The organism is Streptomyces sp. PsTaAH-137 (assembly GCF_003259365.1).
GTDB lineage: Bacteria > Actinomycetota > Actinomycetes > Streptomycetales > Streptomycetaceae > Streptomyces.
The window spans coordinates 171,003-228,673 of sequence record NZ_QLLY01000005.1 but is presented as its reverse complement, the minus strand read 5'-3'; the positions used below and the strand labels follow the sequence as shown (position 1 = coordinate 228,673).

Annotated in this window: 48 protein-coding genes, 1 tRNA gene and 1 pseudogene (2 of these 50 cut by a window edge); 33 read left to right on the top strand and 17 right to left on the bottom strand. The window is 71.9% G+C overall.

What is annotated here, in order from left to right:
* A protein-coding gene (locus K377_RS12845) for an aspartate/glutamate racemase family protein (protein ID WP_111663415.1) crosses the window boundary here: on the top strand, positions 1–148 show its final stretch. It extends 578 nt beyond the left edge of the window; only the last 148 of its 726 coding nucleotides appear in the window; the start codon falls outside the window, past its left edge; it ends in the stop codon at positions 146–148.
* A 10-nt stretch (positions 149–158) separates the two neighbouring features.
* Here K377_RS12845 and K377_RS12840 read toward each other — a convergent pair whose 3' ends face one another.
* Positions 159–2,087 carry a TrkA family potassium uptake protein gene (locus K377_RS12840; protein ID WP_111663414.1) on the bottom strand — a complete coding sequence of 643 codons (1,929 nt, stop codon included), beginning with the start codon at positions 2,085–2,087 and terminating at the stop codon, positions 159–161.
* Between the two features lie 198 nt (positions 2,088–2,285).
* On the opposite strand from K377_RS12840, the gene K377_RS12835 reads away from it, so the two are divergent.
* Positions 2,286–2,879, top strand: a complete 594-nt coding sequence (locus K377_RS12835) for a uridine kinase (protein ID WP_111663413.1) — start codon at positions 2,286–2,288, stop codon at positions 2,877–2,879.
* 31 nt (positions 2,880–2,910) lie between these two features.
* Here K377_RS12835 and K377_RS12830 read toward each other — a convergent pair whose 3' ends face one another.
* Both K377_RS12830 and K377_RS12825 read right to left on the bottom strand, forming a co-directional pair.
* The gene (locus K377_RS12830; protein ID WP_111663412.1) at positions 2,911–4,191 is read right to left on the bottom strand and encodes a YeeE/YedE family protein; all 1,281 of its coding nucleotides are present in this window, start codon (positions 4,189–4,191) and stop codon (positions 2,911–2,913) included.
* A 254-nt stretch (positions 4,192–4,445) separates the two neighbouring features.
* Entirely contained in the window at positions 4,446–5,864 is a 1,419-nt protein-coding gene (locus tag K377_RS12825) for an amino acid permease (RefSeq protein WP_111663411.1), read from the bottom strand.
* 341 nt (positions 5,865–6,205) lie between these two features.
* Between K377_RS12825 and K377_RS12820 the strand changes: the two genes are divergently transcribed.
* A complete protein-coding gene (locus K377_RS12820) occupies positions 6,206–7,903 on the top strand; it encodes a hypothetical protein (protein ID WP_111663410.1) in 1,698 nt (565 codons plus the stop codon).
* Here K377_RS12820 and K377_RS12815 read toward each other — a convergent pair whose 3' ends face one another.
* The gene (locus K377_RS12815; RefSeq protein ID WP_111663409.1) at positions 7,904–8,398 is read right to left on the bottom strand and encodes an FBP domain-containing protein; all 495 of its coding nucleotides are present in this window, start codon (positions 8,396–8,398) and stop codon (positions 7,904–7,906) included.
* Between the two features lie 89 nt (positions 8,399–8,487).
* On the opposite strand from K377_RS12815, the gene K377_RS12810 reads away from it, so the two are divergent.
* The 7 genes and pseudogenes from K377_RS12810 (at position 8,488) to K377_RS12780 (ending at position 15,209) form a co-directional block, all read left to right on the top strand.
* A complete protein-coding gene (locus tag K377_RS12810; RefSeq protein WP_111663408.1) occupies positions 8,488–9,063 on the top strand; it encodes a TetR/AcrR family transcriptional regulator in 576 nt (191 codons plus the stop codon).
* Positions 9,060–10,232 (top strand): GDSL-type esterase/lipase family protein, encoded by a 1,173-nt coding sequence (locus tag K377_RS12805; protein ID WP_111663407.1) that lies wholly within the window; start codon positions 9,060–9,062, stop codon positions 10,230–10,232. Before K377_RS12810 ends, K377_RS12805 begins: the two co-directional genes overlap by 4 nt.
* Before the next feature lie 27 nt (positions 10,233–10,259).
* Entirely contained in the window at positions 10,260–11,705 is a 1,446-nt protein-coding gene (locus tag K377_RS12800) for a glyceraldehyde-3-phosphate dehydrogenase (protein WP_111663712.1), read from the top strand.
* Positions 11,706–11,862: 157 nt separating this feature from the next.
* A pseudogene (locus tag K377_RS12795) lies at positions 11,863–12,851 on the top strand (ABC transporter substrate-binding protein).
* On the top strand, positions 12,848–13,639 hold the full coding sequence (locus tag K377_RS12790; protein WP_375605922.1) for an ABC transporter permease: 792 nt from the start codon (positions 12,848–12,850) through the stop codon (positions 13,637–13,639). The pseudogene K377_RS12795 and the gene K377_RS12790 overlap by 4 nt, the downstream one beginning before the upstream one ends.
* Before the next feature lie 42 nt (positions 13,640–13,681).
* Positions 13,682–14,422: an ABC transporter permease gene (locus tag K377_RS12785; RefSeq protein ID WP_111663406.1), complete on the top strand. Its 741-nt coding sequence runs from the start codon at positions 13,682–13,684 to the stop codon at positions 14,420–14,422.
* Positions 14,406–15,209, top strand: coding sequence for an ABC transporter ATP-binding protein (locus K377_RS12780; RefSeq protein WP_111663405.1), 804 nt, complete (start codon positions 14,406–14,408; stop codon positions 15,207–15,209). The genes K377_RS12785 and K377_RS12780 overlap by 17 nt, the downstream gene beginning before the upstream one ends.
* Here the strand turns inward: K377_RS12780 and K377_RS12775 are convergent.
* Positions 15,182–18,196, bottom strand: coding sequence for an NACHT domain-containing NTPase (locus tag K377_RS12775; protein WP_146614719.1), 3,015 nt, complete (start codon positions 18,194–18,196; stop codon positions 15,182–15,184). The genes K377_RS12780 and K377_RS12775 overlap by 28 nt on opposite strands.
* Positions 18,197–18,403: 207 nt before the next feature.
* Here K377_RS12775 and K377_RS12770 point away from each other — a divergent pair, with 207 nt between their 5' ends.
* The 5 genes from K377_RS12770 to K377_RS12750 all read left to right on the top strand — a co-directional run bounded on the left by K377_RS12770 (position 18,404) and on the right by K377_RS12750 (position 24,690).
* Positions 18,404–20,158, top strand: coding sequence for a histidine kinase (locus K377_RS12770; protein WP_111663403.1), 1,755 nt, complete (start codon positions 18,404–18,406; stop codon positions 20,156–20,158).
* Complete coding sequence (locus K377_RS12765; RefSeq protein WP_111663710.1) at positions 20,155–20,793, top strand: response regulator transcription factor; 639 nt, start codon at positions 20,155–20,157, stop codon at positions 20,791–20,793. Before K377_RS12770 ends, K377_RS12765 begins: the two co-directional genes overlap by 4 nt.
* 321 nt (positions 20,794–21,114) lie before the next feature.
* Positions 21,115–22,302 (top strand): acetyl-CoA C-acyltransferase, encoded by a 1,188-nt coding sequence (locus K377_RS12760; protein WP_111663402.1) that lies wholly within the window; start codon positions 21,115–21,117, stop codon positions 22,300–22,302.
* 32 nt (positions 22,303–22,334) lie between these two features.
* Positions 22,335–23,093 (top strand): 3-oxoacyl-ACP reductase FabG, encoded by a 759-nt coding sequence (fabG, locus tag K377_RS12755; RefSeq protein WP_111663401.1) that lies wholly within the window; start codon positions 22,335–22,337, stop codon positions 23,091–23,093.
* A gap of 82 nt (positions 23,094–23,175) precedes the next feature.
* Positions 23,176–24,690: a long-chain fatty acid--CoA ligase gene (locus K377_RS12750; protein ID WP_111663400.1), complete on the top strand. Its 1,515-nt coding sequence runs from the start codon at positions 23,176–23,178 to the stop codon at positions 24,688–24,690.
* A gap of 149 nt (positions 24,691–24,839) precedes the next feature.
* Here the strand turns inward: K377_RS12750 and argG are convergent, their stop codons facing one another.
* The gene (gene argG / locus K377_RS12745; protein ID WP_111663399.1) at positions 24,840–26,267 is read right to left on the bottom strand and encodes an argininosuccinate synthase; all 1,428 of its coding nucleotides are present in this window, start codon (positions 26,265–26,267) and stop codon (positions 24,840–24,842) included.
* Positions 26,268–26,407: 140 nt separating this feature from the next.
* Between argG and K377_RS12740 the strand changes: the two genes are divergently transcribed.
* On the top strand, positions 26,408–27,172 hold the full coding sequence (locus K377_RS12740; protein ID WP_111663398.1) for a sulfite exporter TauE/SafE family protein: 765 nt from the start codon (positions 26,408–26,410) through the stop codon (positions 27,170–27,172).
* A gap of 19 nt (positions 27,173–27,191) precedes the next feature.
* On the opposite strand, the gene K377_RS12735 is transcribed toward K377_RS12740, so the two are convergent.
* Both K377_RS12735 and K377_RS12730 read right to left on the bottom strand, forming a co-directional pair.
* A complete protein-coding gene (locus K377_RS12735; protein ID WP_111663397.1) occupies positions 27,192–29,267 on the bottom strand; it encodes an MDR family MFS transporter in 2,076 nt (691 codons plus the stop codon).
* 76 nt (positions 29,268–29,343) lie between these two features.
* Positions 29,344–29,841, bottom strand: a complete 498-nt coding sequence (locus K377_RS12730) for a DUF309 domain-containing protein (RefSeq protein WP_111663396.1) — start codon at positions 29,839–29,841, stop codon at positions 29,344–29,346.
* A 129-nt stretch (positions 29,842–29,970) separates the two neighbouring features.
* Between K377_RS12730 and K377_RS12725 the strand changes: the two genes are divergently transcribed.
* The 3 genes from K377_RS12725 (at position 29,971) to K377_RS12715 (ending at position 31,724) form a co-directional block, all read left to right on the top strand.
* A tRNA-Pro gene (locus K377_RS12725) sits at positions 29,971–30,044 on the top strand.
* A gap of 181 nt (positions 30,045–30,225) precedes the next feature.
* Complete coding sequence (locus K377_RS12720) at positions 30,226–30,654, top strand: universal stress protein (RefSeq protein ID WP_111663395.1); 429 nt, start codon at positions 30,226–30,228, stop codon at positions 30,652–30,654.
* Positions 30,651–31,724 (top strand): adenylate/guanylate cyclase domain-containing protein, encoded by a 1,074-nt coding sequence (locus tag K377_RS12715; protein WP_111663394.1) that lies wholly within the window; start codon positions 30,651–30,653, stop codon positions 31,722–31,724. The genes K377_RS12720 and K377_RS12715 overlap by 4 nt, the downstream gene beginning before the upstream one ends.
* Positions 31,725–31,736: 12 nt before the next feature.
* Here K377_RS12715 and K377_RS12710 read toward each other — a convergent pair whose 3' ends face one another.
* Positions 31,737–32,735, bottom strand: a complete 999-nt coding sequence (locus K377_RS12710; RefSeq protein ID WP_111663709.1) for an alpha/beta hydrolase — start codon at positions 32,733–32,735, stop codon at positions 31,737–31,739.
* Between the two features lie 140 nt (positions 32,736–32,875).
* Between K377_RS12710 and K377_RS12705 the strand changes: the two genes are divergently transcribed.
* Both K377_RS12705 and K377_RS12700 read left to right on the top strand, forming a co-directional pair.
* The gene (locus K377_RS12705) at positions 32,876–33,541 is read left to right on the top strand and encodes a helix-turn-helix domain-containing protein (protein ID WP_111663393.1); all 666 of its coding nucleotides are present in this window, start codon (positions 32,876–32,878) and stop codon (positions 33,539–33,541) included.
* An 11-nt stretch (positions 33,542–33,552) separates the two neighbouring features.
* Positions 33,553–34,389 carry an undecaprenyl-diphosphate phosphatase gene (locus tag K377_RS12700; protein WP_111663392.1) on the top strand — a complete coding sequence of 279 codons (837 nt, stop codon included), beginning with the start codon at positions 33,553–33,555 and terminating at the stop codon, positions 34,387–34,389.
* Between the two features lie 8 nt (positions 34,390–34,397).
* Here the strand turns inward: K377_RS12700 and K377_RS12695 are convergent, their stop codons facing one another.
* The 3 genes from K377_RS12695 to K377_RS12685 all read right to left on the bottom strand — a co-directional run bounded on the left by K377_RS12695 (position 34,398) and on the right by K377_RS12685 (position 37,418).
* Positions 34,398–34,784, bottom strand: a complete 387-nt coding sequence (locus tag K377_RS12695; RefSeq protein ID WP_111663391.1) for a signal peptidase I — start codon at positions 34,782–34,784, stop codon at positions 34,398–34,400.
* 210 nt (positions 34,785–34,994) lie between these two features.
* Positions 34,995–36,161 (bottom strand): acyl-CoA dehydrogenase family protein, encoded by a 1,167-nt coding sequence (locus tag K377_RS12690; RefSeq protein ID WP_111663708.1) that lies wholly within the window; start codon positions 36,159–36,161, stop codon positions 34,995–34,997.
* A gap of 51 nt (positions 36,162–36,212) precedes the next feature.
* Positions 36,213–37,418: a CaiB/BaiF CoA-transferase family protein gene (locus K377_RS12685; protein WP_111663390.1), complete on the bottom strand. Its 1,206-nt coding sequence runs from the start codon at positions 37,416–37,418 to the stop codon at positions 36,213–36,215.
* A gap of 52 nt (positions 37,419–37,470) precedes the next feature.
* Between K377_RS12685 and K377_RS42230 the strand changes: the two genes are divergently transcribed.
* The 7 genes from K377_RS42230 to K377_RS12655 all read left to right on the top strand — a co-directional run bounded on the left by K377_RS42230 (position 37,471) and on the right by K377_RS12655 (position 44,929).
* The gene (locus tag K377_RS42230; RefSeq protein WP_258395030.1) at positions 37,471–37,593 is read left to right on the top strand and encodes a hypothetical protein; all 123 of its coding nucleotides are present in this window, start codon (positions 37,471–37,473) and stop codon (positions 37,591–37,593) included.
* Positions 37,594–37,636: 43 nt separating this feature from the next.
* A complete protein-coding gene (locus K377_RS12680; protein ID WP_111663389.1) occupies positions 37,637–38,509 on the top strand; it encodes a MaoC family dehydratase N-terminal domain-containing protein in 873 nt (290 codons plus the stop codon).
* A 126-nt stretch (positions 38,510–38,635) separates the two neighbouring features.
* Complete coding sequence (locus K377_RS12675; RefSeq protein ID WP_111663388.1) at positions 38,636–39,547, top strand: arginase family protein; 912 nt, start codon at positions 38,636–38,638, stop codon at positions 39,545–39,547.
* A gap of 211 nt (positions 39,548–39,758) precedes the next feature.
* Positions 39,759–41,171, top strand: a complete 1,413-nt coding sequence (locus K377_RS12670) for a family 2B encapsulin nanocompartment shell protein (RefSeq protein WP_111663387.1) — start codon at positions 39,759–39,761, stop codon at positions 41,169–41,171.
* Positions 41,172–41,222: 51 nt separating this feature from the next.
* Complete coding sequence (locus K377_RS12665; protein ID WP_111663386.1) at positions 41,223–42,476, top strand: family 2 encapsulin nanocompartment cargo protein terpene cyclase; 1,254 nt, start codon at positions 41,223–41,225, stop codon at positions 42,474–42,476.
* 16 nt (positions 42,477–42,492) lie between these two features.
* On the top strand, positions 42,493–43,380 hold the full coding sequence (locus K377_RS12660) for a geranyl diphosphate 2-C-methyltransferase (RefSeq protein ID WP_111663385.1): 888 nt from the start codon (positions 42,493–42,495) through the stop codon (positions 43,378–43,380).
* Positions 43,381–43,468: 88 nt separating this feature from the next.
* Positions 43,469–44,929: a PucR family transcriptional regulator gene (locus tag K377_RS12655; protein ID WP_111663384.1), complete on the top strand. Its 1,461-nt coding sequence runs from the start codon at positions 43,469–43,471 to the stop codon at positions 44,927–44,929.
* 8 nt (positions 44,930–44,937) lie between these two features.
* Here K377_RS12655 and K377_RS12650 read toward each other — a convergent pair whose 3' ends face one another.
* Positions 44,938–46,080: an acyl-CoA dehydrogenase family protein gene (locus K377_RS12650; protein WP_111663383.1), complete on the bottom strand. Its 1,143-nt coding sequence runs from the start codon at positions 46,078–46,080 to the stop codon at positions 44,938–44,940.
* Positions 46,081–46,278: 198 nt separating this feature from the next.
* Here K377_RS12650 and K377_RS12645 point away from each other — a divergent pair, with 198 nt between their 5' ends.
* Together K377_RS12645 and K377_RS12640 are read left to right on the top strand one after the other, a co-directional pair.
* Entirely contained in the window at positions 46,279–47,433 is a 1,155-nt protein-coding gene (locus K377_RS12645; RefSeq protein ID WP_111663382.1) for a CaiB/BaiF CoA-transferase family protein, read from the top strand.
* 111 nt (positions 47,434–47,544) lie between these two features.
* A complete protein-coding gene (locus tag K377_RS12640) occupies positions 47,545–48,906 on the top strand; it encodes an aminopeptidase C (protein WP_111663381.1) in 1,362 nt (453 codons plus the stop codon).
* Between the two features lie 7 nt (positions 48,907–48,913).
* On the opposite strand, the gene K377_RS12635 is transcribed toward K377_RS12640, so the two are convergent.
* From K377_RS12635 to K377_RS12625, 3 genes are all read right to left on the bottom strand, one after another.
* Positions 48,914–50,371, bottom strand: a complete 1,458-nt coding sequence (locus tag K377_RS12635) for a benzaldehyde dehydrogenase (protein ID WP_111663380.1) — start codon at positions 50,369–50,371, stop codon at positions 48,914–48,916.
* Positions 50,372–50,494: 123 nt separating this feature from the next.
* Positions 50,495–51,496, bottom strand: a complete 1,002-nt coding sequence (locus K377_RS12630) for a Gfo/Idh/MocA family protein (protein WP_258395029.1) — start codon at positions 51,494–51,496, stop codon at positions 50,495–50,497.
* 108 nt (positions 51,497–51,604) lie between these two features.
* A complete protein-coding gene (locus tag K377_RS12625; protein ID WP_111663378.1) occupies positions 51,605–53,173 on the bottom strand; it encodes a long-chain-fatty-acid--CoA ligase in 1,569 nt (522 codons plus the stop codon).
* Positions 53,174–53,354: 181 nt separating this feature from the next.
* Here K377_RS12625 and K377_RS12620 point away from each other — a divergent pair, with 181 nt between their 5' ends.
* The gene (locus K377_RS12620; protein WP_161195179.1) at positions 53,355–54,518 is read left to right on the top strand and encodes a TetR/AcrR family transcriptional regulator; all 1,164 of its coding nucleotides are present in this window, start codon (positions 53,355–53,357) and stop codon (positions 54,516–54,518) included.
* 8 nt (positions 54,519–54,526) lie between these two features.
* Here the strand turns inward: K377_RS12620 and K377_RS12615 are convergent, their stop codons facing one another.
* The gene (locus tag K377_RS12615; protein WP_111663376.1) at positions 54,527–55,732 is read right to left on the bottom strand and encodes an oxygenase MpaB family protein; all 1,206 of its coding nucleotides are present in this window, start codon (positions 55,730–55,732) and stop codon (positions 54,527–54,529) included.
* 202 nt (positions 55,733–55,934) lie between these two features.
* On the opposite strand from K377_RS12615, the gene K377_RS12610 reads away from it, so the two are divergent.
* Complete coding sequence (locus tag K377_RS12610; protein WP_111663375.1) at positions 55,935–57,575, top strand: succinic semialdehyde dehydrogenase; 1,641 nt, start codon at positions 55,935–55,937, stop codon at positions 57,573–57,575.
* 58 nt (positions 57,576–57,633) lie between these two features.
* A protein-coding gene (locus tag K377_RS12605; RefSeq protein WP_111663374.1) for an acyl-CoA dehydrogenase family protein crosses the window boundary here: on the top strand, positions 57,634–57,671 show its beginning. 1,126 nt of this gene lie beyond the right edge of the window; only the first 38 of its 1,164 coding nucleotides appear in the window; its start codon is at positions 57,634–57,636; the stop codon falls past the right edge of the window.

Here is a 57,671-nt window from a genome sequence, read left to right as displayed (position 1 = left end):
CACCGGCGTCCCCGTCGTCGACGGGGTGGCCGCCGCCGTCACCATCGCCGAGTCCCTGGTGCGGCTCGGCCTCACCACGTCGAAGGTGCGCACCTACGCGCCGCCGCGCCCCAAGCAGATCCGCAACTGGCCGCCTCTCGCGCAGTAATGACGCTGCGTCAGACCTGATCCGCCCGGTCCGCCGGGGGCCGGTGCGGGGTGTGGCCCCGACCGAGGAGTTCGGCCAGACCCTGCCGGGTCGCGGCGATGACGACGCGGTCGCGCGGGTCGAGGACATGGCCGGGGTGCAGGTTCCACACCAGGCCGGTGGGGCGCGGCGCGCTCTCGTCGTCCTCGGGGCCCGCGGACAGATCGGGGCGGCGCTCCGCCGGCTCCGTGGCGTCCAGCGCGATCACCCGCCAGTACCCGGGCCGGAACGATTCGGCGATGGTGCGCCCCTCCAGCTGCGGATGCCCCGCCACCTCCAGGGCCGCGAACAGCAGCACGCTCCGCTCGACCGGGACGGCGCCGAGGACCTGACGGCCCATCATGGCGCTGGCGAACGACGGCGCGGCCAGCGTGGACACGCTGCGGCTGCGGGTCAGGGCGCGGGGATGCGCGGCCCGCAGCGTGCGGTAGACGGCGGCGGCGAACGCGTCGTCGTACAGCCGCAGCACCACCCGCAGATCGGGCTTGAGCGAGCGGGCGGACAGCGCCGCCTCCAGGTTCGTCGTGTCGACGCTGGTCAGGGCGAGCAGCGCGGCCGCGCGATGGATCTTCGCGGCCTCCAGGACCCCGTCCGACGCCGCGTCACCGATGACCGTGGGCACCCGCATGCTGCGGGCCAGCGGAATCCCGCGCGCCTCCGGATCCGCCTCCACGCACACCACGGGGATGTCGAGCTCACCGAGCCGCGACAGCACGCGGGTGCCGACCTTGCCCAGGCCCAGCAGCACGATGTGCCCCGACAGACCGCGCGGCGGACGGCGCAGCGCGGCGGAGGTACGGAACGTGCCGAGCGCCTCCAGGACGGCGGCCAGCAGCACCGGCAGCAGCAGCAACCCCGCGAGCCCGGTGAGGAGTTGCAGGACCTTGCGGGCCGTCGGCTCGCCGATGGCCGGGTCGTCGATGGCGAACAGGTCGAGCAGGGTGAGATAGCCGGCGTGCAGCGGGTGCATGTCGCCGGTGGCCCAGGTGGCGATCGCCAGACCGAGCACGCTGGCCGTCAGGCCGAACAGCGACCAGCGCAGCCGCCGCGAGAAGAACGAGCCGAGCGGCATACCACGAGTGGCCGACGACCAGCTCTGCGCGGTCCGTTCGGCGGGCGTGATCGTCTCCAGGACGACGGTGCCGCGCCCGGTCGCGGCGGCCACGTCGGCGTCGTCGGGCAGCAGCCGCGGCCCGTCCCGGCCGTCGTCGGAGTCCGAACCCTCCGATCCCGCCGGGTCGTTGGTGGTCGCCGACAGCAGGGCGAGCGTGGCGAGCCCCGGCGCGGGCACCTGGCCCGGGCCCGGTGGATTGCGCTCGACGGCGCGCAGCAGCAGCCCGTCGGCCTGCACGACCTTGCTGGTCCCCGCGACGGCGGTGGCCGCGAGCGCCGGTGCGGCCGTGTCGGCGTCGGACAGCACCGTGGTCGAGTTGTCCACGGACCCCGGGGCGAGGCCCGGCGTGGACAGCGCCGCGGCCTGGTCGAGCAGATCGGAGAGATGGCGGCCCAGGCTGCGGTTGTAGAGCCGGATCACCAGGCGCAACTGCGGGTTGAGGCGGCGGGCCACCAGCGCGGCCCGGATGTTGATCTCGTCGTCGTCGTGCACGAGCGCAAGGGCCCGCGCCTCGCTCACCCCGGCGTCCGCGAAGGCCTGTTCGTCGAGCACCGCCGCCTGCTGGACGCGCGGGGGCCCCGCCGGTTCGTTCTGATCGGGCGTGCGGCCGAGCACCGACTGCATCCGGGCGAGCAGCGCGGAGGCGCGGGCCCGGGCCGCCGGGGCGACGCGCCCGACGATGTCGCCCGGAGCACCGGGGACGACCACGGTGACCTGCTCCCCGTACAGCTTGCGCAACTCGGCGGCGAGCCGCTCCGCCAGCGCGTCGTCACCGCACACGATCATGTGGCCCCGGGACTGCGGGGCGGGAGGGTGCTGCGGGTTCTGTGCGTTCTGTGCAGACCGTGGGGGAGAGGGAGGCTGGTGGGGCACCGTGTTCATGGGTTCAGTCAACCCGCTCAAGGTCCACGAGGGCCGACGTTTCCGAGGACCCGATGCCCGAACCCTTCCCTGAGCACGCCCGATCGGTCACGATGATCTCCCATGACGACGATCCGGACAGCCGCCGATCAGGTCGCCGACGCCCTGCCCTCCCGTACCCGCTGGGGATTCGCCCTCGTGGCCCTCGACGGGACGGGAGGCTCGGGCAAGTCGACCCTGGCCGCCGCTCTCACCGAGCGATGCGGCGCCGCCGTCGTGCACGGCGACGACTTCTACCGGCCGATGGACCAGGCGGAACGGGCCGCGCTCAGCCCCGAGGAGGGCTGCGACCGCTACTTCGACTGGCAGCGGCTGCGCGACGAGGTGCTGCTCCCGCTCGCCTCGGGCCTCCCCGCACGGTACGGCCGCTACGACTGGGGGACCGGCGCACTCGCCCCCGACGAGACGCACACCGTTGCCCGATCGGGCATCGTCGTGGTCGAGGGCGTCTACGCGGCACGCCCCGAACTCGCCGGTTTCTACGACCTCCTGGTGTACGTCGACACCCCGCCCGAGGAGTCCATGCGGCGACTGCGCGAGCGGGGCCACGACCACGGGCCCCTCGACTGGGAGGCCCGCTGGCGGGCGGCGGAGGAGCACTACGTGACCACCACCCGCCCGCGCGAGCGCGCCGACCTCGTCGTCGCCGGGTACTGAACGCCCGTACCGGTACGAGGACGCGTCCGGGTCAGCAGACGCTGTCGGTCGGCTTCGGGTTGCCGAGGCCGAACAGGGGGCGCAGACGCAGCCCGGCCCAGGTGCCGACGAGGGCGATGCCGCCCCAGAGCCAGCCGTGCAGCGAGCCGGAGGCGATCCCGGCCAGGTAGGCGCCGATGTTGCAGCCGCCGGCCAGTCGCGCGCCGATGCCCATGAGGACTCCGCCGACGACGGCCGCGAGCGCGGTGCGGGCCGGGATGCCGCGGTGCAGCTTCCACACCCCGCCGGCCGCCGCGGCGACGGCGGCGCCGACCATGATGCCGATGTCGGTGAGGCTGTTCTTGTCGGCGAGCACCGGGCCCGCCAACTGGGCCGAACTGCCCGGCTGCTGCCAGAACGCCCAGGTCTCCGGGGAGCCGCCGAGCACACCGACGAGCTTCGAACCCCACAGCGCGAACGCGCTGGTGATGCCCCAGGCGCCGCCCGACACGAGCAGCACTCCGGCGCCGAGCACCGCGAGCACCACGGCACCGGCGGCGAGCGGCCAGGAGCCCCGTACCGTACGGGCGAGCGCACCGCGCGCGGACGGCGGAGTGCCGATCGGCGGCGGAGTACGGCGGGTCTGCACGGCCCGCGCGACGAACCAGACCACGGCGAGCGCCACGATCGTCACCGCCCAGGAACCGGACCAGCCGACGTGGTCGGACAGCACGTACGGATCGAACGCGGGCAGATCGCTCCAGAGCCCGAACTGCCAGGCGGCCAGCGTCGATCCGGTGATGAAGCCGAAGAGCGTGAGCACGATCGTGCTCTGTCCCGAACCGACGGCGAACAGGGTGCCGGAGGCGCAGGCGCCGCCCAGCTGCATGCCGACCGCGAAGAGGAACGCGCCGATCAGCAGGCCGACCCCGATGGGCCCCGCGCTGGGCGCGGGCACCGATCCGAACAGTCCGCTGCCGGTGCCGATGATCAGGGCGAAGAGGGTCGCCGTGGTGCCGAGGAGCAGGGTGTGGGCGTGCAGCCCCGCGCCGTTGCCGACGGCCACCAGCTGCCGCCAGGCGGAGGTGAACCCGAACCGGGAGTGGAACAGGGCGAAGCCGAGCCCGGTGCCGAGCAGCAGCAGGACGCCCGGCTTGGCGCCGTGCCGGGCGAAGACGTACGCGACGAGCGCGGCGCCGACGACACCGGCCACGGCGAGCGGCACCCGCCGCACCGGCGGGGCCGCCTCGGCCTCCGGCGCCGGAGCGGAGGTGGGAACGGGGGAGAGCAGGCCGGCGCGGGGCGGCGCCCCGGCCGCGGGGGCGGTGGTCAAGGGGGACTCCGGGGAGGCAGGAGGAAAGAACGGACCGAGAGGGGCCGCGCGCACGGCGCGGCAGGCGTCAGCGGCGACAGAGCGCGTCGTCGACGCTCCACGGCGTTGCCGCGAAGAGCGCGAGAGCCAGCCGGCGTGCGGGTCCGAACATGTGCGCCACTCTAAGGACCGGAGCGGAACGTGAGAATCCCGTCTCACATCGCGGAAAGGGGCGGCCCGCTCGGCGGGACGCCCCTTCGGCTGCGCGGTACCGGTCAGGCGGCCGCGCGCAGGTCCTTGCGCTGCTTGACGTAGCCGCCCAGGGCCAGCGCGCCGACCAGGACCGCGGAGACGTACAGCTGGTCGCGGCCACCGTCCGTGGTGGCCATCGCGACGAACACCCCGACGATCGCGAGGAGGGCGACCCAGGTCAGATACGGGAAGCCCCACATGGGCACGGTCAGCAGCTCGGGCGACTCGCGCTCCAGGCGGCGGCGCATGCGCAGCTGGGTCAGGCAGATGAAGACCCAGCCGACGAGGACGGCGACACCGGTGGTGTTCATCAGCCAGGTGAAGACGGTGTCCGGCCACCAGATGCCGGCGAAGACCGCGAAGAAGCCGAAGGCGCAGGAGGCGAGGACCGCGGCCATCGGGACCCCGCGGGTCACCTTGCCGATGAAGCGCGGCCCGAGGCCCCGGCTCACCAGCGAGTACGCCATGCGCGAGGACCCGTAGATGTTGGCGTTCATCGCGGACAGCAGGGCGACCAGGATGACGACCTGCATGATCGTGCCTGCGGCCGGGATGCCGAGCTGGTCGAGGACGGTGACGTACGGGCCGTCGGTGGCGACGGACGGCTTGTCCCAGGGCACCAGGACGACGACCAGGGCCATGGAGCCGACGTAGAAGAGGGCGATGCGCCACACGGCGGTGCGCACGGCGCGGGCCACGTTCTCGCGGGGCTTGTCGGACTCGGCGGCGGCGATGGTGACGGTCTCCAGACCGCCGTACGCGAACACGGCCGTCAGCAGACCGGCGATGAGGCCGGTGGTGCCGGTCGGGAAGAAGCCGCCGTCGCCGGTCAGGTTCGAGGCGCCGGGGGCGTCGCCGAAGACGCCGCAGATGCCGAGCACGCCGAGCACCAGGAAGGCGCAGATCGCGGTGACCTTGAGGGCGGAGAAGACGAACTCGAACTCGCCGAAGTTGCGCACGGCGAGCAGGTTGCTCGCGCAGAAGAACGCCATGAAGACGGCGACCCAGCCGTACGCGGGCAGGAACGGCACCCAGCCGTACATGATCTGCCCGGCCGCCGTGGCCTCCGCCGCCACGCCGCAGCACAGCATCGTCCAGTACGTCCAGCCGGACGTGGCCCCGGCCCAGGCGCCCAGTTCCTTCTCCGCGTGCACGGAGAAGGAGCCGGTGGCCGGGCGGGCCGCCGACATCTCGCCGAGCATCCGCATGATCAGCATGACGACCGCGCCCGCGGCGGCGAACAGCAGCACCACGGCCGGTCCCGCGGCGGCGATGCCCGCGCCGGAGCCCACGAAGAGTCCGGCGCCGATCACCCCGCCGAGGGCGATCATCGAGAGGTGGCGCTGCTTGAGCCCGTGCGAGAGCCCGGTCTCCGCCGCCGGATCGGAAGCTTCCGGGGCGTCCGGGCGCCGGTCGGCGACGGATGTGGGGGTGCTGGTCAAGGTCGTACCCGTTCTGCGCTCACCGGGCCGTCCCGGAGCCGCGGACGCGGTCCTGGGAACGGCCCGACGCTGGTCGGCTGGTTCCGTCATGTGAGACGAGATCGGCCCAGTATGCGGGCACCGTCCGATGATCAAAATGCGGTGTTCGTTATTCGGACACTCTGCTCACGGGCTGTACCGGGTCGACCTCAGTGGACCCGGCTACCCGTGCGCGCCGGACTCATGTGTGCCCCGATCTCACGCTCCGCGAGGCGGTGCGGCGGGCTGGTCCCCGGGCCGCCGCACCGGTAGGACAGGGGGACATGGGCGAACGGCCCCCACCGTGACGAGGAGCGCCGCGCATGGACCACCAGGACTACTTCGACCTCGGCCACCACACCCGTCCCGTGACCACGACGTCCACCGCGGCGCAGACCTGGTTCGACCGCGGCCTGAACTGGACGTACGCCTTCAACCACGAGGAGGCCGTCCGCTGCTTCGAGGCGGCCGCGGCGGCCGACCCCGAGTGCGCCATGGCCGAGTGGGGCGTGGCCTACGCCCTCGGCCCCAACTACAACAAGCCCTGGGAGTTCTTCGACGCGCGGGAACTGGCCGAGACGGTCGAGCGGACCCACGCTGCCGTGCAGCGTGCCCTGGGCAAGGCCCGGGACACCGACGTCGGCCCGGTCGAGCGGGAGCTGATCGAGGCGCTGCGGGCCCGCTATCCGAGGGCCGTCGCCGACTCGCCCGAGGAGTGCGCCGTCTGGAACACGGCGTACGCCGACCGCATGGGCACCGTGTACCGGCTCGCCCCCGACGATCTCGACGTGGCCGCCCTGTACGCCGACGCGCTCATGAACCTCACCCCCTGGCAACTGTGGGACATCCGCACCGGACAGCCGGCGCCCGGCGCCCGCACCGTCGAGGCGCGCGAGGTCATCGAACGGGCCATGGCCGGCGCCGCCGGGGCGTACCACCCGGGGCTGCTGCACGCGTACATCCACCTGATGGAGATGTCCCCGACCCCCGAGCTGGCCCTGCCGGCCGGTGAGCGACTGCGCGGCCTGGTGCCCGACGCGGGACATCTGGAGCACATGCCCTCGCACCTGGAAGTGCTGTGCGGCGACTACCGGCGGGTGCTCACCGACAACACGGCGGCGATCGCGGCCGACGAGAAGTACCGCGCCAGGGCGGGCGCGCTGAACTTCTACACCCTCTACCGGTGCCACAACCTCCACTTCAAGCTCTATGGCGCGATGTTCCTCGGCCGCAGGCAGGACGCGATGGACACGGTGCGGCGGCTCGAAGAGGCCGTCCCCGAGGAGCTGTTGCGCGTCCAGAGCCCGCCCATGGCCGACTGGCTCGAAGGGTTCGTCGCGATGCGGGTGCACGCCCTCGTCCGCTTCGGCCGCTGGGCCGAACTGCTCGGCCTGCCGCTGCCCGACGACCCCAAGCTCCACTGCGTGACCACCGCCATGCTGCACTACGCGCGCGGCGTCGCCCTCGCCGCCACCGGCCGCGTCGAGGAGGCGGGGGCCGAGCGGGAGCTGTTCCGCGCCGCGCTCACCCAAGTCCCGGACACGCGCATGCTGTTCAACAACACCTGCGCCGACATCCTGGCGATCGCCGCCCAGATGCTCGACGGTGAACTCGCCTACCGCAAGGGCGACTTCGACGAGGCGTTCGCGGCCCTGCGGCGCTCCGTGGAGCTGGACGACACCCTTCCCTACGACGAACCCTGGGGCTGGATGCAGCCGACCCGGCACGCGCTCGGCGCGCTCCTGCTCGAACAGGGCCGGGTCGCGGAGGCCGAGGCCGTCTACCGCGCCGACCTGGGACTCGACGACACCGTGCCGCGCGCACGGCAGCACCCCGGCAACGTCTGGGCGCTGCACGGCTTCCACGAGTGCCTGGTACGGCTCGGACGGGAAGGCGAAGCGCGCATCGTCGCCCAGCAGTTGACGCTCGCGACCGCGCTCGCCGACGTACCCGTGGACGCGTCGTGCTTCTGCCGCACGGCCGCCGTGAACGACTGCTGCCCGGGACCGGGGGAGGACTGATCAGGCGGTGACCTTGGCGAGGAACGCCGCGACGTTCCCCACCGTCCGCCCGATCTTCTCCTCCACCGTCAGCGTCTCGTGCATCCGGGAGCCCGCCCCGGCGTCCCGCAGGCCGCGCACGTACAGCGAACAGGCCAGATCGCTGCAGATGTAGGCGCCCACCGAGTCGCCCTGCTTCCCCGCCTTGCCCGCCTTCGGGGCAACAAGGAGCGCGACCCCGCCGGTGTGCGTCGTGACGCACAGCGAGCACATGCTGCGCCGCGTCTGCCAGGACATCGCCGACTGCGCGCCCCGCAGGACGAGGCCCTGCGGGCGGCCGTCGATCTCCGCAACCAGATAGGCGCGGTCCGGCGCCTGCGGGTCGCGCCAGCCGAGGAAGTCGAGGTCCTCCCACGGCCGCTCCGCCAGATCGCGCGGCACGGACAGGCGCTTCGCCTCGCCCTTACTGCAGTTCACGAAGGCGCCGCGGATCTCTGTCTCGGTCAATGGCTTCATAAACATGAGGCTAAGTTGCCTAAAGGGTTTAGGCAACTGCATAATTGTCACGGTCGAGCAGGGGATGGTTTCGGAAAGGAAGGATGGCCATGGTGCGCGCAGGGCTCAACGCGGAACGGCTGGCACAGGCCGGGGCCGAGCTGGCCGACGAGGTCGGCTTCGAGCAGGTGACCGTGTCGGCGCTCGCCCGGCGCTTCGACGTCAAGGTCGCGAGCCTGTACTCGCACGTGAAGAACTCGCACGACCTGAAGACCCGCATCGCGCAGATCGCCCTCCAGGAGATGGCCGACCGGGCGGCCGACGCCCTCGCGGGACGGTCGGGCAAGGACGCCCTGACCGCGCTGGCGAATGTGTACCGCGACTACGCCCGCGAGCACCCCGGCCGGTACGCCGCCGGACAGTTCCGCCTCGACCCCGAGACCGCCGTCGTCAGCGCCGGAGTGCGGCACTCCCAGATGACCCGCGCCCTGCTGCGCGGCTACGACCTGACCGAACCCGACCAGACACATGCCGTCCGCCTGCTCGGCAGCGTCTTCCACGGGTACGTGAGCCTGGAGATGGGCGGCGGCTTCAGCCACAGCGCCCCCGACTCCGACGTGACCTGGGCCCGGACCCTGGACGCGCTCGACGCCCTGCTGCGCAACTGGCCCGAGGAGCAGAAATGACCACCCCCCTGACCGACGTACCGCTCACCGCCGGGCTGCTGCGCGGCGCCCTCGACGTCGAGCGCACCCCGCTCGGCCTCCTGCCGCACCGGCTCCCCGCGTGGGCGCGCGCCCAGAACACGGACGGGCAGCTCGCCATGGCCGAGTCGCAGCCCTCGGGCGTCCGCCTCGCCCTGCGCACCAGCGCCACCACCGTCGAACTGGACACGCTGCCGACCAAGCGCGTCTACGTCGGCGCCCCGCCGCGCCCCGAGGGCCTGTACGACCTCGTCGTCGACGGCGAGCTCGCCGGGCAGCGGAGAGTCGACGGCGGCCACACGCTCACCATCGACATGGCCAAGGGCACCTTCGAGCACAAGCCCGGGGCGCCCGGCACGCTCCGCTTCACCGGTCTCCCCGGCACCCCCAAGGACGTCGAGATCTGGCTGCCGCACAACGAGACGACCGAACTCGTCGCCCTGCGCGCCGACGCCCCCGTCGAACCCGCGCCCGCGCCCGACCGTCCCGTCTGGCTGCACCACGGCAGCTCCATCAGCCACGGCTCCGACGCCGCGAGCCCCACCACCACCTGGCCCGCGCTCGCCGCGTCCCGCGCCGGCGTCGAGCTGATCAACCTGGGCTTCGGCGGCGGCGCGCTGCTCGACCCCTTCACCGCGCGCACCCTGCGCGACACCCCCGCCGACCTGATCAGCGTCAAGATCGGCATCAACATCGTCAACGCCGACCTGATGCGCATGCGCGCCTTCACGCCCGCCGTGCACGGCTTCCTCGACACGATCCGCGAGGGGCACCCGACGGCCCCGCTGCTCGTCGTCTCCCCGATCCTCTGCCCCGTCCACGAGGACGCCCCCGGGCCCAGCGCTCCCGATTTCGGCGCCGACGCCGACGGCCGGGTCACCTTCAAGGCGATGGGCGACCCGGCCGAGACCGCCCTCGGCAAGCTCACCCTGCGCACCATCCGCGCCGAGCTGGCCCGGATCGTCGAGGAGCGCGCGGCCGACGACCCGCACCTTCACTACGTGGACGGACTCGACCTCTACGGCGAGGCCGACCACGCCGAGCTGCCCCTGCCGGACGACATCCACCCCGACGCGGCCACCCACCGGCGCATCGGCGAGCGCTTCGCGGACCTGGGGATCATCCCTCTGAGCGGGCGGGTTAGCATATGAGCGCCATCTAGCTCGAAAGAGATGATCGTGACTGTCAACGACGACTCGTTCACCAATTGGAAGCACCGCGAGGAGACCGCGGAGGCGATGATCCCGATCATCGGGAAGCTGCACCGCGAGCGGGACGTGAACGTCCTGCTGCACAGCCGCTCCTTGGTGAACAAGTCGGTGGTGAGCATTCTCAAGACCCACCGATTCGCCCGGCAGATAGCCGGCGCAGAGCTCTCGGTCACCGAGACGATGCCGTTCCTGCGGGCCCTGTCCGCCCTCGACCTGGGGCCCTCCCAGATCGACCTCGGCATGCTCGCCGCGACCTACAAGAACGACGAGCGCGGACTGAGCGTCGAGGAGTTCACCGCCGAGGCCGTCGCCGGAGCCATCGGCACCGGCAGCATCGAGCCGGGCGCGGGCCGCGACGTCGTCCTCTACGGCTTCGGCCGCATCGGCCGCCTCGTCGCCCGCCTGCTCATCGAGAAGGCCGGCTCCGGCAACGGTCTGCGGCTGCGGGCCGTCGTCGTCCGCGGCGGCGGCGAGTCGGACCTGGTCAAGCGGGCCTCGCTGCTGCGCCGCGACTCCATCCACGGCCCGTTCCAGGGCACGATCACGGTCGACGAGGCGAACAGCACCATCGTCGCCAACGGCAACGCGATCAAGGTGATCTACGCGAACGACCCGTCCGAGATCGACTACACCGCGTACGGCATCAACAACGCGATCCTCATCGACAACACCGGCAAGTGGCGCGACCGCGAGGGCCTCTCCGGGCACCTGCGCCCCGGCATCGACAAGGTCGTCCTCACCGCGCCCGGCAAGGGCGACGTCCCGAACATCGTGCACGGCGTCAACCACGACACGATCAAGCCGGACGAGCAGATCCTGTCCTGCGCCTCCTGCACCACCAACGCGATCGTGCCGCCGCTGAAGGCGATGGCCGACGAGTACGGGGTGCTGCGCGGCCACGTCGAGACGGTGCACTCCTTCACCAACGACCAGAACCTGCTGGACAACTACCACAAGGCCGACCGCCGCGGCCGCTCCGCGCCGCTCAACATGGTCATCACCGAGACCGGCGCCGCCTCCGCCGTCGCCAAGGCGCTGCCCGACCTCAAGGCCCCCATCACCGGCAGCTCCATCCGTGTCCCCGTTCCGGACGTCTCGATCGCCATCCTCAGCCTGCGCCTGGGCCGCGAGACGACCCGTGAGGACGTCCTGGAGCACCTGCGCGACGTGTCGCTGACCTCGCCGCTGAAGCGGCAGATCGACTTCACCGACTCGCCCGACGCGGTCTCCAGCGACTTCATCGGCTCGCGCCACGCGTCGATCGTCGACGCCGGCGCCACCAAGGTCGACGGCGACAACGCGATCCTCTACCTCTGGTACGACAACGAGTTCGGCTACTCGTGCCAGGTAATCCGCGTCGTCCAGCACGTGTCCGGCGTCGAGTACCCGACGTTCCCGGTGCCCGTCGCCTGACGGACCGGCGCGAGGTGACGCGCCGCGCATACTGTGCTTGCGCTGTGAGAATCGTCAACTGCCTTGCCTGGCAAGGGGATTGACCCTTTAGGGTGCGGGCTCTACGTTCCGCTGAACATCAGGCAGAAGCGGGACGGCTGAGCCCCCGGGGGTACTCATGCGCTGCACGCACCGCACGTTCACCGCACTGGCCGCCGTGGTCCTGCTGTCCGCCACGGCGGCCTGCGGGTCCGACTCGGACGCGGGCTCCGGCGGCTCCGGGTCCTCCGGCTCCGGCGGCGGAGGACTCACCACGGTCAAGGTCGGCGTCATTCCCATCGTGGACGTGGCGCCGCTCTACCTGGGCCAAAGACAGGGCTTCTTCAAGAAGCAGGGCCTCACCCTGTCGATGACCACGGCACAGGGCGGCGCGGCCATCGTGCCCGGAGTCGTCAGCGGCCAGTTCCAGTTCGGGTTCTCTAATTCCACCAGTTTGATGATCGCCCAGTCGACGGGCGTCCCCATCAAAGTGGTCGCGAACGGCGTCGGCTCCACCGGCAAGGACGGAGCCGACTTCGGGGCCGTCGTCGTCAAGAAGGGCAGCGCCCTGAAGTCGGCGAAGGACCTGGAGGGCAAGAAAGTCGCGGTCAACACCCTCAAGAACATCAACGACCCACCGTGCGCGAAGCGGTCCGCAAGGACGGCGGCGACCCCTCCGCGGTGCACTTCGTCGAGCTGGCCTTCGACCAGATGCCCGCCGCGCTCGCCAAGGGGCAGATCGACGCGGCCCAGGTCGTCGAGCCCGCCCTCGCCACGGTCAAGGCCCAGGGCGGCACGGTCATCGCCTCCAACTACGTCGACACGGCGGCGAAACTCACCGTCGCCATGTACTTCGCGTCCACGCAGTACACGCAAGCGCACCCGGACATCGTGAAGAAGTTCCAGGCCGCCACCGCCGAATCCCTGACGTACGCGAACAGCCACCCCGACGACGTCCGCCAGATCCTCACCACGTACACGAAGATCCCCCAGGCGACCCTGGACACGATGGTCCTGCCCGACTGGCCCGCCGAACCCAACCGCACCTCGCTCGACACCCTCGCCCAACTCGGCGAGAAGGACGGCCTGTTCAAGAAGAACCCGGACCTGGACGCACTCCTCCCGTGAGGGCCCGGACGAAGACCGTGCTGCGAGCGCTCGTCCCCGGAACCGCGGGCCTGCTGCTCTGCGCGGCACTGTGGGAGGCGGTACCGCGCTTCGGCCTGGTGGAATCCGACTACCTGCCCCCGTTCACCACGACCCTGCGCGCCCTCGGCCGCGAACTGGGCGACGGCGCCTTCTGGTCGGCGCTCGGCGACACCCTCACCGGCTGGGCCATCGGCCTCGCCCTCGCCACCGCAGGCGGCATCCTGGCCGGGCTGCTCATCGCCACCGTCCCGTACCTGCGCGAACTCACCACGTCCACCGTCGAGTTCCTCCGCCCCATCCCGTCCGTCGCCCTGATCCCGCTCGCCGTCCTGCTCTTCGGCACGGAACTGCGCTCGGTCCTCCTCCTCGTCGTCTACGCAGCCTTCTGGCAGGTCCTCGTCCAGGTCCTGTACGGGGTCCAGGACGTCGACCCGGTCGCGGAGGACACCGCACGCGCCTTCGGCCTCGGTCCCTGGGCCCGGATCCGGCATGTGGTCTGGCCGACGGCGCTGCCCTACGTCATGACGGGCGTACGGCTCGCGGCCGCGGTCGCCCTCATCCTCGCCGTCACCGTCGAACTCGTCATCGGCGCACCGGGCCTCGGCCACGAGATCAACGTCGCCCAGACCTCCCAGGCCGTCCCCGACATGTACGCCCTGATCCTCGTCGCGGGCGGGCTCGGCGTCGCCGTCAACGTCGTCGCCCGCGCCGTCGAACGCCGCGTCCTGTCCTGGCACCAGTCGGTCCGGGCGGAGGTACCGGCGTGAAACGGGCCCTGCGCGCCACCGCCCTCGCCCTCGCCGTGCGTCCTGGTCGCGGTCTGGTGGCTGGCCTCCGACGGCAGTACGAGCTTCTACGCGCCGCCGCTGCGCACGATCCTCGGCCGCTTCGACGACACCTGGACCCCGGACCGGCTGCGCGCCGACGTGCTCCCGAGCGTGGCCCGTCTCGCCGCCGGTTATGCGGTCGCGGGAGTCGTCGGCGTCACGCTGGGCGTCGGCATCGGCACCTCCCGGCGGGCCCGTGCCCTGTGCGAACCGGCCCTGGAGTTCCTGCGCGCGGTGCCGCCGCCGGCCCTCGTCCCCGTCATCATGCTCTTCGCGGGCATCGGCGACACGATGAAGATCGCCGTGATCGCGTCGGGCTGCGTGTGGCCGGTCCTCCTGAACACGGTGACGGGCGTGCGCTCCGTGGACCGGGTCGCCTCGGACACCGCCCGCTCCTACGGACTCACGGGCGCGGCCCGGCTGCGCCACCTGGTCCTCCCGGCGGCGAGCCCGCAGATCTTCGCGGGCCTGCGCCAGGCCCTGTCCATCGGCGTCATCCTCATGGTCATCAGCGAGATGTACGCGTCCAGCAGCGGCCTGGGATTCGCGGTCGTGGAGTTCCAGCGCTCGTTCGCCGTACCGGAGATGTGGACGGGCATCCTGGTCCTCGGCCTGCTGGGAGTGCTCCTGTCGGTCCTGTTCCGGATCGTCGAACGACGGGCCCTCGGCTGGTACCACGGTTCGCGCGGCGCACGACGGAAGGCGGGTGGCGGCGGTGCTTGAGGTCACGGGCCTGCGCAAGGTCTACGAGAGTTCCGGGAAGGCGTCGCGTCAGGTGGAGGCGCTGCGCGACCTGACCTTCCGGGTCGGAGCAGGCGAACTCGTCTGCGTCGTCGGCCCGTCGGGCTGCGGCAAGACGACGCTGCTGAAGTGCGTGGCGGGACTGCTCCGGCCCACGGACGGCACCGTCACCCTGGCCGGCGTACCGGTGACGGGCCCGCGGCCCGGTCTCGCGGTCGTCTTCCAGGAGTACGGGCGCAGCCTGTTCCCCTGGAAGCGGGTGGCGGAGAACGTCGAACTCCCGCTGCGGCAGCGGAAAATGGGGACGTCCGAGCGGCGTGCGCGCGTCGCCGACGCGCTGGCGGCGGTGGGCCTCGCCGACGTGGGCCGCGCCTACCCGTGGGAGCTGTCGGGTGGCATGCAGCAGCGCGTCGCCATCGCGAGGGCGCTGGCCTGTGAGCCCGAAGTCCTCCTGATGGACGAGCCGTTCGCCGCCGTGGACGCGCAGACCCGGGCCGAACTGGAGGACCTGGTACGGCGCCTGTGGCGGGAGCGGGGCATGACGGTGCTGTTCGTGACGCACGACATCGACGAGGCCGTGTACCTGGGGGAGCGGGTGCTGGTGCTGAGCAAGTCCCCGACGGTGATCAGGGAGGAGGTCCTCGTGGAACTTCCTTTGGAACGCGATCAGTTGAGTACGCGGGCGGATGCGCGGTTCACGGCGTTGCGGAGCCGGGTGCTGGGGCTGATCCGGGGGGACGGTCAGGGGGTGTCGAAGAGCGCGGGGTAGTGGCGCTGGAGGACGCGGCGCAGCGGGTCCATCGGATTCGTGATGTCCCCGGGGCCGAGACTCCGGACAAGGGTGTCGAGCACCTCGTTCGTCTCGAGGCGAATGCGGGCGCGGTCCCGCTCGCGCGCCGTCAGAAGCACGTCGCAGATCCTCGCGAACTGAGGCGAGCCCACCGGCAGGAAGGCCATACCGGCGTGCACCCGTCTGTACAGGTCGTTCAACTCCACGTCGGACATCGCCGTGACGTCGTCGAGGAGCAGACGCAAGAGGCTGTGCGCGACGGACGTCGCGGGCTCTCCGGAACGAGGGGTGAACGTGGTGACCGCCGCCCCCAGATTGGCGAACACCGGGTCCATCGTGTGCCGGACGATCGAGTCCGTGGTGGTGGCCGCCACGGACTCCTTGTGCCAGATCTCGTCCCAGTAGGAGCGCTGCCACGTCTGCCCGCCGGCCCCTTCGCCGAACCCGAACAGCCAGTTGGCGTCGATGGGCCGGGGATGGTCGAGTGCCTGGTCGCCCCGTAAAGAGATCTCCAGCGCCCGCGTGCCGTCCTCACCCCAGTAGCGCCGTGTCGTGAAGCTCAGGGCGAAGTCCGTCCACTGCGCCTCGTCCATCGCGGAGCGCCACAGCAGACAGTGCCGGCCCCACAGATGCACGGCCGCCTGCACGTCCGGGAACAGCTCGGCGGCGGTCGTCCGGCCGCGCAGCACCAGGACCATCAGGACCAGGTTCGACTCGTACAGACCGTGCCGGGCCGCCGTCCGCAGATCGTCCGGCCGGTAGGCCGCGTACTCCTCCGACGTACGGGTCCGGTGATGCTCCCGCAGCACCCTGATCAACTGCCGGGCGAGCCGGTCGCGTTCGTCCTCCGGGATGCGCCCCGCCAGCTCCCGCAGGAACCGCAGCATCTGCCGCGACGCCAGCGGGGCGTAGGAGAGCAGTGCGTACGCCAGGTCGTCGTCGATACGGCTCTCGCCCAGCGACAGGCCGGGCCGCTGCTTCAGCAGATCCCTGAGCAGCCGCACCGCGAGCCGGACCGCCAGATATTCGCCGAACGTCGCGTGCAGGAACTCGTACGTCGACAGGACCTGGCCGCTGCGCACCGACTGCGACCGCTGTACGAAGAAGAACCGGCCGAGCGCGATCTCGGCGGCGCCGAGCGGAGCCCGGAAACCCGTGGACGCCACGGCGTGCTTGCCGAGCAGCGCGGTGAGATCCTCGTCCAGTTCGGCGGACGACACCCACTGCCGATGGCGGTTGAGCAGGGCGAAGGCGACGAGGGACAGACGTTGCAGCTCCCGCTCGACGCGTTCCTCCGTCTCCGCGTCCGGGACCGCGTCCCGGGTCGACTTGCCCACCTCGCGGCGCGCGAACGACGACAGCAGCTCCTCGTACAGCTCGGTGACGGCGAGCGGCGCCCCGTCCCGGTTCAGGCCGCCCTCCGTGGCGTCGTACAGAGCCAGCATCGTCAACAGCAGCGGCTGAGAGGCGAGTTCGGCGTGCTGGGCGACCGCGTCCCAGGTGAGCGGGGTGAGGATCTGCGCGTTGGCCTCGTTCCAGAGTCTCAGCCAGTGCTGGATCTGCGCGGGCCGGAACGGCTCAAGGCGCAGCGCCACGAGACCCTCCGGATAGCGGGCCCGGTCGGCGACGCTGGTCCGGCTGGTCACCAGGGCCAGGACGGGACGGCCCTGCTCGGCCTCGCGCTGCTGGAAGCGCGCGACGCGGATCAGGAAGTCGTTGTGGTGGACGCCCGTGGTCTGGAGCAGCTCGTCGAAGCCGTCGAGAAGCAGCACCGGCGTCGAGCCGCCCGCGGATCGGACGAGTTCGGGCCAGGTCGTGCGCTCACCCGTGGCGACCCGCACGGCCAGCTCGATCTGGTCCTGGAGTTCCTCCTCGGCCCGTATGTCCCGCAGGGGGACCCGGACCGGCAGGAACCCGGCCTCCGGCAGCCGCGCGGCGAGCACCCGGGTGAGCACGGACTTGCCCGCTCCCGGCTGGCCCAGGACGAGGAGCGGGGCGTGCGCGAGGGCCGGACTCGTGAGGGCGCCCGCGAGGTACCGGGTCAGGTCCTGGCGCACCTCGAACCGCTGCCACCAGGACTCGTCCGCCGGCCCCGACTGCCCCTGCGGCTCCGCCACCCGGAAGTCCGGGTCGAGATACATCTCCCGCAGCGAGGGGACGCGGATGCCCTCCGGCGCCGTGGTGGCGTCGAGCACCGGCCGCCCGAGCGTGGCGGCGTGCGCCTGGGCCAGCGCGGCGGCGACATCGCCGGCCGGGGTGAGATGCGCGGCGGACTCGGCCAGCAGCGTCCGTACGCCGTCGAGGGCACGGCGGACCTCGGCGCGGGTCGCCTGATGCTCGTTCTGCGTGATCCAGAAGTTGAACTCCGGCGCTGCGAGGGCTAGTTGAATGTACGCGCTGGAGTACCTCCTGACCGCGTCGTCGATCAGCGCGTCGTTCAGAGCGGCCAAGGTCTCGAACTGCCCCTGTTCCTGCAGCCGTTCCCAGACCCGCAGCCCGGTCAGGAAATGGCGGAACTGTGCGCACACTGACGCGTAGAACGACTGAAGGGCGACGGTCAGGACCTCCGGCGGATGGTGCGGCGCGGGAAACACAACATCCGCGGACAGCAGTTCACGCACCAGATCGTCCCCCGCGACCCCCTCCGTCCCCACCAGCCGCAGTTGCTCGCCCCGGGTCAGCTCCACGTCGTCCAGCGAGAACGGCAGCCGCGCCTCGTCCAGCGCCTCGAACCACGCCACCACCACGATGACCGTGTGCGCGGCCCGCAGCACCTCGGTCCGTTCGGCCCGTCGCCCGGCCCGCCCCAGCCGTTCGGCGACCCCGTGCACCGCGTCGCGCCCCGCGCCGATGATCCGGCCGCGCCCCGACACCATCCCGAGCAGCGTCCCGCTCGCCCCGCCGGTCGCGAGGTTCAGCGCACCGCCAACTGCCCTGTCCAGAGCGGTGATTCGCGCCGAGTCCACCCCCAGCAGCGTCAAAGCGTCCGCGAACGACAGCACACCGCGCGACCCCACCACAACCCCCGTTGTCCAGCCCGGCGCGACGACCGCCGGATCCGTCCTCGTACTGTAAAGAGGACAGGCCGCGTCGCGGGCGGCAATGCTCGGGAAGATGCAGTACGTACGTCACCTGTTTACGCTCCGTGGCCCCTATGGCTTACGGTGTGGCGCGTGGACAGTCAGGGTGAGCGCAGGCTGCGGCTGCGCCTGACCGGGGCCGCGGCCCTCGCCGTCGTATCGGCGACGGCCGGAACATGGGCGTACGGCCGCAGCGGCGCGTCCGCATCGGATCTCGTGCGCGACCTCGCGGTCGGCGGCGCCTATGTGATCGCCGGCCTCGTCGCCTGGCGGCGCAGGCCCGCCAACCACACCGGTCCGCTGATGACGGCCGAGGGCATCACCTGGTTCTTCGGCAACCTCCAGGGCACCGCCGTGCCTGTCCTGTTCAGCTTCGGTGCCTGGTGGGAGGCGCTGAACATGGCGGTGCTGCTGCACCTCGTGCTGTCCTTCCCCGAAGGCCGCCTCACGACCGTCCTCACCCGCCGCCTCGTCCAGAGCGCGTACGCACTCGTCGCCGTCGGCGGCCTGATCCGCACGCTCCTGTTCGACCCGACGCGCAACACCGGCGCGACCTATCTCGACTGCGCCGACTGCGGCCCGAACCTCATCGCCGTCCCCGCCTGGAACGGCGCCTTCGACGCCTTCGACGCCGCCTACCACGCGGCGGGTTGGGTGATCTCCGCCGTCGCCGCCGTCGCCATCGTGCTGCGCTGGCGGCACGCGTCGGCCGCCCGCCGCCGCGCGCTGCTGCCCGCCTGGGTGGGCATCGGCATCGCGGTCGTCTTCCTGATGTGGGACATGCTGTTCTACGTCGTGCCGTGGTTCGGCGAGGTCGGCTCCCTCGCCGAGGAGGCCGTCTATCTGCTGTCGGACCTCGCCCAGGTCGCCGTCCCGTTCGCCTTCCTCGCCGGCCTGCTCCGCATGCACTTCCAGCGCGCCGAGGTCAGCGGCCTGGTCATCGACGTCGGCACCGACCCCGACCCGGCCCGGGTGCGCGAAGCCCTCGTCCGCGTCCTCGGCGACGCGACGCTGCGGCTCGGCCTGTGGCGCGAGGAGAAGGGGGTCTACGTCGACGGGTCCGGCCGGGAGGTCGGCGCCGACGGCCCCGGGCGCACCCCGGTGCGCGCCGCCGACGGCCGCCCGCTCGCCCTGCTCCACCACGACCCGGCCCTCTCGGACGACCCGGAACTCCTCGAATCCGTCGCGGCCGCGCTCCGCCTGGCCCTGGAGAACGTCTGGCTGCGCACCCGCGCCAAGGACGTCGCCAGCCGGATCGTGCAGGCAGCCGACGCCGAGCGCGGCCGCCTGGAGCGCGACCTGCACGACGGGGCACAGGCCCGCCTGGTCTTCGCCCTCATGTCGGTACGGCGGGTGCGCCGCGGCCTGGCCGACCACCCCGACGCGACCCTGCGCGCCGCGGCCGACGAGGCCGAGTCGAGCCTGCGCCTGGCCATCGAGGAACTGCGTGGCCTCGCCCAGGGCATCCACCCCGCCGTCCTCACCCGCGAGGGCCTGGCCCCGGCCCTGAACGCCCTCGCCAAGGAGGCCGCGCTGCCCGTCGTCGTCGCCGCCGAACCGCGCCGCTACGACCCCCTCGTCGAGACCACCGCGTACTTCACCGTCTGCGAGGCCCTGTCGAACGCCGCCAAGCACGCGGGCGCCCGCGCCGTCAGCGTCTCGGCCCGGCAGGAGGGCGACCGGCTCGTCGTCGAGACCGTCGACGACGGCGTCGGAGGCGTCGACACCGCGCACGGCACCGGCCTGCGCGGCCTCGCCGACCGGCTCGCCGCCGTCGACGGGGTCCTGCACATCGACAGCCCCGCGGGCGGCGGGACCAGGATCAGGGCGGAGCTGCCGTGCGGGTGATCGTGGCCGAGGACTCGGCGCTGCTGCGGCAGGGCATCGTACGGCTCCTCACCGATGAAGGGATCGAGGTCGCCGCGGACTGCGGGGACACCGCGCCGCTGCTCGCGCTCGTCGCCGAGCACACCCCCGACGCCGTGCTCCTCGACATCCGGATGCCGCCCACCCACACCGACGAGGGGCTGCTCGCGGCGGCCGCGATCCGTGCCGCGCACCCCGGCACCGGCGTGCTCCTGCTCTCCCAGTACGTGGAGACCACCTCGACGGTGCAGGCGCTGGCCCAGCACCCTCAGGGCTTCGGCTACCTGCTGAAGGAAAGAGTCGCCGACATCGACGAGCTGAGCGACGCGCTCAAGCGGGTCGCGGCGGGGGAGACCGTCCTCGACCCGCTGGTCGTGAGTCGGCTGATGGAGGCGCCGCGGCTGCCCGGGCCGCTCGACGAGCTCACCGGCCGCGAGCGCGACGTGCTGGCCCTCATGGCCGAGGGCCGCTCGAACGAGGCCATCGCGCAGAAGCTGGTCATCGGCGGCAAGACGGTCGAGACGCACGTCCGCAACATCTTCGGCAAACTGCGCCTCGAACCCGACCTGCTGGAGCACCGCCGGGTCATGGCGGTGCTCACCTACCTGCGCGGCTGACGCCGTCGCGTCGCCCCGTCGCTCAAGAGATCCCGGCTGCCCGCTCCGGAGACGACGCCCGTTCCCCCGTGTCCCCCGTGCTCCCCCGTACGTCGTCCGCGGAGCGGTGCCGGACCTCCACAGTAGGCAGGCGCGCGGCGGGGGACATCAGGGCCAGCCCTGAGATGTGGAACCGCCCTTACCTCTTTGATCACGGCATGCCCCTGTTTGGTCACCCGGGACCTCTTCACAGTCGCCTCGGCGCGGGTCTATAGTCCAAAACTAGCACTGCTAATTAAGTGCCGCTGATGACCGCGTTCCGGCTGTTCAATGGAGTTGACTGTGCGCCCCGTACACTTCGCCGCCGCCCGCCGCACCCCGATCGGGAAGCTCCGCGGCGCGCTGTCCTCCGTACGGCCCGACGACCTCGCGGCGACGGTCGTCCGGGCGCTGATCGCCGACGCGCCCGCGCTCGACCCGGCCCGCATCGACGACATCTACTGGGGCGCGGCGAACCAGGCGGGCGAGGACAACCGGAACGTCGCGCGGATGGCCGCCCTGCTCGCGGGCCTGCCGGAGACGGTGCCGGGCGCCACCGTGAACCGCCTGTGCGCCTCGGGCATGGAGGCCGTCACCGCCGCCGCCCGCACCATCGCCGCGGGCGAGGCCGACGTGGTGCTCGCGGGCGGCTCCGAGTCGATGAGCCGCGCGCCGTTCGTGCTGCCCCGCCCCGACGAGGCGCTGCCGCACCAGATGCAGACGTACGACACCCGGCTCGGCTGGCGGCTGACCAACCCGAGGATGAAGGACCTGCACGGGGTCCTCGCGATGGGGGAGACCGCCGAGGAGGTCGCCGACCGGTACGGCATCTCGCGCGAGCGGCAGGACGCGTTCGCCCTGCGCAGCCACCACAAGGCGGCCGCCGCCCGCAAGGACGGCCTCTTCGACGCCGAGCTCCTGCCCGTCACGCGCCCCGACGGCGTGGTCGTCGACGCCGACGAGTGCATCCGCCCCGACACGTCACTGGAGAAGCTCGGCGGCCTCAAGCCCGTGTTCCGCAAGGGCGGCTCGGTGACCGCGGGCAACGCGTCGCCGATGAACGACGGCGCGGCCGGCCTGCTCCTCGTCAGCGAAGAGGCCCTGGAGGAGTTCGGACTGGTCTCCCTCGGCCGCTATGTCGCCGGCGCCTCGGCGGGCGTCCACCCCGACGTCATGGGCATCGGCCCGGTGCCCGCCACGCAGAAGGCACTGAAGCGCGTCGGCTGGTCCCTTGCGGACATCGAGGAGGCCGAGTTCAACGAGGCCTTCGCCGCCCAGGCCCTCGCCTGCGTCGACGGCCTCGGCATCGACCCCGACCTCGTCAACCCGACCGGCGGCGCCATCGCCCTCGGCCACCCGCTCGGCTGCTCCGGCGCCCGCATCCTCACCACGCTCCTGCACCGCCTGCGCCGCACCGGCGCGGCCCGCGGCCTCGCCACCATGTGCGTCGGCGTCGGCCAGGGCAGCGCCGTCCTCGTCGAGCGCGCCTGAACTCCCCGACCACATAAGGAAGTCGACAGCACATGAGCAGGTTCACCGGACGGGTCGCCGTCGTCACCGGCGCCGCCCAGGGCATCGGCGCCGCCACCGCGCTGCGGCTCGCAGAGGAGGGCGCGGCCGTCGCCGTCGTCGACCTCACCGCCGAACGCGCCCAGGCCACCGTCGACGCCATCGAGGCCAAGGGCGGCACCGCCCGCGCCTACGGCTGCGACGTCACCGACCAGGACGCCGTCGAGGCCGCCTTCGCCCAGGTCGACGCCGACCTGGGCGGGCTGCACATCCTCGTCAACAACGCGGGCATCACCCGCGACGGCATGTTCTTCAAGATGCCGAAGACGGACTGGGACGCCGTCATCAACGTCAACCTCACCTCCGTCTACACCTGCTCGCAGGCCGCGCAGACGTACATGTCGCGGCAGAAGTACGGAAAGATCGTCTCCCTCTCCTCCCGGTCCGCCCTCGGCAACCGCGGCCAGGCCAACTACGCCGCCGCCAAGGCCGGTATCCAGGGCTTCACCGCGACCCTCGCCATCGAGCTGGGCCGCTTCAACATCAACGTCAACGCCGTGGCCCCCGGCTACATCGCCACCGCGATGACCGCGGCCACCGCCGAACGCGTCGGCTCCAGCGCCGACGAGCACCAGAAGCTGGCCGCCGAGCGCACCCCGCTGGGACGCGTCGGACAGCCCGAGGACATCGCGGCCGTCGTCGCGTTCCTCGCCAGCGACGACGCCTCCTACGTCAGCGGACAGACGCTGTACGTCAACGGCGGCGCCCGCTAGCGGCATCATCGCCGGACCACCGGCCCAACGACCTGGTTCACCGCAGCACCAGAGTTCAGTACGGAACGGAGCACCACCCGTCATGGCAACCCTCTCCCTCGCCGCGATCCTCGCCGAGAACGCCCGCCGCCGCCCCACCAAGGTCGGCCTCGTCGAGGGCGAACTCCGCCTCACCTTCGAGGAGTTGTGGCTCCAGGCCCGCAAGCAGGCCGCCGCCCTCACCGGCCTCGGCGTCCGCCCGGGGGACCGGGTCGCCCTGATGGCCCCCAACACCGCCGACTTCCCGCGCGCCTACTACGCGGCGCTCGCGGCCGGCGCGGTCGTCGTCCCCGTCCATCTGCTGCTGTCCGCCGGGGAGGTCGAGCACGTCCTGAAGGACAGCGGCGCGACGCTGCTGCTGTGCCACCCGGCGCAGGCGGCGGTCGGCGCGGCGGCCGCGGAGGCGACCGGCGTCCGCATGCTGACCCTCGGCGCGGACGGCGACCTGGAGCAACTGACCTCCACCGCCGAGCCGTTGGTCTCGTACGTCACCCGCGAGGCCGACGACCCGGCCGTCATCTTCTACACGAGCGGCACCACCGGCGTCCCCAAGGGCGCCGAGCTGAGCCACTTCAACCTCGTCATGAACGCCACGGTCTCCGCCTTCGACGCCCACAACGTCGCCCCCGACGACATCGCGCTCGGCGCACTGCCCCTGTTCCACGCCTTCGGCCAGACCGTGTCGATGAACGCGACCTGGCGCGCGGGCGCGACCCTCGTCCTGCTGCCCCGCTTCGACGCGGCGCGCGCCATCGACCTGATGGTGACGGAGAACGTGAACACGTTCCACGGCGTCCCCACGATGTACGTGAACCTGCTCGCGGCGGCGCCCGCCGCGGACAAGCTCCCCGAACTCAAGATCTGCGTCTCGGGCGGCGCCTCGCTCCCGGTGGCGGTCCTCGAAGGCTTCGAGAAGGCGTTCGGCGCCACGATCTTCGAGGGCTACGGCCTGTCGGAGACGTCCCCCGCTGCCGCCGCCAACCAGCCCGTCTTCGGCGCCCGCCCCGGCACGATCGGCCACCCTCTGTGGGGCGTCGACGTGGAGATCGCCCGCGCCGAGGTGGAGGACAGCGTGGAGCTGCTGGCCGCCGGCGAACTGGGCGAGGTCGTCGTCCGCGGCCACTGCGTCTTCACCGGCTACCTGGGCCGCCCGGAGGCCACGGCGGAAGCCCTCGTCGACGGCTGGTTCCGCACCGGCGACCTCGGCACCAAGGACGACGACGGCTATCTGCGCATCGTCGACCGCAAGAAGGACATCATCATCCGCGGCGGCTACAACGTGTACCCGCGCGAGGTGGAGGAGGTCCTGATGCGCCACCCCGGCATCGGCCACGCCGCCGTGATCGGCCTGCCCGACGACGTCCACGGCGAGGAGATCTGCGCCGTCATCGTCCCGAAGCCCGGCGAGACCCTGGACGCCGCCGCCGTCCAGGACTGGTCCAAGTCCCACCTCGGCAAGCACAAGTACCCCCGCCGCATCGAGTTCACGGACGAGCTCCCCCTGGGCCCGAGCATGAAGATCCTGAAGCGCGAACTGAGGGCTGTCTACGGTAAGTAGAGCGCCCCGTCAGGGGCGCGGGGAACTGCGCGAGAACCCGCACGCACCCGCACCCGCCAACGCACCAGGTGAACCCACCCCGTAGGCAAAGAGGACCGGCCCGACGCCTCCCAGCGCCGACCCGGTCCTCTTCCGCGAAACCGACGGAGTCAGTCGGTGCCGAACTCCATCGCGGCCCGGTCCAGAGCCTCGTCCTCCCCGGAGACCTCACCGCGAGAGGCGATGGCCTGCGCCCCGCCCTCCGGCAGCGCCCCGATGAGCCCGGCGCCGAGCGCCGAGTCGCCGGAACCGAGCAGGCCGAGACCCGCGTACTGCTCCAGCTTGGCGCGCGAGTCGGCGATGTCCAGGTTGCGCATCGTGAGCTGGCCGATCCGGTCGACAGGACCGAACGCCGAGTCCTCGGTGCGCTCCATGGAGAGCTTGTCCGGGTGGTAGCTGAACGCCGGGCCCGTCGTGTCGAGGATCGAGTAGTCCTCGCCGCGCCGCAGCCGCAGCGTGACCTCACCGGTGACCGCGGCGCCGACCCAGCGCTGCAGCGACTCCCGGATCATCAGGGCCTGCGGGTCAAGCCAGCGGCCCTCGTACATCAGACGGCCCAGACGCCGGCCCTCTGCGTGGTACTGGGCGAGGGTGTCCTCGTTGTGGATGGCGTTCACGAGCCGCTCGTAGGCGGCGTGCAGCAGCGCCATGCCCGGGGCCTCGTAGATGCCGCGGCTCTTGGCCTCGATGATCCGGTTCTCGATCTGGTCGGACATACCCAGACCGTGGCGGCCGCCGATGGCGTTGGCCTCCATCACCAGGTCGACGGCGGAGGCGAAGTCCTTGCCGTTGATGGTGACCGGACGACCCTCCTTGAAGCCGATGGTGACGTCCTCGGTGGGGATCTCCACCGACGGGTCCCAGAACTTCACGCCCATGATCGGCTCGACCGTCTCGACGCCCGTGTCGAGGTGCTCAAGCACCTTCGCCTCGTGCGTGGCGCCCCAGATGTTGGCGTCGGTGGAGTACGCCTTCTCCGCGGAGTCCCGGTAGGGCAGGCCGTGGGCGACCAGCCACTCCGACATCTCCTGGCGGCCGCCCAGCTCGGCCACGAAGCCCGCGTCGAGCCACGGCTTGTAGATCCGCAGGTTCGGGTTGGCGAGCAGGCCGTAGCGGTAGAACCGCTCGATGTCGTTGCCCTTGTACGTGGAGCCGTCGCCCCAGATCTGCACGTTGTCCTCGAGCATCGCCCGCACCAGGAGGGTGCCGGTGACCGCGCGGCCCAGCGGAGTCGTGTTGAAGTACGCGCGACCGCCCGAGCGGATGTGGAACGCACCGCAGGTCAGCGCGGCCAGGCCCTCCTCGACCAGCGCCTCGCGGCAGTCGACCAGGCGGGCGATCTCGGCGCCGTAGGCCTGGGCGCGACCGGGCACCGAGTCGATGTCGGGCTCGTCGTACTGGCCGATGTTCGCGGTGTAGGTGCACGGGACGGCGCCCTTGTCGCGCATCCACGCGACCGCGACGGACGTGTCGAGGCCGCCCGAGAAGGCGATGCCGACGCGCTCGCCGGCGGGAAGGGAAGTGAGGACCTTGGACATAGGAAGAGTATGCATCACCACTCATGGTTATGCAAAGCCCCGTCGGGTCTCCTTCTGTGCGGAACGCGTGTAGTGCGAAAGTGTCCGGGGGTGCGCGGCAGGCGGGGACCCGTACAGGCGGAGACGGAGCACACGAGCACATGCACGAGATATTCGGCGTCACCCCGTGGGGGTTCGCCGCGCTGGCCGCGGCGGCCCTCCTGGTGGGCTTCTCCAAGACCGCCGTCAGCGGGGCCAACACCGTCAGCCTCGCCGTCTTCGCCGCGATCCTGCCCGCCCGCGCCTCCACCGGCGTGCTGCTGCCGATCCTCATCTTCGGCGACATCCTCGCCGTGCTGACCTACCGCAGGCACGCCCACTGGCCGACCCTGTGGCGCCTCTTCCCGGCCGTGGCGGCCGGCGTGCTGGTCGGCACCGCGTTCCTCGCGTTCGCCGGTGACGGTCTCGTCCGCGGCTCCATCGGCGTCATCCTGCTGGTGATGGCCGCCGTCACCGTCTGGCGGCGCAGGCAGGCCGAGGCGCCGAAGGCCGAGGAGAACCCGACCCGCGCGGCCCGCGTCAAGGCGGGCTCGTACGGGGTGCTCGGCGGCTTCACCACGATGGTCGCCAACGCGGGCGGCCCGGTGATGTCGATGTACCTGCTCTCCGCCGGGTTCAAGAAACTGGGCTTCCTCGGCACCTCCGCGTGGTTCTTCCTCATCGTGAACTCCGCGAAGGTGCCGTTCAGCGTGGGCCTCGGCCTCATCGACGGCCGCTCGCTCCTCCTCGACGCGGCGCTCGTCGCCTTCGTCGTGCCGGGCGCGCTCATCGGCAAGGTGGCGGTGAACCGCATCAACCAGCGACTCTTCGAACAGCTGGTGATCGCGGCGACGGTGCTCGGCGGTCTGCAACTGCTTCTGCGCTGACTGCCTGCCTGGAACCGGATCAGGAGGCTGCCAAAGGACGCTCGGCCGACGACTGCTGCGGCAGCCCCTGCGCGAGATCCTCGGCCAGCAGCCGCTTGGCGATCGAGTCGACCGCGGCGCGCAGGTCCTTGCCCGCCGGCCGGCCGAGGTCGGCCTCGACCTGCTTGCTCAGCCACTCGCCCCACGCCCGGTTGAGCACCTCCGCCTCCCGTCGGCCCGCCGCGGTGTGCGAGAAGTACGACCCCGTACGGGTCAGGTAGCCCTCGTCGACCATCCGCTGGAACACCGGCACCAGCACCTCGGGCGGCACCCTGCGCCGCGCCGCGATCATCCCGAGGGAGGCGTGTCCGACCATCCGCGTGTAGAACTCCACCTGCATCACGGCCCACGATCCCGCGATGTCCAGACGGCTGTCCGAGGCGTCGAGGATCCGCCGCGCCGTGTCCAGGGTCGAGGACTTCACGATGTTGCCCACGGCCCGCTCCAGCAGATGCGACGGATCGCCGGTCGACGGCTGGGCGAAGCCCTCTCCCATGTCCGTCGACCCCGCCCGGGCCGTGTCGCGCAGCTGCACCTGCTTGAGGAAGAGCGCCACCACGAAGCCGACGACCGCCACCGGCACCGTCCACAGGAACACCGTGTGCAGCGAGTCCGCGTACGCCTGCGCGATGGGCTCGCGCGCCCCGGCCGGCAGCGCGTGCAGCCCCTCCGGGCTCTGCGCGGCCTTGGCGAGCGCCGCCGGATCGAGGCCGGTCCCGGCCCGTGACGCCTCCGCGACGCCGTCGCTCAGGTTCGGCTTCAGGGTGTTGGCGTAGATCGTGCCGAACACCGCGGTGCCGAAGGAGCTGCCGAGCGTACGGAAGAAGGTCACCCCGGACGTGGCGGTGCCCAGGTCCGCGTACTCGACGGTGTTCTGCACCGCGATGGTGAGCACCTGCATGGACAGCCCGATCCCGAGACCGAGCACGAACATGTACAGCGACTCCAGCCAGGCCGACGACGCAGGGCCCATCAGGGAGAGGAGGTACAGGCCGAGGCCCATGACGAGCGAGCCGACGATCGGGAAGATCCGGTACTTGCCGGTCTTGCTGACGACGTTGCCGGAGAAGATCGACGCGATCAGCAGACCGATGACCATCGGCAGCGTGCGCACGCCGGAGATCGTGGCCGAGTCGCCGTCCACGTACTGCAGATACGTCGGCAGGAACGTCAGCGCGCCCAGCATCGCGAAGCCCACGATGAAGCTGAGGATCGAGCAGACGGTGAACACCGGGTTCGCGAACAGCCGCATCGGCAGCATCGGTTCGGCCGCCCGGGTCTCCACCCAGCAGAACAGCCCGAGCGCCACGAGGCCGCCCGCGAACAGGCCGATGATGACGCCGGAGCCCCACGCGTACTCGTTGCCGCCCCAACTCGTCGCCAGGATCAGGGCGCTCGCCCCGATCGCGACGAAGGCGATGCCGAGATAGTCGATGACCGGCCGCGTCGCCGACTTCACCACCGGGATGGTGCGGGCCGCGGCGATGACCACGACGATCGCGATCGGCACGTTCACGTAGAACGCCCACCGCCAGGTCAGATGGTCCGTGAACAGTCCGCCGAGCAGCGGGCCGATGACCGTCGACACGCCGAACACCGCGCCGATCGCACCCTGGTACTTGCCGCGCTCGCGCAGCGGGATGACATCCGCGATCAGCGCCATCGCCGTGACCATCAGGCCGCCGGCGCCGATACCCTGCATGGCCCGCCAGACGATGAGCAGCGTCATGTTCGTGGCGAGACCGCACAGGAACGAGCCCGTGATGAAGACGATCGCCGACACCTGGAAGACGACCTTGCGGCCGAACAGGTCGCCGAACTTGCCCACCAGGACCGTGGCGACCGTCTCCGCGAGGAGGTACGAGGTGACCACCCACGACATGTGCGCCGCACCACCGAGGTCCGAGACGATCGTCGGCAGGGCCGTGCCCACGATCGTCTGGTCCAGGGCCGCGAGCAGCATGCCGAGCATGATCGTCACGAAGACGACGTTCCGGCGACGCTTGTCCAGTACCGGTGGGGCCGGGGTGGCGGCTTCAGCCGTGGTGGTGGTCACCCTCGCAGGGTCACATCAGGGTGCCGGGGCCGCATGCGGGTGGGGTCCGGACCGGTGACGGCCCCTTCCGGCCGTGCTACGCGTCTCCGGCCAGCCGGGGCGCGCAGGCGGCCGCGTCCACGGGGCGCCCCTCCCGCGCCACCCGGTCGGCCAGGGACCGCGCCCAGGCCACCACGCCCGGCGCGTCCAGACCGGCGGGCGCGTCCCCGGGCCAGGCGTCCACCGCGTCCGCGCCCCTGCGCAGCAGCCGGGCCCCGCCCGTCGCGTTGCCCCGCGCCGCGTGCGTCAGCCCCACGGCCGCCTGGGCCAGCCCGCGCCACAGCTCACGCTGCTCGCGGGGCGCCGACTTCCACGCGTCCTCGAAGACCTCGTGCGCATGGAAGGGCTGCCCGGCGTCGAGCAGCGCCTGCGCCTCGGCGACGGTCTCCCCGGCCGTCCGCACCACCCCCTCCGGCTGCCGGGCGACCCCCGGGGAGCCATAGGGGAGCGGCCGCCCCAACCCGTCACGGGGCCGGGCATTACGGGCACGGCCCTCGTCGTCGCGGTCCCGGCCCGTGCTGCGATCGGTGCTCATGCCCCGATTCTCGCCCACCTTCCACGAAGCCCGCGGAACTGGTTTCAAACCACCCGTGAGCTTGGGGTAATGTTCTTCCTGTCGCCGCCGGAAGGGCCCGGAAACAGCGGGTCGGAAGGCGATCGACATCGGGACGTGGCGCAGCTTGGTAGCGCACTTGACTGGGGGTCAAGGGGTCGCAGGTTCAAATCCTGTCGTCCCGACTGGAGACAGTCGCACTTCAGGGCCGGTTTCGGAGCAATCCGAGACCGGCCCTGTTGTCGTTCCGGTGACTTCAAAGACAGGGTCCGGCCCCTTGCCTCTCCGTTGATCCGCGCTCTATTTTACTCCCAAGTAAGTTTACTTGGGAGTAAGGAGCTTGCTGTGGGGGCCTACCGCACTGTCATGGTCGGAACGGACGGCTCGGAGTCGTCCTATGCGGCGGTCGAGGGAGCGGCCAGGCTGGCCGCCGTCTGTGAGGCGGAACTCCTCGTCGTCTGCGCGTACTTGCCCATGCAGGGCACCGAACTCGCACGCGCACAGGACCAGTTGGGGTCGGAGGGGTATCAGGTGGTGGGCTCGGCGCCCGCCGAGGACACGCTGCGTACGGCGCGGGACCGAGCCCGTGCGCACGGGGCGGCTAACGTGCGGACGCTCGCCGTGGAGGGGGAGCCCGTCGCCGTGCTCGTCCACACCGCCCAGGAGAACGCCGTCGACCTCCTGGTGGTGGGCAACAAGGGACTGCGCTCGCTCGCCGGGCGTCTCCTCGGCTCCGTACCGGCCGACATCGCCCGCAAGGCCGGCCTCGACGTGCTGATCGTGCACACCACGTGAGCGCGGACTCTCCCGACGGTGGCGAGGAGCTTCGGCGGACCGTCGAGGAGGTGCTGCTCGGCGGCGGCCGCCACTGGACGCGGCACGACATCGTCGAGCGGACCGGGGTGGGGCCGGAGCGCACCGCGCAGATCTGGCGGGCGCTCGGCTTCCCGCTGGTCGAGGACGACGTACGGGCGTTCACCGACGGGGACGTCGACGCGCTGCGTGCCGGGGAGCGGCTGATCGCGGCGGGGATCATCACCGAGGAGAGCGAGGCGCTGATGGCCCGCGCCCTCGGCCACCACCTCTCCCGGCTCGCCGAATGGCAGGTCCACACGCTGTGGGCGTGGCTGAACCGGGGCCGGGAGACGCCGCTGACCCAGCCGGAGCTGGCGAGCCGGGCCGCGGTCCTGCTCGCCGAGCTGGAACTGCTCCAACAGCACGTCTGGAAAAGGCACTTCGCGGCCTACACCGGGCAGGTGATCGCGACCGCGCAGGCGGACGCGGCCCGGAAGGAGACGCCGGGAGCCGCCCCCTCGCCCGACGGGACGGTCCCGCAGGGCGAGGGCCTGCACGTGCAGGACCTCGCCGTCGGGTTCACCGACATGGTCGGCTATACGAGGATGACGCGCGGCCTCGACAGCACCGAACTCGTCAAGGTCCTCGACCGGTTCGAGAGCCTGACCGGGGACGTGGTCGCCGAGGGCCGGGGCCGGGTGGTGAAGACCATCGGCGACGAGGTCCTCTTCGTGTGCGATTCGGCGTCCACCGCGGCGGACATCGCCCTGGAGCTCACGGCCCGGGCGGAGGGGGAGAAACGCCTCCCGCACCTGCGCACCGGCCTCGCCCACGGCCCGGTCCTCGGCCGGTTCGGCGACGTCTACGGAGCCGCGGTCAACATTGCGGCCCGCCTGACCGCGGTGGCCCGCCCCGACACGATCCTCGTGAACACCGCGCTGGCCGGGGAGCTGTCCGGCCGGGCCGCGTACGAACTGAAGGTCCTCCGCCCGGTCTCGGTACGCGGCTACAGCCGCCTCCGCCCGGTCCTGCTCCGCCCGGCGGGGAGCCCACGCGGCCGGGGCCGCTGACGGCACGGGCGTTCAGTCCCGGAGGGTGGCCAGCCAGTCGGTCAGCAGGCGGTTCACCTCGGCGGGGCGTTCCTGCTGGATCCAGTGGCCGCAGTCCTCCAGGAGGTGGGAGGCCGAGAGGGCGGGGAGGGTGGTGGGGAAGGCGTCGATGGCGTCTGCCATCCATGTGGTGGAGGCGTCGCGGGTGCCGCCGATGAACAGGGACGGCTGCCTGACCGGGGCTCCGTCGTACGGGGCGAGGTCCTGCCAGTCGCGGTCCATGCAGCGGTAGCGGTTGAGCGCGCCGGTCATGCCCGTGCGCTCGAACTCCCCGGCGTAGACGTCGAGATCGGCCTCGGTCAGCCAGGACGGAAGCGTCGCGGCCGAGGGGAAGCGGTCGCGCAGCCGGCCGCCGCCCCGGGTCACGAAGTGCGGGTCGGGCTCGCCCGGGGCGGGCATGGTGTCGGCGGACAGCGCAGCGTAGAACCCGGCGAGCCAGCCCCGGACGTCGGGCTCGATCTCGGCCTCGGCGCGGCCGGGCTCCTGGAAGCAGGAGACGTAGAACTCCTCCTCGGGGCCGCCGATCCGGCTGAAGACGTCGGTGGGGCGGGGGCCGCCCGGCGGCGCGTAGGGGACGCTCAGCAGGCCGACCGCGCGGAAGACCTCGGGGTGGAGCAGGGCCGAGGTCGCGGCGATGGTGGAGCCCCAGTCGTGGCCGACGACCACCGCGCCCTCCTCGCCCAGGGCGCGTACGACGGCGACGTTGTCCGCCACCAGGTTGAGCATCCGGTAGGCGTCGGTCTCCGTCGGCCCGGACGACCGGCCGTAGCCGCGCACGTCGACGGCCACCGCCCGGTAACCGGCCGCGGCGAGGGCCGGGAGCTGGTGGCGCCAGGAGTACCAGGACTCGGGAAAGCCGTGGACGAGCAGGACCAGCGGGCCGCTGCCCTGCTCGACCAGGTGCAGGCGCCCCGCCGGGCCATCGACGAGGCGATGGCGGAGGGCGGGCGACGGCTCGGACTGCGTGGACATGTGCTGCTCCTCGGTGCGCGGATGACGCGGCTGCCCGTCGATCATGCGGCGCGGCACCCGCACCGGGCGATCCGCGTTGACATTCTGGCAAAATCGCAGGACAGGACGGTGGAGTGGCGCGACCGGAAGGAGTGGGCACGGTGGCGGTCGACGAGGTGCGGGAGACGCTGGCGGCGATGGGACCCCGGCTGCGGGCCGCCCGAGAGCGGCACGGCGCCACCCTCACCGGCGTCGGCTGCGCGACCGGCATCGCCGTGAGCACGCTGTCCCGGATCGAGACCGGCCGGCGCAGGCCCAGCCTGGAGATGGTGCTGCGGCTGGCGAAGGAGTACGGCGTCTCCCTGGACGAACTGGCCGGCACCGCACCCGCGCGCACCCCGAGGGCGCTGAGCTTCGGCGACGACAAGGCGGTGCTGCCCCTCACGCGGTACGTGGGCGGTCTGCACGCACACAAGCACGTCCTGCCCGCCGTCGAGGAGCCGCCCGCGCCGCCCCGGCAGGTCTCCCACGAGGGCTACGAGTGGCTGTGCGTCCTGTACGGGCGGCTGCGGCTCGCGCTCGGCGACCGGACCCTGGTCCTGACCGCGGGGGACATCGCCGAGTTCGACACCCGCACCCCGCACGGCGTGGCGAACGCCGGCCCCGGCGGACCGGTCGAGTACCTCGTCATGTTCGGGCCCCAGGGCGAGCGCCCCCGGCAGCGCACCCCGGGATTCTTCCCTGATTCCTACCCGACGGCCCCGGCCGCTGCGCGAGGATCTACCGGTGAAGCCCGGCAGGGCGCCGCACCGGACACCTCTCCCTAAGGACTGCTGAGTTGAGCACCATCGGAATCGGTCAGGCCGTCGTACTCGGAGTGGTCGAGGGGGTGACCGAGTTCCTGCCCGTGTCCTCCACCGGCCATCTGAAGATCGCCGAAGGGCTGATGGACATCCCCGTGGACGACAAGGCGGTCGTCGCCTTCACCGCGGTCATCCAGGTCGGCGCCATCGCGGCCGTCCTCGTCTACTTCTTCCGCGACATCCTGCGCTTCGTCACCGCCTGGGGACGCGGCCTGGCCGACTCCTCCCAGCGCAGCAGCCACGACTACAAGTTCACCTGGTGGGTCATCTACGCCACCATCCCCATCGTCGTCGTCGGGCTGGCCGCGAAACCCCTCATCGAAGGGCCGCTGGCCTCGCTGTGGGTCGTGGCGGGCTCGCTGATCGTCGGCAGCGGTGTGATGTGGGCCGCCGACCGGATGGGCCGCCACCGGCGCGGCGAGGAGGACACCACGTTCAAGGACGCGATGCTGGTCGGCAGCTCGCAGATCCTGGCCCTGCTCTTCCCCGGCTTCTCCCGCTCCGGGGCGACCATGTCGACGGCGCTGATGCTCGACCTGGACCGGGTCGCCGCCACCCGCCTCTCCTTCTTCCTCGGCCTTCCGGCCCTGACCGGCGCGGGCCTGTACGAACTGAAGGACGCGGTCGGCGGCGGGGTGGACGCCGCCCCACTGATCGTCGGCACCGTGGTGTCCTTCGTCGTCGCCTACGCGTCCATCGCCTGGCTCCTCAAGTTCGTGGCCAAGCACTCCTTCAACGCGTTCGTCGTCTACCGTCTCGTCGTCGGCGCACTGCTGTTCGCGCTGCTCGGCACCGGCGTGCTCAACGCCTGACCGCGCGGCTACTCCACGTCCGTTTCCGGGGCGTCCGGCACCGCGTACCCCGGAACGGAGGGCCACCGCACGGTCAGCACCACCGACTCCTCCTCCGCGATCCAGGAGTGGTCCACCCCGTGCCCCCACACCACGTAGTCACCCTGTTCCTCCAGCAGGACGCTGCGGCCGGGGAGTTCGACGCGGAAGCGGCCGCTGATGAGGACGAGGAGAGCGGTGCGTGCCTCGCCGCGCACCCATTGGGCCCGCTCGTCACCGGGCGGGTGGACGCCCCATTTGATCTCCACGTCCTCGCTGTGGCGCGGATCTCCCACGTCCTTGAAGTGGCCGAGGAGCCAGCCCCGGTCCAGTGCCGCATCCTTGCCCGCATGGCCCACGTACACGCTGTCGTTCACGAGCCCGGACGCTAGCAGTTCCTCCCAAGGCGCGTGCCCGGTGCCCCAGGGCATGGCCGGCGCATAGGCAGAGCCACTGCACGGGGTCCGGGCGCAGCGGCTCTTCCCTCGATCCTCTTGGATCGCCGGACCCGGTGCAGGATGTTCACACGTGTGGCCGCGCTCAGCGGCTGACCGCCTCGCTCCGCGGACAACACGGAGCCGGTGCCGTCAGGCGTCGAGTCCGCCCCGCTTCACCAACTGGCTCGCGATCACGTTCCGCTGGATCTCGTTCGTGCCCTCCCCGACGATCATCAGCGGGGCGTCCCGGAAGTAGCGTTCGACGTCGAACTCGGTGGAGTAGCCGTAACCCCCGTGGATCCGGACGGCGTTGAGCGCGATCTGCATCGCCGTCTCGGAGGCGAACAGCTTCGCCATCCCGGCCTCCATGTCCACCCGGCGCCCGGCGTCGTACTCGCGGGCGGCGTGCAGGGTCAGCTGGCGGGCGGCCATGAGCGACGTGGCCATGTCCGCCAGGTAGTTGCCGACCGACTGATGCTTCCAGATCGGCTTTCCGAACGACTCGCGCTCCTGCGCGTAGGCGAGGGAGTCCTCCAGCGCGGCCCGCCCGACGCCCAGGGCGCGCGAGGCGACCTGGAGACGGCCGGTCTCCAGGCCCTTCATCATCTGCGCGAAGCCCTTGCCCTCCGCACCGCCGAGGACGGCGTCGGCCGGGACCCGGAGGTCCTCGAACGACAGCTCGCAGCTCTCGACGCCCTTGTACCCCAGCTTGGGCAGGTCGCGGGAGACCGTCAGCCCCGGACCGTGTTCCACCAGGAGGATCGAGATGCCCCGATGCGCGGGGTCCGCGTCCGGGTCCGTCTTGCAGAGCAGCGCGATCAGCCGCGAGCGGCGGGAGTTGGTGATCCAGGTCTTCGACCCGTTCACGACGTAGCCGTCGGCGTCCTTGCGGGCCGTCGTCCGCATCGCCTGGAGGTCGGAGCCGCCGCCCGGCTCGGTCAGCGCCATCGTGGCGCGCACCTCGCCGGTGGCCATCCGGGGCAGGTAGCGGTTCTTCTGCTCGTCCGTGCCGAACATCAGCAGCAGCTTCGCCACGACCGTGTGGCCGCCCATCGCGCCGGCCAGGCTCATCCAGCCGCGCGCCAGTTCCTCGGTGACCATGACGTAGCACGGCGTGGAGACGGGGGTGCCGCCGTACTCCTCGGGGACGGCGAGACCGAAGATGCCGAGCTCCTTCATCTGCTCGATGAGGGCTTCCGGGTAGGTGTCGGTGTGGTCGAGCTCCTGGGCGACCGGCTTCACCTCCCTGTTCACGAAGTCGTGCACGGTCCTCACGACGAACTGTTCGTCGGACGACAGGGCGTCCAGGCTGCTCACGGGCATCTCCTCGTTCGTTTCGGGTGCGTGGCCGGACGGGGGGCTCGCGCCTCAGACGACGCCGTCCGCCCGCAGGCGCGCGATCTCGTCGGGCATACGGCCCTGGGCGGTCAGGATGGGGTCGGTGTGCTCGCCCAGCGCGGGCACCGGTTCCATACGGGCGTCGAGGCCGGCCAGGTCCGCCGGTGGGCGCAGGGCCCGCACGACGCCGCCGGGGGTGGCGACGTCCACCCAGCGCTCCCGCTCCGCGAGAACCGGATGGGCGACGAACTCCGCGACGTCGTTCACCCCGGTGTTGGCGATGCCCGCCGCGTCCAGGGCCTCGGCCACGTCGTCGCTGCCGGAGCGGCCGAACCGGGCGGCCACGATCGCGTTCAGCTCGTCCCGGTGGGCCACCCGGTCCGCGCCGGTGGCGAACCGCGGGTCGGTGGTCAACTCCGGCTGTTCCAGGAAGCGTTCGCACAGTGCGGCCCACTCGCGCTCGTTCTGGACGGAGAAGAGCACCTGCTTGCCGTCGGCCGCGGTGTAGGCGCCGTACGGGGCGATGGTGGCGTGCTGCGTGCCGATGCGCGGCGGCTGCGTCCCCCCGTGCCGGGTGTAGTACGCGGGCTGGCTCATCCACTCCGCGAGCGCCTCGAAGAGGGACACCTCCACGGACCGCGCCACGCCCGTGGTCGCCCGGGCGAACAGCGCGGTCAGGATGCCCGTGTAGGCGTACATTCCGGCGGCGATGTCGGCGACCGACACCCCGGCCCGTGCGGTGCCCTCCGGTGTGCCGGTCAGCGAGACGAGGCCGGTCTGGCACTGCACCAGCAGGTCGTACGCCTTGCGGTCGGCCCACGGGCCCGAGGTGCCCCAGCCGGAGACCGTGCAGGCGATCAGCGACGGGTGGCGCTCGGCCAGGGTCTCCGGGTCGAGGCCGAGGCGGGCCGCCGCCCCGGGGCCGAGGTTCTGCACGAAGACGTCCGCGCCGGACAGGAGTTCGTCGAGGATCGCCCGCCCCTCGGTGGACTTCACGTCCAGCGTCAGGGACTCCTTGGACCGGTTGAGCCACACGAAGTAGCTGGACTCCCCGTTGACCGTCGTGTCGTAGCGCCGGGCGAAGTCGCCGCCGTCCGGGCGCTCGATCTTGATCACGCGGGCCCCCAGATCAGCCAGCTGGCGGGTGGCGAAGGGCGCCGCCACGGCCTGCTCGATGCTGACGACGGTGATACCGGCGAGCGGAAGCGCGGCGGCGGGGTCGGTCGTTTCGGCCATGCGGTGGCCTCCAGGTCGGTGGGCGGACGGATCGACCGATCGATACCCGGCCGTGCTGCCCGTTGCCCCCGGATCCGTACCGTTCGTGTACCTGCTGATGCAGCCCGCGGAGGGCGCCCTCGGTGTCGGCCCGCCGCGCGCGCTGGTCACCGCCACCCCGGCCGCCGAGCGGTGACACCCGCCCGAGCCGCGCACGATCCGGAAGGAACGAAACAGCCATGGAGTCCGCCTCCCAGCCCCTCAGCTCCTACGTCGCGTCCTGGAATCCCGGCGCCGTCGTGGACGAGGACGGTCTGCCCGCCGGTCCCGCCGCCGCGCTCTCGGCAGTCCTGGACCTGCCCGCGCCGGCCGCGACGGTGGGAGAGCCGCTGCCGCCGCTGTGGCAGTGGCTGCACTTCCTCGACTGGCCGCGCCACAGCGACCTCGGCCCGGACGGGCATCTGCGCGAGGCGCGTTTCCTCCCGCCGATCCCCGGCCGCCGCCGCATGTTCGCGGGCGGCCGCCTGGAGGTCACCCAGCCGCTGCGGCTGGGCGAACCCACCGAACGCGTCACCAGCCTCAAGGCGGTCACGCCCAAGCAGGGCCGCACCGGCGAGCTGCTGTTCGTCACGGAGCGCCAGGAGTTCCGGCAGGCCGGCCGAATCTGCCTCGTCGAGGAACAGGACATCGTCTACCGCTCCGGGCGCGGCGCGGGGGAGCGGCACCCGACGGACCCGGACATTACGTCCGAGCCGCCGGCCGACGCCCCCTGGACCCTGCGCCTGGTCCCCGACGAACGCCTCCTCTTCCGGATCAGCGCCCTCACCGCCAACGCCCACCGCATCCACTACGACGCCCCGTACTGCCGCGCCGAGGAGGGCTACCCCGGTCTCGTCGTGCACGGGCCGCTCCTCGCGCTGCTCATGCTCGAACTCGTCCGGCGGGGCGCCCCCGAGCGGCGGGTGCGCTCCCTCTCGTACCGGCTGCGGCACCCCGTGTTCGTGGGCGAGCACCTCGTGGCGCGGGGGACGCCCGGCGCGCACGGCGCCGAGCTGAGCATCGCGACCGTACGCGAGGAGCGGCACGCGACGGCCCAAGTGACGTTCGCCTGACGACGGATGCCGCGGACGCGATCGCGCCGGTCCTCGGCGACGTGGGCCTGCCCACCCAGTTCTGTGCCGCGCGCCGATCCCGGCCACTACCATCGGCTGGCACACCGGTGCTGAAGGAGGCGGGCGATGACCGAGGAATTCGCACTTCTGGGAGTGCCGTCCTGCGCGGGCACGCACGGGCCGGGCCAGGAGAAGGCCCCGGCGGCGCTGCGCACGGCCGGCCTCGTGGACCGGCTGCGGGCGGCCGGTGTGAAGGTGACGGACCACGGCGATCTGCCCGTGGTGCCGTTCGGGACCGATCCCGACCGCCGCGACCGGCAGAATCTGCCGCGGGTGGTCGAGGTGGCCCGCGCGGTGGCCGACCGGGTCGGGGCGATCCTCGACTCCGGCGCGATCCCGCTGGTGGTGGGCGGCGACTGCACCATCACCCTGGGCGTGCTCGCCGCGCACGTCGCCCGCAGGCCCGATACGGGACTGCTCTACTTCGACGGGGATCTGGACCTGTCGGTGCCCGAGACCAGCCGGTCCGGGATCCTCGACACGATGGTGCTGTCCCATCTGCTGGGTGACGGCGCCCCGGAACTGCGGGACCTGGGACCACGCACCCCGCTGATGCCGGTCTCGTCGATCGCGGCGTTCGGCTACGAGCCCGCGGAACTGGGGCCGAGGGGACGGGAGCGGCTGGCCGCCCACGGGCTGCGGGCCAGGTCCTGTACCGAGATCACCGCGCCGGGCACCGATCCGGTCGCCGAGGCACGCGCGTCCTGGCGCGCCCTCGCCTCCGCGTGCGACCGGTTCGTCCTGCACTTCGACGTCGACGTGATCGACTCGGTGGACTTCCCGCTGGCCGACTTCCCGCACTTCAACGAGGGGCTGCCGGTCGACGTCGCGTTCGACTGCCTCGCCGAGTTCGGTTCCGCACCACCGCTGGCGACGCTGGTGGTCACCGAGGTCAACCCGCACCGCGATCCCGACGGAACGCTGGTGGACGCGCTGGTCGGCGCCGTCGTACGGGCGCTCGCTCGGCGTCCCGCGTGACGCCGTAGATCCGTGACCCCGGGCCTGGCGGGCCGCAAACCTTCCTCGCCCGCGATCATCGGATCGAGTTAATGTCACCCGGTTCTCCTGGCTCCGCGTCCGCGGAGGCCCTTACCGTTCACGTGCATTCCGGATCAAGCGACCGCAACTCCCCTGTGAGTGACGGCATTTGTTCCTGATTCCCGCACCTCTGAACCTGGAGAGCTTCCCGTTGACTGTTGACTCGATCCCGGCTGCTCGACCGGAGCCGCCACGGCAATCAAGTCTGGGCACGGCGGCTGCCCGCAACCTCTCCACCACGACCAAGTCGGCCCCGCAGATGCAGGAGATCAGCTCCCGCTGGCTGCTGCGGATGCTGCCCTGGGTGGAGACCACGGGCGGGACCTACCGGGTGAACCGCCGTCTGACCTACACCGTCGGCGACGGCAGCGTCGAGTTCGTCCAGGAGGGATCCCGGGTCCGCGTCATCCCGCGCGAACTCGGCGAACTCGCCCCGCTGCGCGGCTTCGACGACGTCGACGTGCTGACCGCTCTCGCCGAGCGGTGCGTGCAGCGCGACTTCCGGGACGGCGAGACGCTGGTCGAGCGCGGGACGCCGGCGGACCGGCTCCACCTGATCGCCCACGGACGGATCAGCCAGCTCGCCGAGGGGGAGTTCGGCGCCGACGCCGTCCTCGACGTCCTCGCCGACGGGGACCGCTTCGGTGACGAGGCCCTGCTGGACGAGGACGCGCTGTGGCAGCAGACCGCGGTCGCCGAGACCTCCGGCACCCTGCTCACCCTGTCCCGCGCCGACTTCAACTCCGTACTGGCCAACGCGCCGGACCTGCGGGACCACGTGGACGCGTTCCTCTCGCGATCGCGGCAGCGCCAGAACCATCGCGGCGAGGCCGAGATCGCCATGTCGTCCGGCCACGTCGGCGAGCACGAACTGCCCGGCGCGTTCGTCGACTACGAGACGAACCCGCGCGAGTACGAACTCTCGGCCGCCCAGACCATCCTGCGCGTCAACACCCGCGTCGCCGACCTCTACAACCAGCCGATGAACCAGACCAAGGAGCAACTCCGGCTGACCATCGAGGCGTTGCGCGAGCGCCAGGAACACGAGCTCATCAACAACCCCGAGTTCGGACTCCTCCACAACGCCGACTTCAAGCAGCGCATCCAGACGCACGCGGGCCCGCCGACGCCCGACGACCTCGATTCGCTGCTCACCCGTCGGCGCGGGTCGAAGTTCTACCTCGCCCATCCCCGCGCGATCGCGGCGATCGGCCGCGAGTTCAACGCGCGCGGACTCCACCCGGAGACCATGGACCTCCACGGCGAGCGGGTCATGACCTGGCGCGGGGTCCCGATCCTGCCCTGCGACAAGATCCCCGTCACCAAGGAACGGACCAGTTCCATCCTCATCATGCGGACCGGTGAGGAGGACCAGGGCGTCATCGGGCTGCGGCAGACCGGACTGCCCGACGAGTACGAACCGGGGCTCTCGGTCCGGTTCATGGGCGTCGACGAGAAGGCCATCACCTCGTACCTCGTCAGCACCTACTACTCGGCCGCCATCCTCGTGCCGGACGCGGTCGGCGTCCTGGAGAACGTGCAGATCTCGCGCTGGCCCAGGTAGCGGAGCAGCGCCCGGTGTCCCGGAACGCAAGGAGCCTTCAAGGAGTCATGGATGCCACCGCCTGAGCAGACACCTCCGCAGTCGAGCCTGCCGGAAGCGACCTCCCGCTACGGAGCACAGGCCCTGGCCGACGCCGCGGCCCGCGCGCGCGACATCAGCGCGGCCTTCGGCGGCCCGCCCTCTCCCGAGGCCCCGCCGCCCGTCGACGTCCCGCTGCCGGACCTCGACCTGGCGCGGATCCTGGGCGGTCCCAGCGGCATCGGCACGGCCGGTCTGCGCCTGAGCCTTCCGGACGAGGCGCCGGCGCCGACCCCGGTGGCCGCGACGGGCACACCGATCCCCGGCCTCTACTTCCATCCGATCCCCGAGCCCGATCCCGTACGCGTCGAGGAGGTCAGCCGCAGGATCAAGTCCTGGGCGGTGGACGAGGTCTCCCTCTTCCCCGACGACTGGGCCGAGGAGTTCGACGGCTTCTCCGTGGGCAGTTACATGGTCGGCTGCCACCCGGACGCGCCGACCGTCGACCACCTGATGATCGCCACCCGCCTGATGGTGGCGGAGAACGCGGTGGACGACTGCTACTGCGAGGACCACGGCGGCTCGCCCGTCGGACTCGGTGAACGCCTGCTGCTCGCCCACACCGCCCTCGACCCCCTGTACACGACACAGGAGTACCAGCCCGACTGGGTGAAGTCGCTGCACGCGGACGCCCCGCGGCGCGCGTACCGCTCCGCCATGGAGTACTTCGTCGCCGCGGGCAGCGACTCCCAGACCGACCGGTACCGGCACGACATGGCGCGGCTGCACCTCGGCTACCTCGCCGAGGCCGCCTGGGCCCAGGAGGACCGGGTGCCGGAGGTGTGGGAGTACCTGGCGATGCGTCAGTTCAACAACTTCCGTCCCTGTCCCACCATCACCGACACCGTCGGCGGCTACGAACTGCCCGCGGACCTGCACGCCCGACCGGCCATGCAGAAGGTCATCGCGCTCGCCGGGAACGCGACGACGATCGTCAACGACCTCTACTCGTACACCAAGGAACTCGACGCGCCCGGGCGGCACTTGAACCTGCCGGTCGTGATCGCGGAACGGGAGGGACTCTCCGACCGGGAGGCCTACCTGAAATCGGTCGAGGTCCACAACGACCTCATGCGCGACTTCGAGACCGCGGCCGCGGACCTGGCCGCGGACCTGCCCCTGCCGAACGTCCAGCGGTTCCTGCGCGGCGTCGCCGCGTGGGTCGACGGCAACCACCACTGGCACCAGAACAACACCTACCGCTACAGCCTGCCCGACTTCTGGTAAGAGATTGGACCCATCTGTGCTCAGCACCGAACTCACCGTCCCCTCCAACGGCCGCACCGCGCACGTCCCGAACCCGGCCACGCCCTACCAGGGGGACATCGCCCGCTACTGGGACGGCGAAGCCCGGCCCGTGAACCTGCGGCTCGGTGACGTCGACGGTCTCTACCACCACCACTACGGCATCGGGGACGTCGACCACGCGGCCCTCGGCGCCGACGGTGACCCGGCGAGCGAGCAGAAGCTCATCGCCGAACTCCACCGCCTGGAGTCCGCCCAGGCCGACGTCCTGATGAACCACCTCGGCGACATCGGACAGGGCGACACCCTGATGGACGCCGGCTGCGGCCGCGGCGGCTCGATGGTGATGGCCAACCAGCGCTTCGGCTGCTCGGTCGAGGGCGTCACCCTCTCCGCCAAGCAGGCCGAGTTCGCCAACGGGCGCGCCGCCGAACTGGGCATCCAGGACCGGGTGCGGGCCCGCGTCTGCAACATGCTGGCGACGCCGTTCGACACCGGGCAGATCGCGGGCTCGTGGAACAACGAGTCGAGCATGTACGTCGACCTGCACGACCTCTTCGCGGAGCACTCCCGCGTCCTGAAGGTCGGCGGCCGCTACGTCACCATCACGGGCTGCTGGAACCCGCGCTACGGCCAGCCCTCCAAGTGGGTCTCCCAGATCAACGCCCACTTCGAGTGCAACATCCACTCGCGCCGCGAGTACCTGCGCGCCATGGCCGACAACCGCCTGGTCCCGCAGGCCGTCATCGACCTCACCCCCGACACCCTGCCGTACTGGAAGCTGCGCGCCACGTCGTCGCTGGTCACCGGCATCGAGGAGGCGTTCATCAAGTCCTACGAGGACGGCTCCTTCCAGTACGTCCTGATCGCCGCCGACCGCGTCTGACCCGCGCACCCGCACACCGGAGGGCCCGAACGACGTCGTTCGGGCCCTCCCGGCGCGGGGGCCCGGCCCCCTGTTGCACAATCGCCTGATGGCCGTCTCCGTACCCGATCTCGTGGCCCAGCCCGCGCTCCGGCTCACCGCGCTGACCAGCCACTGCGACGACTCCGAGCGGCGGATCCGCTGGGTCTCCACCACGGAGCTGCCCGACCCGCTGCCCTTCCTGCGCGGCGGCGAGCTGGTGATGACCACCGGCCTGCTGGACCGGGCCGAGGCCGGCTGGATCGACCTGCTCGGCAGGCTCGCGGAGCTGCCCGTCGCCGCGCTGTGCGTCGGCACCGGGCTCGTGCACCGGACCGTGCCGCCGGTCGTCGTCGAGACCGCCGAGCGCGTCGGCCTCGCCCTGCTGCGGTCACCGGTCGAGGTGCCGTTCGCCCAGATCAGCCACTGGGTCGCCGAGCAGACCTTCGCCGAGCAGTACGACGCCGTGCGCGCCGCGGCCGCGCTCCAGGACGAGCTGATGCGGGAGCTGCTCTCCGGACACGGGCTGCGCGGACTGCTCCGCCGCCTGTACCGGCAGCTCGGCGCGGGTCCTGTCGCCGTGGTGGAGCCGGACGGGAGCGTCCTCGCCCGCCACCCCGCCTCCTCCACCTGGCCGGGCGACGACCCCGGCGCGTCCGTGCCGATCGAGGTCGACGGGGTGCCCGTCGCCCGGCTCCGCACCCGCCGGCCCACCCCGCGCGGCGACCTGCTGTCGTTCGCGACCAGCATCCTCGGCCTGGAGGTGGCCCGGCACCAGGCCGTGCTGACCGGCCGCCGGGAACTGCTCGGGCAGCTCCTCGAAGACGTGACGCACCGTACGATCCCGGACGCCGACGCCCGTCGCAGGCTCGCCGCCCACCACCTGACCGTCGACGGGCCGAACGCGGTCGTGGTCGCCCGCGTCGACGGCGATCCCGCCAGGCTGCGCAGCCTGCCCTGGACCCTCGGCCCGCTCCTCGAACGCGCGGGCGACCGGCTGCCCACCGCCCTCATCGACGACACGGTGACGGTCGTCGTCCCGGACGGCGTCGACGCCGAGGCCGCCGCCAGGACCGTCGCAGGTCACCTGACGCTGCTGGACCCGAAGGTCCGCGTCGGGGTCGGCGAACCGCGCCGCGGAGTGACCGGGCTGCGGCTCGGCTACTTCGAGGCCCGCCAGGCCGCCCAGGCCGGGCCCGGCGTGCACCGGGCCGCACCGCTCAGCCTCGCCGGCCTGCTCATGGGCAACCTCGACCTGCCGCTGCGCGAACTCGGAACCGGCGTCCTCGCCCCGCTCCTGCGGCACGACGAGGCCCAGCACGCCGACCTCCTCACCACCCTGCGGACCTACCTCGCCCACGACTGCGCCTCCGCCGCCACCGCCGCGGCGCTCACCCTGCACCGCAACAGCCTGCGCTACCGGCTCCAGCTGATCGAACAGCTCACCGGCCGCGACCTCGACCGGCTGACCGACCGGCTCGAACTGTGGCTGGCCCTCACCGCCCTCGACGCGGACCCGGCAGCGGGCTGACCCAGGGATCAGCGCAGCAGCTTGCGCGACACCACGATCCGCTGGATCTGGTTCGTGCCCTCGTAGATCTGCGTGATCTTCGCGTCGCGCATCATCCGCTCGGCCGGGAAGTCCCTGGTGTACCCGTAGCCACCGAGCAGTTGCACCGCGTCGGTCGTGACCGACATCGCGGTGTCCGAGGCCAGGCACTTGGCGGCCGCCCCGAAGTACGTCAGATCGTCGGCGTTCACGCTGCTCCGCGCGGCCGCCGCGTACACCATCTGCCGGGCCGACTCCACCTTCATCGCCATGTCGGCGAGCATGAACCGCACGCCCTGGAAGTCCGCGATCGCCTGCCCGAACTGGCGGCGCTCCCGTACATAGCCGGTCGCCAGATCGAGGGCGCCCTGCGCGATGCCCAGCGCCTGCGCGCCGACCGAGACCCGGGTGTGGTCCAGCGTGCCCAGGGCGAGGCGCAGCCCCTTGCCGCGCTCGCCGAGCAGCCGGTCGCCGGGGATCCGGCAGCCGTCGAAGTACACCTCGCGGGTGACCGAGCCCTTCAGCCCCATCTTCCGCCCCGGCTCGCCGTACGAGATCCCGGCGTCGTCCGCGTGCACGACGAACGCCGAGATGCCGCGCGAGCCCGCCTCCGGGTCGGTGACCGCGAACACGATCAGGTACTTCGCGACACCCGCCGACGTGATCCACGTCTTCACCCCGTCGAGGACCCAGCCGTCCCCGTCGGCGGCGGCCCGGCAGCGCATCGCGCCGACGTCGCTGCCCGCCTCCCGCTCACTGATCGCGTAGGCCATCAGCGCCTCGCCCGAGGCGACCTCCGGCAGATAACGGCCGCGCTGCTCCGGCGTACCGGCCAGCAACAGCGGTGTGACACCGAGCTTGTTGGACGTCTGGATCGTCGACGAGGACGCGCAGGCCCGCGCCACCTCCTCCACGGCGATCGCCGCCGCGATGGCGTCCGTCCCGTCGCCCCCGAACTCCTCCGGGACACCCGGGGCGTGCAGGCCCGCGGCGACGAGCCGCCGGTAGTTGTCGTGCGGGAACTCGGCCCGCTCGTCGGTCTCCGCCGCCCGGGGAGCCAGCTCCTTCTCGGCGAAGGTGCGGGCCGCGGCGCGGAACTCGTCGTACATCGGGGGCAGCAGAAACGGCGTCATGCCGTGCTCCTTCGTGGTGCGTCCGTCAAGGCCGGTCCATTGCCGCGCACCGCATCGCCCCGCGCCAAGGTGCGTGTGCACGACGATCGGCCTGCTCTTCGTGCACGTGCACATCGACGTCCCCGACCGCGCCCGCATAGGTTCCGGTTGCCGCGGGCGGTCACCACCGCGGCCCCACGATCGGAAAGGCGCGACACCATGACTGTCTTCCAGGGCCTGCGGGTGCTCGACCTCAGCCGGGTGCTGGCCGGCCCGTACTGCACCTCCCTGCTGGCCGACCTCGGCGCCGACGTCGTCAAGGTCGAACCGCCGGCCGGCGACGACGCCCGGCACCTCGGCCCCTTCCGCGACGGCGAGAGCGTGTACTTCGCCCAGCTCAACCGGGGCAAGCGCAGCATCGTGCTCGACCTGAAGAACCCCGACGACCACGCCACCCTGCTGCGGCTCGCCGAGCGCGCCGACGTCCTCGTCGAGAACTACCGGCCCGGCGTCGCCGCACGCCTCGGCATCGACCACGCCACGCTCGCCGCCGTCAACCCGCGCCTGGTCTACGCGAGCATCTCCGGCTTCGGACAGAGCGGGCCGATGCACGCCAACCCGGCCTACGACCTGATCGTGCAGGCGATGTCGGGGCTCATGGCCGGGACCGGCACACCCGACGGGCCGCCAACCAGGGTGGGCGAGTCCGTCGGCGACCTGATCGCGGGTCTTTTCGCCTCCTGGGCCGTCAGCGCCGCCCTCTTCGACCGGGAGCGCACCGGCCACGGCCGGCACGTCGATGTCGCCATGCTCGACTCGCTGGTCTCGTTGCAGGTCACGGCCATGAGCCTGCTCACCGCGACCGGCAGCCTGCCCGGCCGCGTCGGCAACCGGCATCCCGTCTCCACCCCGTTCGACACCTACCGCACCGCCGACGGGCTGCTCGCGATAGCCGTCGCGTCGGACGGCGTGTTCGCCCGGTTCGCGCGGCTCGTGGGCCGGCCCGACCTGCCCGCCGACCCCCGCTTCCACGACGACACCGCCCGCACCCGCAACCGGGACGAGGTGCGCCGGATCACCGAGACATGGTCGGGCGGACTGACCACGCAGGAGGCGCTGAAGCTGGCGCAGGCCGAGGGCGTGCCGGCCGCCCCGATCCAGGACCTCGCCCAGGCGATCGAGAGCGAGCAGATCCAACAGCGCGGCCTCATCGGCGAGTTCGACCACCCCGTCCTCGGCCGCACCCCCTACCTCCGCCAGCCCGCCCACTTCGGCCCCCACGAGCGGGAGACGGGACCGACGGCGCCCAGCCCGGCCCTCGGCGCGCACACCGGCCAGGTCATGGCCGAATGGCTCGGCGCGAACAGCGCCTGAACACCGTTGACTGGGGCGCAAAAGCCGTGGAACGGTGAAACCGCGTTCCCCCTCCTGCCTGCCCCAGGCCCGGCGACCACGGGCCGCCGAGAGAACTGGAAGCGGATCACCGTGACGCTCGGAAACCCTGACTCCCCGCAGACCGCCGACGGCAGCCTCACCCCGGCCCGCATCGAGATGTTCGAGAAGGAGTTCGCCGCCCGGCCGACGAACCGGCTGATGCAGAACGCCGTGACCCAGACCCCGGTGGACGACATCGCCCTCGACCGGCGGATCGTGACCGCCGCCGACCACTCCGTCTCCCACCACCTGGACGACTGGAAGGTCACCAACCAGAAGCGGAGCGGCCGCTGCTGGATGTTCGCCGGGCTCAACCTGCTGCGGGTCGGCGCCGCGCGCGAACTCGGCGTGAAGGACTTCGAGTTCTCCCAGAACTATGTGCTCTGGTGGGACAAGTTCGAGCGGGCGAACTACTTCCTGGAGTCCATGATCGAGACGTCCGGCGCCGACGTCGACGACCGGACCGTGGCGCATCTGCTCGGCGACCCCATCAGCGACGGCGGACAGTGGAACATGTTCGTGGCGCTGGTCGCCAAGCACGGACTCGTACCGAAGACGGCCATGCCGGAGACCGAGAGCTCGTCCGCCACCGGGCCGATGAACCGGGCCCTCAAGAGCCTGCTGCGGCGCGGCGCCCGCGACCTGCGCAAACTGGCCGCCGACGGGATCGAGGCGCAGCGCGAGCACAAGGCCGAGGTGCTCGCCGCCGTGCACCGCGTGCTCAGCATCCACCTCGGCACGCCCCCGCAGACGTTCCTGTGGCAGTGGCGGGACAAGGACCAGGAGTTCCACCGCGAAGGCTGGCTGACCCCGGCCGAGTTCGCCGCCGCGTACGTGCGCATACCCCTCGACGAGTACGTGTGCCTCGTGCACGACCCGCGCGAGTCGAGCCCGGCCGGCCGGACCTTCACCGTCGAGCACCTCGGGAACATCGTCGAGGCGCCGCCCGTCGTCTATCTGAACGTGGAGATGGACCTCCTCAAGCGGCTCACCATGGAGGCCGTCGTGGACGGCGAGCCCGTCTGGTTCGGCTGCGACGTCGGCCGGATGATGCGCGCCGACCTCGGGCTCTGGGACGCGAAGCTGTACGACTACGAGGCCGTCTACGACGCTTCGTTGGCGATGGACAAGGCGGAGCGGCTGCTCCACCACGAGACGCAGATGACGCACGCGATGCTGTTCACCGGCGTCGACGTGGTGGACGGAGCGCCGCGCCGCTGGCGCGTCGAGAACAGCTGGGGCGGCGAGAAGGCCGACAAGGGCTTCTGGACGATGAACGACTCCTGGTTCGGCGAGCACGTCTTCGAGGTCGCGGTGCGCCGCTCCGCGCTGCCGCCCGAGCTGGCCGACGCCCTCGCCGAACCGCCGGTCGTCCTTCCCGCCTGGGACCCGATGGGCGCGCTCGCCCGGTGATGCCGGGTCAGAAGGGATAGGTCGCCGGCGCGGACCGGGCCGTGATCCAGCGGGTCTCCGTGAACGCCTCGATGTTGGCGGCGCCGCCGAACCGCGCCCCGGTGCCGGACGCGGCGACGCCGCCGAACGGGGCCACCGCCTCGTCGTTGACCGTCTGGTCGTTGATGTGGACCAGGCCGGTCGGGATCCGCTCGGCGAGATCGAGGCCGCGCATCACGTCCCGGGTGAGAATGCCCAGGGAGAGGCCGTACGACGATGCCGTGGCCAGCGCGACGGCCTCGTCCTCGTCCGCGTAGACCCGCACCGGGGCCACCGGGCCGAAGACCTCCTCCGCGTAGGCGGGCGAGGCGTCGGTGACGCCGGTGAGCACGGTCGGCCGGTAGAACAACTCCTCGTAGGTGCCGCCCGCCGCGAGCCGCGCGCCGCCGTCGACGCTGGCTGTGACCAGCGCGTGGATCTTGTCGCGCTGCCCGGCGTCGATGACGGGACCCAGCGCGACCTGCTCCTTGTGCGGGTCGCCGACCGGCAGGTGCGCGGCCTTCTCCGCCAGTCGCTCGACGTACTCGTCGGCGACATCGGCGTGCACCAGGTGCCGGCCCGTCGTCATGCAGACCTGGCCCTGATGGAAGAAGGAGCCCCACGCGGCCGTCGACGCGGCCCGCTCCAGATCGGCGTCGGGCAGCACGATCAGCGCGGAGTTCCCGCCGAGTTCGAGGTGGGCCCGCTTGAGATGGCGGGCGGCCGCCGCGCCGACCGCGCGGCCCGCGGCGGTCGACCCGGTGAACGAGACCACCCGCACCTGCGGCGCCTCCACGAGCGCGGACCCGGTCCCGGCGCCGCCCGGCAGCAGGTGCAGCACGTCCTCGGGCAGTCCGGCCTCCTCGAAGACCCGCGCGATCGCGACACCGCCGGACACGGCCGTGCGCAGATCGGGCTTGAGGAGGACGGCGTTGCCGAGGGCCAGGGCGGGAGCGACGGACCGGATGCCGAGGACCAGCGGCACGTTGAACGGCGCGATCACCCCGACCACCCCCGCGGGCACCCGGCGCGCGAAGCTCAGCCGCGGCTCCGCCGAGGGCAGCACCTCACCGAGCGGCCGGGACGCGAGCGCCGCTGCCTCGTAGCACTCCTGGGCCACGGTCGTCGTCTCGAAGGCGGCCTTGCCGGGTATCGAACCGGCCTCGCGGACCAGCCAGCCCTGTATCTCCTCGGCGTGCTCGGTGAACAGGTCACCGGCCCGGCGCAGCACCGCGGCGCGCTCGGTGTACGGGGTGCGGGCCCAGGCGAGCTGGGCGCGGGCCGCGCGCCCGGCCGCGACCGCGACGTCCTCGGCGGCGGCGACGCCGATCCGGTCCAGCACCTCGCCGGTGGCGGGCTCGACGACGTCGGCCGTGCCGCCCGTCGGAGTGGACCAGCCGCCGATGGCGGCCTTGCCGGACCAGAGTGCGGGGGCGAGCAGGGTCATGTGTGCCTCCAAGGGGGCCGATGACGAGTGCGGGGCCGCGTGGGGGAGCGGAGGGCGGGGCCGCCGCCCTGCTCGCGAACGTAACTCATCGGCCTGTCGGGCCTGGACGGGGGGCGTCGGGGCTCAGAAGGGTTCGTCGTCCGCCAGGTCCACGACCGTGCGGACCCCCGTCGCCTGGGCCGTCACGCCCGCCTCGCAGGCGGCGGCCGCCGCGTACCCGTCCCAGGAGGACGGGCCGACGACCCGGCCCGCGCGCGCCGCGTCCACCCACGCCTGCACCTCGCAGTCGTAGGCGGCCCGGAACCGGGTGAGGTAGTCCTGCGGGATGGCGCCGCCCCAACGCCCCGCCGTCTGGACGACCATGGCGTGGTCGTCGCCGATCCGCGCGGTGCCGTGCTCGCAGACCGCCTCGCACCGGACCTGGTCGCCGAAGCCCGCGTTGCGGTACAGCTCCACGTCGGCGATCACCCCGCCGGTCGTCTCCAGGATCACCAGCTGCGGATCGGGCACGCCGTTCATCGAGGTGGGCAGGGGAGCGGGCTTGACGACCTGGACGGCCGCGATCTCGTGGCCGGTGAGCCAGCGGGTGACGTCCATCTCGTGCGCCGCCGAGTCGGTGATCATCATCCGCTCGGTGAAGTGGCCGGGGGTGGTGGTGTTGCGGTGCCGGTGGTGCAGCATCAGCGGGCGGCCCAGCCCGCCGCCGTCGAGCGCCGCCTTCAACTGCTGGTACTCCGCGTCGAACCGGCGCATGAAACCGACCTGGATCCGGCGGTGCCCGAGCCGCCGCTCCGCCTCGACGATCCGGTACGCGCTCGCCGCGTCCGGCGTCAGGGGCTTCTCGCACAGCACCGGAAGATCGAGGGCGAGCGACTGCGTCAGCGCCTCCTCGTGGGCAGGACCGGAGGAGGCGATGAGCACCGCGTCCACGCCGGGCGCCGCCAGCGCGGCCGCAGCGTCGCCGTGCGCGGTGCAGCCGTCGAGGTCCGCGGCGATCTTACGGGCGCGCTCCACCTCCACGTCGGCGACGGCCACCACCCGCGCCCCGCTGATCGCCGTGTCGATCCGGCGGACGTGATCGGACCCCATCTTCCCGGTCCCGATGACGGCTACTCCCAGGGGCACGGCGGCTCCTCCTTCGGTCACGGCCCCGGACGGCTGCGGCCGGCGCCCTCGTGTCCCGCTGTTCCTACCCGAAGACGGCGGGCGGGGCGAGGGCGCGGCCGCACCCGGTCAGCGCGCCGCGTCCCGGGACCGCAGCAGCGGCTTGACCACCTTGCCGCCCGCGTTCCGCGGCAGTTCGGCGAGGACGACCAGGTCCTTGGGCCGCTTGAAGGAGGCGAGCCGTCCGTCGAGGAAGTCCGTCAGGTCCTCCAGCGACAGTTCGGTTCCCGGGGCCACGGTGACGTAGGCGACCGGCACCTGGCCCCAGCGCTCGTCGGGCCGGCCGATGACCGCGACCTCGAGCACGGCCGGGTGCGCGGCGACGGCGTTCTCCAGCTCGGCGCAGTAGATGTTCTCGCCGCCGCTGATGATCATGTCCTTCTTGCGGTCGACCACCCACACGAAGCCCTCGTCGTCCTGGGTGACGAGGTCGCCGGAGTGGAACCAGCCGCCGTCGAAGGCTTCGGCCGTCTCCTTCGGCTTGTTCCAGTACCCCCGCGTCACGGACGGCCCGCGGTAGACGATCTCGCCGATCTCGCCTGCCGGTACGTCGTTCATGTCGGCGTCGACGACGCGGTACTGGATGCTCGGGATCGGCCGCCCGACCGAGCCCAGCTTGCGCAGCGAGTCCTCCCCGCGCAGCACACAGGTGATCGGCGAGGTCTCGGTCTGGCCGAACACGGCCACGTTGAGCGCGCCGGGGAACTTGTCCGCCATCGCGCGCAGCGTCGCGTCGCTCGCGGGCGCGGCGCCCCAGCTGATGATCCGCAGCTTCAGATCCCGTTTCCCGATGCCGGGCTGGGCGCAGAGCAGGTCCCACTGCTGCGGCACGTTGAACACGACCGTGGCGCCCTCGCGTTCATAGGCGTCGAGCACTTCCTGCGGGTCGAAGGCCCCCAGTGGATGGATCACGACGGTGCTGCCCACCACGAAGTTCGCCACCATCGAGCCGAGGCCCGCGATGTGGAAGAAGGGGGCCGTCAGGAAGCCGATGTCGGAGTCGTCGAAGATCTCCATCGCGCGGATGCAGGTGAGCGCCTGCACCTGCATGTTGCGGTGCGACAGCAGCACGCCCTTCGGGCGGCCGGTGGTGCCCGAGGTGTACATGATCAGCGCGGTCGCGTCCTCGCTGATGTCGGGCAGCTCCAGCGGCTCGTGGGCCGCGAGGAAGTCCTCGTACGCGAGCAGGCCCCGGGCCCCGGCGCCGTCGGGCAGGTCACCGATGACGACGACCGTGCCGACCGACGCGCTGTTCGGCGCCGCGTCGAGCAGCGGCAGCAGCCGCGCGTCGACGACGACGGCCGCGGGGGTGCAGTCGGCGAGGATCCCGTCGAGTTCCAGCGGCGCGAGCCGGAAGCTGAGCGGGACGGCCATGGCGCCGAGGCTGTTCGCCGCGAACACGCTCTCCACGAACCACGGATGGTTCAGCGTGAGCAGGACCACGCGGTCGCCCTCGGCGATCCCCCGGTCGGCGAGCGCGGCGGCCAGCCGCAGCGAGCGCCCGGAGAGCTCGGCCCAGGTCGTCGTCCGTCCCTGGAAGCGCAGCGCGGGCTTGTCGGGGCGCATCATCGCGTGGGTGGCCGCCTGGGACATCCAGTGGTGCCGGAAGGACCAGGCGGGAGCCGTGTCGGTCGGCATGGGGCGACTCCTCGGGGGTCGTGGCGATCGGGTGGCCGCTGCCGCATTGTGCCGGTCAATACGGCCTGCGGAGAAGGCTCGTGAAGCATTTTGTTAATGGGAAATCACATCGTGCCGGGTGCGGTCACGCGTGTGGTTGACTGAGCCCCATGCCCCCGTATCCGCAGTCGTCCGGCCGGTCATGACGGTCGGGTCGGCCTCGCCCACCCGGCCCCGCAACCGCCGACAGCTCATCGTCGAGGCGGCCGGCCGGCTCTTCAGCGAGCGCGGATTCCACGCGGCGTCCATGGAGGAGATCGCCGCCCGGGTCGGCATCACCGCCGCCGCCCTGTACCGGCACTTCCCCAACAAGTACGCGCTGTTCGCCGAGTGCGCGCACGCCATGGCGGACCGGCTCGTCGCCGCGCTCGACGCACTGCCGCCGGAGGCCGGCCCGGCGGAGGTCTTCACCGCCCTGGTCCGGGTCACCGTCGCGCACCGCGCCTCGGGCGGCGTGTACCGCTGGGAGGCCAGGTATCTGCACCGCGAGGACCGTCGGCTGCTGCGGGCGAAGTTCGGGTACGTCGTCGGGCGGGTGGCCGAGGTGACGCGGCGCGAACACCCGCTGCCGAAGGAGCAGTTGCGCGCGGTGGCGGCGCTCGGCGCCATCGGGTCGATCACGATGCACCACACCTCCATTGCGCAGCGCCGGGTCGAGGAACTGCTGGTGGAGTGCGCCCTGCGGGTGGCCGGGACCGACCCCGCCCAGGCGGCCGGGAGCGAGCCCTCCGTCGACCTGCCCGCATTGCCCGTCCCGCGCTCGCGGCGCGGGGAGATCCTCGCGGCGGCCGTCCCGCTGTTCGCCCGCGACGGGTTCGCCGCCGTCACCAACGGCCAGATCGCCCGCGCGGTCGGCCTCGCCCCGTCCGCGCTTTACCGCCACTACCCGGGCAAGGTCGACATCCTCGCCGCCGCGTGCCTGCAAGCGGCGGGACTGCTCGCCCAGGCCGTGGACCGCAGCCTGCACGAGGTGGCGGGGCCGCGCGAGGCCATCGGCGCGCTGGCGGCGACGTACGTGGCCTACAGCTTCGAGCACACCGCGCTCACCAGCGTCGCCGAGGCGGAGTTCGCCGGTCTCCCGGCCGACCTCCAGCGCCCCCTGGTCCAGGCGCAGCGCGAGCACATCGCCGTGTGGGAGCAGCAGTTGCGGCTCGCCCGCCCGGAACTCGACCCGCGCCAGGCCCGGGTCCTCGTGCATGCCGGGTTCGGCGTGGTGGTCGAGGCCGGGCGGAGCCTGCGCTGGCGCGACGGCCCCGAGGCCCGCGCGGCCGTGACCGCGCTGGTCGTGGGCGCGCTGGGCCTCTGACACCCGCCCTAGGAAGGGCGGTTGCCCGTCGGGATCACGATGGGTGTGGTCGTGCCCGAGGCGCCGTTGTTCAGGAACGCCATGGCCAGCGCGCGCACGAACTGGTCGAACACGTAGAAGGCGGCGGGCGCGACGGGTGACAGGCCCTCGCGGAACAGGATGAACGCCGGCCACACGGTGCGGATCAGCGCCGCCGAAGCGTAGTCACGCTTCAGGCCCAGCCAGTCGCCGATCTCGTCGCTGAGGACGTAGCGGACGAACTCGTTGAGGAATCCGCGCGTGACGCCCAGATCCACCTGGGCGGTCAGCCCGAGCAGGTCCTCGGCGAGCTCGATGCCCTCGGTCGTCGGGGAGAGGATCGGGGTGAGCACCTGGCCCGACTGCGCCTCCGCGTCGGCCCACGTCCCGGGGATGTACTGGTCCTGCACCCCGAGCAGGTGCAGCGCGACCTGCCAGCTGTGCAGGAAGGCATCCTGGTCCGCCGCGGAGAACGGGACCTTCCAGTCGAGCAGCTTCCGGCGCACGTACGTGCCGAGACTGTGGAAGGTGACCAGGATGTCCGCGTTGCTGATCGGGATCCTCTGGTCCGCGCCCGTGCTCCAGTGCGGTGACCGCGGGAGCAGATGACGCACCCCGGCGTGCACCAGGCGGGTCTTGTTCGCCGTCACGATGAACTGGCCCGTCGGCTCGAAGCCCTTGAGCTGCGCGAGGTCGTAGCCGAACGTGAACGTCTTGGCCGCGCGGTCCTTCATGTCCGCGCCGCCCGCCGACCAGTAGACGCTCCTGGCCTCGCGCGGGATGACCGTGCTCATGATGCCGCTGCCCAGGCCGTACAGCACGAAGAGGTACGTGTCCTTGCGCCGGTTGAAGTCGGCGGCGCGGGCCAGCTTCGCGGGATCCGCCCAGGACGGCAGCCGGTTGACCTTCTGGAGGTAGGCGGTCAGGTCGGCCGGGAGGTTGCTGGGCAGCGGGTCGTCGTTGTTCACCCACGACGCCATCGCGCTGTTGACCGCCGGGACCCCGCCGCTGTCGATGAGCGAGGCGAGGAGGCGGTCCACCTCGTCGTCCCACACGTACTCGGGATCGGTGCCCGTACCGCTGCCGGCGACCGAACCCGCCGGGGACCACGCCCAGGCGCCGGTGGTGCCCGTCGCGCTCACGAGGCCCAGCGCGGCCCCGAGCGAGAGGACTCTTCTGCGACTGAGATTGTCCATTCACTTGCTCGCTTTCCTGGTAGGGAGTGCGGCTCATCTCGCCTTGAAATGCTCGGAGTTGGCTCTGTCGGCCAGGCTCGGGAGCTTGTTCCAGGATGTGATTTTTGATTAACATAGCGATGCTCGCCGAGGTCGACAAGGGCAGTGACGCGAGCGAAAACCAGGGGCCGTCGCCGGCTCGGACCACGACCGAGGAGCGCGCATGACCACGGAGCAGGACGAGACCCCGGCGCCCGGCGGCCTCCCGCCCGACGGCCCGGTCCCGACGAGTGCCCGGCCGCCGTGGGTGACGGACGAACTGATCGCGCGGTGGTGCGGGTGGGTGAGCCGGGACGCGGCGGCACCCGGCGCCGCCGAGCCGCTGACCGCCCTCGCGCCGTTCGACCTGGCGCCGATCGCGGCCGTCCCCGCGTGCACCGCGCACGACGTGGAGACGGCCGTGGCCGAGGCCCGGGCCGCCCGGGCCGGCTGGGCACAGTCGTCATCGGCGCACCGCCGCGACACCGTCCTCGCCTTCCACGACCTGCTGTTGAGCCGCCAGGACCAGGTGCTCGACCTGATCCAGTGGGAGACCGGCAAGGCGCGCTTCCACGCCTGGCAGGAGGTGGCGCAGGTCGCGGCGATCGCCCGGCACTACGCGCGGCGCGCCCGTCACTACCTGGCGCCGCGCCGGGTACGGGGCATGGTGCCCGGCCTGACGAAGGTCAGGGAGATCCGCGTCCCGAAGGGCGTCGTCGGCATCGTCTCCCCGTGGAACTACCCCCTGTACCTGGGCGTCGGCGACGCGCTGCCCGCCCTCCTCGCCGGGAACGCCGTGGTCTCCAAGGCCGACGAACAGACCCCGCTGACCCTGCTCTGGACCCGCGACCTGATGGCCGAGGCCGGACTGCCCGCCGGGCTGTGGCAGATCGTCGCCGGGCCCGGGGCCGCGGTGGGCACCGCGCTGACCGACGCCGTGGACTTCGTCTGCTTCACCGGCTCGACCGCCACCGGCCGCACCGTCGCGGAGCGGGCCGCGCGGCGGCTCGTCGGCGCCTCGCTCGAACTCGGCGGCAAGAACCCGCTGATCGTCCGCGCGGACGCCGATCTCGCCGCCGCCGCGGCCGGCACGGTGACCGCGGCCTTCACCAACACCGGGCAGATGTGCATCCACATCGAACGCGTCTACGTGCACGAGAAGATCCACGACGCCTTCCGCGCCGAACTCGTCCGGGCGACACGGGCGTTGCGGCTCGGGACGGCCTACGACTACTCGGCGGACGTCGGATCACTGACCTCGCAGGCGCGGCTCGCGGCGGTCACCGCCCACGTCGACGAGGCGGTGGCCAAGGGCGCGACCGTGCTGACGGGCGGCCGGGCCCGCCCCGACATCGGCCCGCTCTGCTACGAACCGACCGTCCTCGAAGGCGTCACCCAGGAGATGTCCGTGTGCGCACAGGAGACCTTCGGCCCGGTGATCTCCCTCTACGCCGTCGGCTCGGACAGCGAGGCCGTGGGCCTCGCCAACCAGGGGAGCCACGGCCTCTCGGCGTCGATCTGGTCGAAGGACACCCGCGAGGCCGCCCGGATGGCGGCGCGGATCCGCGCCGGATCGGTCAACATCAACGACGGCGCGTCCGCGGCGGCCGGCAGCATCGAGGCCGGGATGGGCGGCATGGGCGACAGCGGACTCGGCCGCCGCCACGGCGCCGAGGGCATCCGCAAGTACACCGAGACCCAGACCGTCGCGACCCAGCGGCTCCTGCCGCTCGGACCGCCGAAGCCGGGGGAGAGCGCCGTGCGGAACTTCGTCCGCCGCACCAATGGACAACTCGCCCTGCTGCGCCGGCTCGGTGTGCGATGAGCGATGACGCGCGGGACGACATGACGGACGTACGAGACCGGTCCGGATCGGAGATCTGATGGCAAGCCCTGTGATCGGAGAGCGCTCGCTCTACGA

Coding starts and splice junctions, on each gene's coding strand:
- K377_RS12840 (WP_111663414.1), bottom strand. CDS start 2,087: ATGATCGTGTGCGGTGACGACGCGCTGGCGGAGCGGCTCGCCGCCGAG.
- K377_RS12835 (WP_111663413.1), top strand. CDS start 2,286: ATGACGACGATCCGGACAGCCGCCGATCAGGTCGCCGACGCCCTGCCC.
- K377_RS12820 (WP_111663410.1), top strand. CDS start 6,206: ATGGACCACCAGGACTACTTCGACCTCGGCCACCACACCCGTCCCGTG.
- K377_RS12815 (WP_111663409.1), bottom strand. CDS start 8,398: ATGAAGCCATTGACCGAGACAGAGATCCGCGGCGCCTTCGTGAACTGC.
- K377_RS12810 (WP_111663408.1), top strand. CDS start 8,488: ATGGTGCGCGCAGGGCTCAACGCGGAACGGCTGGCACAGGCCGGGGCC.
- K377_RS12805 (WP_111663407.1), top strand. CDS start 9,060: ATGACCACCCCCCTGACCGACGTACCGCTCACCGCCGGGCTGCTGCGC.
- fabG (WP_111663401.1), top strand. CDS start 22,335: ATGAGCAGGTTCACCGGACGGGTCGCCGTCGTCACCGGCGCCGCCCAG.
- K377_RS12750 (WP_111663400.1), top strand. CDS start 23,176: ATGGCAACCCTCTCCCTCGCCGCGATCCTCGCCGAGAACGCCCGCCGC.
- argG (WP_111663399.1), bottom strand. CDS start 26,267: ATGTCCAAGGTCCTCACTTCCCTTCCCGCCGGCGAGCGCGTCGGCATC.
- K377_RS12740 (WP_111663398.1), top strand. CDS start 26,408: ATGCACGAGATATTCGGCGTCACCCCGTGGGGGTTCGCCGCGCTGGCC.
- K377_RS12730 (WP_111663396.1), bottom strand. CDS start 29,841: ATGAGCACCGATCGCAGCACGGGCCGGGACCGCGACGACGAGGGCCGT.
- K377_RS12720 (WP_111663395.1), top strand. CDS start 30,226: ATGGTCGGAACGGACGGCTCGGAGTCGTCCTATGCGGCGGTCGAGGGA.
- K377_RS12710 (WP_111663709.1), bottom strand. CDS start 32,735: ATGTCCACGCAGTCCGAGCCGTCGCCCGCCCTCCGCCATCGCCTCGTC.
- K377_RS12685 (WP_111663390.1), bottom strand. CDS start 37,418: ATGGCCGAAACGACCGACCCCGCCGCCGCGCTTCCGCTCGCCGGTATC.
- K377_RS12680 (WP_111663389.1), top strand. CDS start 37,637: ATGGAGTCCGCCTCCCAGCCCCTCAGCTCCTACGTCGCGTCCTGGAAT.
- K377_RS12675 (WP_111663388.1), top strand. CDS start 38,636: ATGACCGAGGAATTCGCACTTCTGGGAGTGCCGTCCTGCGCGGGCACG.
- K377_RS12665 (WP_111663386.1), top strand. CDS start 41,223: ATGCCACCGCCTGAGCAGACACCTCCGCAGTCGAGCCTGCCGGAAGCG.
- K377_RS12655 (WP_111663384.1), top strand. CDS start 43,469: ATGGCCGTCTCCGTACCCGATCTCGTGGCCCAGCCCGCGCTCCGGCTC.
- K377_RS12650 (WP_111663383.1), bottom strand. CDS start 46,080: ATGACGCCGTTTCTGCTGCCCCCGATGTACGACGAGTTCCGCGCCGCG.
- K377_RS12645 (WP_111663382.1), top strand. CDS start 46,279: ATGACTGTCTTCCAGGGCCTGCGGGTGCTCGACCTCAGCCGGGTGCTG.
- K377_RS12635 (WP_111663380.1), bottom strand. CDS start 50,371: ATGACCCTGCTCGCCCCCGCACTCTGGTCCGGCAAGGCCGCCATCGGC.
- K377_RS12625 (WP_111663378.1), bottom strand. CDS start 53,173: ATGCCGACCGACACGGCTCCCGCCTGGTCCTTCCGGCACCACTGGATG.
- K377_RS12620 (WP_161195179.1), top strand. CDS start 53,355: ATGACGGTCGGGTCGGCCTCGCCCACCCGGCCCCGCAACCGCCGACAG.
- K377_RS12615 (WP_111663376.1), bottom strand. CDS start 55,732: ATGGACAATCTCAGTCGCAGAAGAGTCCTCTCGCTCGGGGCCGCGCTG.
- K377_RS12610 (WP_111663375.1), top strand. CDS start 55,935: ATGACCACGGAGCAGGACGAGACCCCGGCGCCCGGCGGCCTCCCGCCC.